This window comes from Streptomyces sp. NPDC059010 (genome assembly GCF_042740355.1).
Lineage (GTDB): Bacteria > Actinomycetota > Actinomycetes > Streptomycetales > Streptomycetaceae > Streptomyces.
Genome location: NZ_JBHYJA010000061.1, coordinates 325 through 55,148, shown reverse-complemented (window position 1 = coordinate 55,148; position 54,824 = coordinate 325). Strand labels below are relative to the sequence as shown.

Here is a 54,824-nt window from a genome sequence, read left to right as displayed (position 1 = left end):
CTTCGGTCTTGCGTTTCCGACTCTATCAGATCCTTTTCCGATCCGATTTCCTCGGTGCTTTCCAGGTTCCCGCTCTCGCGTTTCCCTTTCCGGCGGTTCCGACTTTATCAGATCCTTTCGGGCCTGACCCCCAGTCAGCGGGGCTTGTCTTCACGGCCGTTGGGCCGTTCCGACGTCTCAAACCTTAGCGGATCCGCTCGGCGATTCCTAATCGGGCCGCCGAGTCCCAATTCGAATTGAATTCGGGCATGCCGAAATCAACCCCGATGGGAGATCGTGCTGGTGGTTTGGGTGCCGCTCTCGCAGCGGAGGTGCTGTCGCAGAACCGTTACGGCTCCGCGGCAACCCGAAGAACTTTACGGATCGGGCAGGGGGGTGTCAAGCCTCCCCTGTCAACATCTTTTGAGGCGGGCCCGGCTCGGGTCAGTCCAGGTCGCTGAGGCGTCCGCCGGCGTCCGGCTGGGCGTGCTCCACCCTGCGGAGCAGACGGGTGAGGACCTCGCCTAGGGCCGTGCGCTCCGCTGCCGAGAGGTCCTGGAGGAGGTCCTCCTCGAAGACCGACGCGAGGCGCATCGCCTCCAGCCACTTCTCGCGGCCCTCCGCGGTCAGCTCGACGATGACGCGGACGCGGTTGGACTCGTCGCGCTCTCGGGTGGCCAGGCCCTCGGCGACCATGCGGTCGATCCGGTGGGTCATCGCGGCCGGGGTGAGGCCGAGGCGCTTGGCGAGGTCACTGGGGCCCATGCGGTACGGGGCGCCGGAGAGGACCAGGGCCTTGAGGACCTCCCACTCGGCGTTGCTGATGCCGAGGGCGGCGGTCTGGCGGCCGTAAGCGACATTCATGCGGCGGTTCAGGCGGGAGAGCGCCGAGACGATCTTCTCGACCTGGGGGTCGAGGCCCTGGAACTCGCGCTGGTAAGCGGCGATCTGTTCTTCGAGTGTCGGCTCACTGATGTCCGGGGTGTCGCCCATGGGCCGAGTATGGCACGGGCCCGCTTGGCGTTGAAGTCCTTCGGTATGTACTGTTTAGCTTCGAAGTTTAGCTTTGAAGTCTTCAGGTCTGCATACGAGGAGAGGTGAACGTGACCAGGGCGATGGGCGCAGCGATGCGCCGGATCCACGTGGGCAATGCACTCAGCGCGTTCGGGCTCGGTTTCACGGTCCCCTACCTGTACGTCTATGTGGCGCAGGTGCGGGGGCTGGGTTCGATGACGGCGGGGCTCGTCCTTGCCGTCTTCGCCGTGGCCGCGTTGGTCGTGCTGCCGTTCGCCGGGCGGGCGATCGTCCGGCGTGGCCCGCTGCCGGTGCTGCTCGCCGCTCTGGTCACTGCCGCGGTCGGGGCGCTGAGCCTGGGGCTCGCGGGGAGTGCAGCGGCCGTGCTGCTGTCCTCGGCCGCGCTCGGGGCGGGGCAGGCCGTGATGCAGCCGGCGCTCGCGACGATGATCGTGGACTGCTCTGCCACGGAAACCCGGTCTCGGGCGTTCGCGATGCAGTTCTTTCTGCAGAACCTGGGGCTGGGCGTCGGTGGGCTGATCGGGGGGCATCTCGTCGACACGTCGAGCGTCTCGTCGTTCACTCTGCTGTTCGCGATCGAGGCGGCGATGTTCCTGCTGCTCGTCGTGGTGATGGCGACGGTGCGGATGCCGCGTGCGCCTCGGATCGAGGGGGCGCCGGGGGCTGGGGCCGGCAAGGGGAGCTGGAAGCAGTTGCTCGGGAACCGGGCGATGGTGCAGCTGTGTGTGCTGGGCTTTGTGCTGTTCTTCGCCTGTTACGGGCAGTTCGAGTCCGGGCTCAGTGCGTACGGGGTCGAGGCGGCCGGGGTTTCGACGTCCGCGCTCGGGACCGCGTTGGCGGCGAACACCGCGATGATCGTGGTGGCGCAGTTCGTCGTGTTGCGGTTCGTCGAGCGGCGGAGGCGGTCGCGGGTGATCGCGGCTGTGGGGTTGATCTGGGCCGTGGCGTGGGTTGCGGCGGGGTATGCGGGGATGGGGCACGGGAGTCAGGAGATGGCTACGGCTGCCTTCGTCTCGACGTATGCGCTGTTCGGGCTGGGGGAGGCGATGTTGTCGCCGACTGTTGCTCCGTTGGTGGCGGATTTGGCGCCTGAGGGGATGGCGGGGCAGTACAACTCCGCTTTTGCCCTGGTGAAGCAGCTTGCGTTGGCGGTTGGGCCGGCTGTGGGTGGGCCCATGGGGGCGGCGCTGCATGGGCCGTATGTCGTGACGTTCTTGGTGTTCTCGTTGGGGATCACGTATCTGGCGTTGCGGTTGGGGCGTCGGCTCACTGCGGTGCAGGACCAGCCGTGGTTGGGGAGGAGTCGGGTGGTGACGCAGGGGGTTGGCTCGTCTTCGGGGCAGTCTCGGGCGCACGCCTGAGTTTTCTCGCCCCCGCCGCCCCTACCCGTCCCATCCCCAGGGGCGCTGCCCCTTCGACCCCGAGGCCTTCTGGGGGCTGCCGCCCCCAGAACCCCCGCATCGGCCCCTATAAGGGCCTTGTCCTCAAACGCCGGACGGGCTGAATGATGCGGGGTGCAGCCCCCTCCGGGTGGGTGGGGGCTCGGGACGGTGCGGGCCTGTTCTCGGGCGCCGGACAGACTGGAAGACGCCATCTGCAGCCCCCATCCACCCGGTGGGGGCCGCAGATGGTGTGGGCCCGTTCCCGGGTGCTGGACGGGCTGGGAGAAGGGTGTTAGCGGTTTCCCTTTGGTAGTACGAACTCGCACCACACTGCCTTTCCGCCGCCCGGGGTTCGGCGGGAGCCCCAGGAGGAGGCGATGGTGGCGACGATGGCGATGCCTCGGCCTGATTCGTCGGCCGGTTCGGCTCGGCGGCGGCGGGGGAGGTGGTCGTCGCCGTCGGTGACCTCGATGATCAGGCGGCGGTCGGTGCGGCGGAGACGTAGGCGCATGGGTGGGGTGCCGTGCTGGAGGGAGTTGGCGACCAGTTCGCTGGCTGCCAGGACGCCCAGGTCGTGGAGGTCCGTCGGGAAGCGCCAGCTCGTCAGGACGCCGGAGGCGAAGGCTCGGGCCCGGGGCGCTGCTTCCACGCCGCCCAGGAGTTCCAGGGCGGCGTTGCGGAAGAGGTCGCCGTCGGGGCCCGTGCGGGCCGGGTGCTGGAGGACCAGGACGGCCACGTCGTCGTCGTGGTCGGCGGTGACGCCTGCCGTGCGGACCAGGCGGTCGCAGACGACCTGGGGGGTGCCGGTCGCGCCGGCGAGGGCGCGCTCCAGGGAGGCGATTCCCTCGTCGAGGTCCTCGTCTCGGCGTTCGACCAGACCGTCGGTGTAGAGGACCGCGGTGGAGCCGGGGCTGAGGCCGATCGAGCCGGAGGCGTGCATCCAGCCGCCCGTGCCCAGGGGTGGGCCGGTGGGTTCGTCGGCGCGCTGGACCGTGCCGTTCTCGTCGCGGACGAGGATCGGGAGGTGGCCAGCGGAGGCGTAGACCAGGCGGCCCTCGTTCGGGTCGTGGACGGCGTAGACGCAGGTGGCGATCTGGTTGGCGTCGATTTCCGTCGCCAGGCCGTCCAGCAGCTGGAGCACCTCGTGCGGGGGGAGGTCCAGGCGGGCGTAGGCCCTCACCGCCGTACGAAGTTGGCCCATTACCGCTGCTGCGCGTACGCCTCTGCCCATCACGTCGCCGATCACCAGGGCCGTGCGGCCGCCGCCCAGGGTGATCACGTCGTACCAGTCGCCGCCGACCGCGGCCTCGGTGCCGCCGGGGTGGTAGGTGGCGGCGATGCGCAGGTCGTCGGGTTCTTCGAGCTCCTGGGGGAGGAGGGAGCGCTGGAGGGTGACGGCTGTTTCGCGTTGGCGGCGTTCGCTGGCGCGGAGGCGTTCGGCGGCCTCCGCGTGGTCGGTGACGTCGGTGGCGAAGATGAGGACGCCGCCGTCGCCCTCGGTCACGGGGGTGCAGGTGAAGGTGTAGGAGCGGCCGTCCGGGGCCTTGCGGGACTTGAGGGTGCGGGGCTTGCCGCTGCGCAGGACCTGGTCGAGGAGCGGGAGCAGACCCAGTTCGGCCAGTTCGGGGAGGGTCTCGCGCGCGGGTTCACCCGGGGGGCGTACGCCGAAGGCCGTCACATAGGCGTCGTTGACGTAGGCGAGGCGGTGGTCGGAGCCGTGGACGAGGGCGACCAGGGACGGGACGCGGTCCAGGACCTCGCGGGCCGGCAGTTCGTCCAGGGCCGGGATCGGCTTGGCCTCGTCGGTGAGTTGTTCGGCGCGGGCCGCGGGGACGGCGCCCGGGCTCTCTCCCCGGCGGTCAGGGGAGACCGCCGCCGCGGTTTCGGTCCGCGCTGCCGCGCGGCGCTGCGTTCCGGGGAGCCGGGCGCTCCAGCGCGTGAAGTTCACGAATCCTTGCCTCGTGTCGTCGTCTTCGGCCAGCTCCGGACCCGGCCGGGGGGCTGAGGGGTGGCACCCCGGCGTTGCAGCACTGTGGGGAGAGCTTCGTGGGGTCGGGATCGGTTCGGGATCAGTCTGGCAGTGCGGCCGACCTGGCCGACACCCGTCAGACGCCTGCCTCGTCGGTGGAGTTCCTGGGTCCGGTCAGGACGACCCCTTCGGGTCGCCTTCCGGGTTGTGGGGAGGCTTTCCACCGGCCGCGAGTTCGAACTCCGCTCGGGGATGTTCGAGTGAACCGAGCGAGACGATCTCCCTCTTGAAGAGTCCCGAAAGCGTCCATTCGGCCAGGACACGGGCCTTGCGGTTGAAGGTCGGCACCCTGCTGAGGTGGTAGACGCGGTGCATGAACCAGGCAGGGTAGCCCTTCAGCTTGCGTCCGTAGACCTGTGCGACGCCCTTGTGGAAGCCGAGGGAGGCGACCGAGCCCGCGTACTGGTGGGCGTATGTCTCCAGGGGTTCGCCGCGCAGGGCGTGGGCGATGTTGTCGCCGAGCACCTTCGCCTGGCGCAGGGCGTGCTGGGCGTTGGGGGCGCATTCCTTGCCGGGATCGTCGCCGGTGACGTCGGGGACGGATGCGGCGTCTCCCGCTGCCCACGCGTGCGTGGCGCCGTCGATCGTCAGCTCCGGGGTGCACTTCAGCCTGCCGCGCGCATTAAGTGGCAGGTCGGTCGCGGCGAGGATCGGGTGGGGTTTGACGCCGGCAGTCCAGACGACCGTACGGGTCGGGAAGCGGGCGCCGTCGCTGAGGACGGCGACGCGGTCCACGCAGGACTCCAGGCGGGTGTGCAGGCGTACGTCGATGTTGCGGCGGCGCAGTTCGGTGACCGTGTAGCGGCCCATGTCCTCGCCGACCTCGGGGAGGATGCGGTCGGAGGCCTCGACCAGGATCCATTTCATGTCCTCGGGGCGGACGTTGTGGTAGTAGCGCGTGGCGTAGCGGGCCATGTCCTCCAGTTCGCCGAGCGCCTCCACGCCCGCGTAGCCGCCCCCCACGAAGACGAAGGTGAGAGCCGCGTCGCGGATCGCGGGGTCGCGGGTGGAGGAGGCGATGTCCATCTGCTCGATGACGTGGTTGCGCAGGCCGATGGCCTCCTCGACGGTCTTGAAGCCGATGGCGTGCTCGGCGAGACCGGGGACGGGGAGGGTGCGCGAGACGGAGCCGGGGGCGAGGACGAGTTCGTCGTACGACAGCTGTTCGGTGCCCGTGCCCTCCTCCTCGGTGGCGAGGGTGGTGAGGGTCGCGGTGCGTTTGGCGTGATCGATGGCGATGGCCTCGCCGATGATGACCCGGCACTGGGGCAGGACGCGGCGCAGTGGGACGACCACATGGCGTGGCGAGATGGAGCCGGCGGCCGCTTCGGGGAGGAACGGCTGATACGTCATGTACGGGTCGGGAGTGACGACCGTGATCTCGGCTTCGCCCCGCGCCAGTTCCTGTTTCAGCCTCCGCTGAAGGCGCAGGGCCGTGTACATCCCGACGTAGCCGCCGCCGACAACGAGAATGCGCGCACGTTCCTTCACCATCCCATGACGCACCCGGCGCTTGCGTTTGTCCACAGGCTCGACAATTTGTGTGACCGGAAGTCGTCGGCGCCGCGATTTGGCCGAATTGCCGGAGTCCGCGGAAACTTCGCAGGTCAGTGGGTGTGCGCCGGGGGATCGTAGGTGGCTCAATCGGGACGTAAACGACCCGTACTCCGATCGAGGGGCCCTCTGTGCGGAACGTGCCCCTTCTGAATTGACCCTCGCTCAACTATGTTCTTCTGTCGACGGGGTGTAGGGGGATGCGCTCTGCGGGTCCGCGAGCCACACACGGCGGACTCGTTGTCCGGGCCAGTTCCGCGACGCTCCGGCTTTGCAATGACGGGGAGTGTCTCCGGGGGGAGACGTCATTACCGGGGGATCGCTTATGCATGTTCAGGATTCTCGATGGTCTTCCGCGTCCGCTCTCACATCGGGCGGCGGCGTGGTGGGCGGCACGATGAGCGCGGCCGCGAGCAACGGACGCGGTGACGGACCGCGTACGACGCCGCTGCGCGTGGACGCACAGCGCAATCTGGAGCACGTACTGCGTGCGGCGCGTGAGGTCTTCGGCGAGCTGGGATACGGCGCGCCGATGGAGGACGTGGCGCGGCGCGCGCGGGTGGGTGTCGGGACGGTGTACCGGCGCTTCCCGAGCAAGGACGTCCTGGTGCGGCGGATAGCCGAGGAGGAGACCTCCCGGCTGACCGACCAGGCGCGTGCGGCGCTCGGACAGGAGGACGAGCCGTGGTCGGCGCTGTCGCGCTTCCTGCGCACATCGGTGGCCTCGGGCGCGGGCCGGCTGCTGCCGCCGCAGGTGCTGAAGGTCGGCGTCGCCGAGGACGGCACCACGCTCGACGAGGCCCGGGTGCCGCAGCAGCGGATCCAGCCGGGCACCGGCGAACTGCGGCTGGTGCCCGAGCAGGCTCCGGCGGCTTCGGTCGACCCCGTGGACGACGCGGGGGCGGCGGCGCTGCTCGACGTGGTGGGCCAGCTCGTGGAGCGGGCGCGCGCGGCGGGTGAGCTGCGGGCCGATGTGTCGGTGTCGGACGTTCTGCTGGTGATCGCGACGGCGGCGCCCTCGCTGCCGGACGCGGCTCAGCAGGCGGCGGCCTCGGCGCGACTGCTCGACATCCTGCTGGAGGGGTTGCGGTCGCGGCCTCAGGCGTGAGTCTGCGCCTCAGGTGTGAGCCGACGCCTCAGGTCGATGCGACGGCCGTGGCCTGTGCCGGGGTGACCGAGAGGCGGGGTGCTGCGCCGCCCTCGCCTCGAACGCCGCCATGGAACATGCCCGGCATTTCGGGCGGGATGCTCAATTCCCGCCCGGCAAGGACTGGTTGAGTCTTCCCCGTACGGGCGAAGGCCGGTACCGCGTTGCGGGAAGTCCCCACGGACGAGTGGATGTCCGTACGCGTAGGTCCTGACCAAAAGCCAATGTGGCACCCTGACCCGGTGTCCGGGACTGGTGGAGCTGGCGGCGGGGGCTTTCCGCGATGAGCGTTGACGGGTGGGACGAGTCGCGCGGTGACGGTGACTCGGCGACTCCTCAGGTACCGAGTCAGGGCGGACGGGCGGATCTGCCGCCGGGCGGCCCCGTGGACGGCCGTACTCAGGGGCGGGTGGACAGCCGTGGTGAGGGCAGTGTCCCGGCTCAGCGCGACCGGCGTGAGGACGGCGCGCTGCCTCCGCCGCGCGAGCTGCCGCCGTCGGACGCCGATCTCATCGGTCGGATGCGCTCGGGCGACGACAGCGCCTACGAGGAGCTGTACCGGCGCCACGCGGGCGCGGTGCGCCGGTACGCGCGCACCTGCTGCCGTGACGCCCACACCGCGGACGACCTGACCGCCGAGGTCTTCGCCCGCATGCTCCAGGCGGTGCGCGGCGGCTCCGGTCCCGAGCACGCCGTACGCGCGTATCTGCTCACCTCGATCCGGCGGGCCGCCGCGGACTGGACGAGGTCGGCGCGGCGTGAGCAACTCGTCGACGACTTCGCGGTGTTCGCCGCACACTCCTCGCGCGTGGCGGCGGTGTCCGACGACACCGCGTCCCTTGGCTCCTTCGGAGCGGGCACGGACCTGGGCGCGGACGTGCGGGCGATGCACGAGGCCGAGCAGTCCATGGCCATGCAGGCCTTCCGGTCGCTGCCGGAGCGCTGGCAGGCGGTGCTGTGGCACACCGAGGTCGAGGACGAGTCGCCGAGCGAGGTCGCCACGCTCTTCGGGCTCGACGCCAACGGCACGCGCGTGCTCGCCAGCCGCGCCCGCGAGGGTCTCAAACAGGCCTATCTCCAGGCCCACGTCAGCGCCAGCCTCGCCAGTGACGAGGCGTGCTCCCGCTATGCCGACCGGCTCGGCGCCTACGCGCGCGGCGGCCTGCGCACCCGTGCCGAGCGGGGCCTGCGCAAGCACCTGGAGGAATGCGCCAAGTGCCGGCTGGCCGCGGGCCAGATCAAGGAAGTCGCCAGCGGTATCCCCGCGGTCGTGCCGGTCGCGGTCATCGGCTGGTTCGGTGCCGCCGGGTACGCCAAGGCGGCCGGGCTCATCGCCGGCGGTGCCGGGGCGGGTGCGGCCGGGGCCGCGGGGGCGGCCGCCGCGGCGGGCGGTGGTTCGTCGAGCGGTGCCGGTGCGGGTGCCGCGGGCGGGGCCGGGGCTGCCGGTGGCGGTTCGTCCGGGGGCGGGGGTGCCGGGGGCGGTGCGGCGGCGTCCGAGGGGCTGGGCGCGCCCTTGAAGGCCGGTATCGCGGCCGGTGTGGTCGCCGTGGGCGTAACGGCGGCGATCGTGCTCGCGCTGGCCGGCAACGACCAGCCGCCCCACAAGGACGACGCCAAGCAACCGCCCGTCCCCTCCCCCATCGTCGAGGAGACGCCGACGCCCACCCCGCCGGAGAAGAAGCCCACGCCGCGGCCCCCGGCGATCGTCCCGGCCCAGAACCCGAAGCCGACCCCGACACCCACTCCGACACCCACCCCGACGCCGTCCCCCACCCGGACACCCGGCCCGGCGCCCACGCCTACGCCCACCCCGCCCCCCACTCCGACACCGACGCCCACCCCGACTCCGCCTCCCCCGCCCGCACCGGCCGACTACCGGTGGAGCGAGCTGTCGTACAACATCGTCGGCGACGGCACCGAGCCGGAGATGCGGATCGGTGAGAGCAGCTGGGTGTGGCAGCGGCACGGCGTCTCGATCTCCGACCAGCGGTACGCGCACGGCGTCAGCGTGCACGGCCGGTCCTCCGTCACCATCGACCTCAACCGGGAGTGCTCCGCCTACAAGGCGATGGTCGGCGTCGACGACACCAACCTGGGGCTCGGCAAGTTCTCCTTCGCCGTCTACGCCGACGGCGTCCGGCTGTGGCGGTCCGGCCTGCTGGCGGGCGGGGACCCGGCAGTGCCCGTCCAGGTGAACATCGCCGGACGCGAGACCGTACGGCTGGTGGTCGAACCGCACGGCGCCTTCGACACCGTGCTTCTGGCGGACTGGGCTGAGTCGAAGTTCAGCTGCGTGTAGGGCCATTCAGCCTGCCGTGCTGCCGGGATCGGGCCTACGGCGTCTGTTCCGCGGGGTGGTTCACGGCACGCACCGCCTCGGCCAGGTCGCGCAGGACGTCGTCCTTGGTGAGGGAGGCGCCCCGGGCGTGCTCCGCGGCGAACCGGTCGGCGCCCAGGGCGGTGCGGGCGCCGGCCCCGGCGCGCTCGGCGTGCTTGCGCTCCGGCTGCGGACGTGGATGGCCGCGGCGCCAGTGCTCGGAGGCGCCGAGCATACGGACCGCGCGCGCATGGTCACCGAGGCTGCTCAGCAGATCGGCCGCGGCGTCCGCGAGGGTCGCCGTGATCACGTCGGCACACCCGCTCTCCACGGCCAGGCGCAGCGTGTCGGCCAGGAGGGGCAGCCCCCGCTCCGGACCCGACTCGGCCGTCACCACCAGGGCGTCGATCGCGTTCAGCATCGCCATGAACTGCGGCGGTGGCGTGCCGAGGGCGATCTCCGCGCGGGCCGCCTCACACAGCTCACGCGCGTGTGCGGCGTCGTCGCCGTCCAACGCGATCTGGGCCCGCATCAGCAGGACGAACGCCCGGGAGTCCGCCACGCCGTACCGGTCGGCGGCTGCACTCGCCTCGTCCAGTGCGGTCAGCGCGGCACTGCGGTCGCCCGAGCGGTAGGCGATCTCGGCGAGCCGGGCGATGAGGAACGGCTTCTCGGCGTAGGCGCCCACCTCGTGGGCGAGGCGCAGCGCCTCCTCGTACTCGCCCTTGGCCTCCTGGAAGCGGCTGCGCGACATGGCCGCCTCAGCGACCGCGCTGCACACCTGGGCCCGCATCCAGCGGTCGCCGACGCGGCGGCTGAGGACCCGGAGCTCGGCGAGGTCGTCGTCGATGCCCGCCAGGTCGCCCGGTGAGTCGACGACCTGGTGCGTACGGAACATCAGCAGGACGCCGACCTCCCAGTCACCGCCGTGAGTACGGCAGTTGGCGAGGGCGATGTCCATGTCCGCCCTGATGTCCCGCGAACTGCTCAGGAAGAGGGCGATCAACGGCCAGACGAGCCCCGGCAGCCGTGCCGCCGACGGGCCTCCCCGCTGGAAGAAGTCCCGCACACGCGTCAGATAGCGCTCCATCCGCTCGTCCAGCAGCGCGTCGATCGGTTCGGTCTCGAACCTGAGGAAGAGGTGCAGCAGCCGGAGGTCCATGCGCGAGGCACGCAGGGGGTGGGGCTCCGCCTCCGGGGCGGCGAGGAAGGCGTCGATCGGATCGCGGTCGATCGGATCGGGGGTGGGCGGATCGGGGGTGGGCGGATCGGGGGTGGGCGTCGCGGCAGCGTCCGATGTCGCCCCCAGTCGCAGAATGCGCTCGATCCAGTTCGTGCCCTCGCGGCGGTAGTTGCGCAGCCACCAGAACCAGCCCATGGCGAGGCCGATGGACGTCGCGTTCGGTTCGTCGCCTGCTGCGAGGGCACGGTCGAGGGCCGCCCGGATGTTGTCGAGCTCGGTCTCCAGGCGGGAGATCCAGGGGAGTTGCCCGCCGGAACGCAGCCGTGGATCGGCCTCCTCGACCAGTCCGCGCACCCACGCGCGGTGCCGGTGCTCGGCCGCAAGGCGCAGTTCGGGGGCCTCTGCGGCGCGCTCGACGGCGTACTCGTGGATGGTCTCCAGCATGCGGTACCGCATGCCGTCGGAGCCGTCCCGCTCGTACGGGGTGGCCACGACGAGGGACTTGTCGACCAGCGCGCCGATGAGGTCCGCGGTCGTCGGTCCCGTGCACACCGCCTCCGCCGCCGCGAGGTCCCAGCCGCCCGCGAAGACGGACACCTCGCGCAGTACCGTCCGCTCCCGCTCGTCGAGCAGTTCCCAGGACCAGTCGACCACGGCGCGCAGGGTCTGCTGGCGGGGCAGGACCGTGCGGCTTCCGGAGGTGAGGAGGCGGAAGCGGTCGTCGAGGCGGTCGGCGATCTGGCGGGGGGTGAGCAGCCGTAGCCGGGCCGCCGCCAGTTCGATGGCGAGCGGCAGTCCGTCGAGCCGGCGGCAGATCTCCGCGACGGCCTCCTCGTCGCGGCGGTCGCGCAGCACCGCGTCGGTGTCGGGGCGGGCGGCCGCAGCGCGCTCCGCGAAGAGGCGGTGCGCCTGGTCGGGGAGCAGGGGCTCGACCGGGCGCACCCACTCGCCGGGGACGCCCAGGGGTTCGCGGCTGGTGGCGAGGACGGTGAGCTCTGGGCAGCGGGTGAGGAGGGTCTCGGCGAGGGTGGCGGCCGCGTCGATGACATGTTCGCAGTTGTCAAGGATCAGGAGTTGGCTGCGTGGGGCGCAGTACTCGATCAGCAGGGCGGTCGGGTCGTCCTGCGGGCCTGTCAGGTCGTTGGTCATGAGCACGGTCTCGCGCAGACCGAGCGCGTTGACCACCGCGCCTGGTACCGCCTCTGGTCGGTCGAGCGGGGCGAGCTCGACCAGCCATGCCTGGGGGTGCCGGGCGGCGGCTTCCTCGGCGAGGCGGGTCTTGCCAGAGCCGCCCGGTCCGGTGAGCGTGACCAGTCGTGCCCTGTGCAATTCGGAACGGATGGCATCGAGTTCGAGTTCCCTGCCCACGAAAGAGGTAAGGCGGGGACGGAGGTTGCCGGTGCGTTCGGGGCGCTGGGGGTGGTGGGGGCGGTACGGGGTGGATTGGTGTGGGTGGAGCTGGGGCTGGGGCTGTGCTTCGAGGCTCGCCTCGCCGGACGCCTCGCCGGTCGTTGCGCCGATGGCCTCGCCGGTCGTTTCGCCCGTCAGCAGTTCGGTGTGCAGGGCGCGGAGTTCTGGGCCGGGGTCTGTGCCGAGGCCGTCGGCCAGGGTGTGGCGGGCGGTTTCGTAGGCGGCGAGGGCGTCCGCGGGGCGGGCCGTGTCGCGGAGGGCGCGGATGAGGAGGGCGTGCAGCGGTTCGTCGTACGGGTGCGCCTTGGTCAGTTGCCTCAGTTCGGGTACGGCGTTGTGGGCGCGGCCGAGTCGTACGTCGGCCTCGATGCGGGCTCGGGTCGCCTCCAGGCGCAGGGCCTCCGGGTGGGTCGCCGTGGTGGCGCGGTCGGGGAGGTCGGCCAGGGCCGGGCCGCGCCACAGGGCGAGGGCGGTGGTCAGGGTCTCGGCGGCGGTCGACGGGTCGTCTCTGTCGAGGGCCGCGGTTCCCTCGTGTACGAGGTGTTCGAAGACGAACAGGTCCACGTCGTCTCGCGTCGCCGTGAGGCGGTAGCCGCCGGGGGCGGAGGTGACGGTGTCCTTGCCGAGGGTGCGGCGTAGGCGGGCGATCAGGGCCTGGAGGGCGGCGGGGGCGTCCTGGGGCGGGGTGCCGGACCAGACCTCGTCGATCAGGGTGTCGGGGGTGGTGATGTGGCCGGGGCGTAGGGCCAGGGCCGTCAGGAGGGCGCGCAGGCGGGGGCCGCCGACGGGTACGACGGTGCCGTGGTCGTCCTCTGCCTGGGTGACGCCCAGGATTCTGTACCGCACCGGGTCATTGTCGCGGGGGGCGGTTTCGGGGGCACGGGTTTTGTCGGGCGGCGGGTTGCCCGGGGCCGAGAGATGCCCCCTACCCCCGCCGCACCCCGGCCCCCGCCCCCAGCGCCCCCCGCTGAGGGGTGATCCCCTCCGGTACCGCGCGTTGTCTCGCCGGGGTTCCCGTCCAGCAGGTGCCTCGGCGGGAGAGTAGGCGGCGGAGCCAGAGTTCGAGGGAGACGAGGTCGGCCAGGCCGTCCAGGGGGAGGGGCTCGCCCTCGGCTGCCGCGCGCAGGGCCTTGCGGACGACCCGGGCTTCCACTAGGCCCGCCTGGGCCAGGAGTGGGGTGCCGAAGAGGGCCATCAGGGAGTCCGCGGCCACCCTCATGCCCGTGCGGGCGGCGACCGCCGTGGAGGCGTGCGAGGGGGCGCCCCAGCCGAGCGGGAGGTCGGCGACGCCGGCGCCTTCCAGGACCGTACGGAGTATGGCGGCGCGTGCGCCGGGCTGGACGCGCAGGGCCTCGGGGAGGGCTCGGCAGGCGCGGACGACCTGGTTGTCGAGGAAGGGGGTGTGCAGGCGTTGGGAGCGGATCTCGGCGGCCTGTTCGAGGACGCGGATGTCGGCGGCGTGGCGGGCCAGGGCCGCACGCGCGCGGTGGTCGCCGGGGCGCTGGCCGGGGCCTACGCCGTTGCGGTTCGTCGCCGCCTGCAGGCGAACCGATACTTCAGCGAGCGCCTCGCCGGTCAGCCAGCGTGCCGCAGGCCCCGGTCTGGCCCAGGTGAGCGCGGCGAGCGACGCCCCTACGGCACCTCCGGGTTCGTCGAAGCGGCGGTCCATCAGCCGGTCGGCCAGGGACTCCAGGCCCGTCCGGTACGGGGTGCGGGCCAGCTTGCGTGCCGCGCCGTACACGCGCGCGGGGACCAGGACCGAGCCGTCCGCCTTCGCCAGGGCCGCGACCGGACGGACCAGATGGCGGCGTTTGCGGTCCATCAGGAGGTCCGCGAGGCGGGCCGGGTGGGCGTCCAGGACCTGGCGGGCGCCGTAGCCGGTGAAGTGGTCCGCGCTGCCCGACGCCAGGCGTGCGCGGTGCCTCGCCGCCGTCACCAGGCTCGGGCCCGGCTCGTCCGTCAGCGGGCCTTCCAGGTCGGCGTACGGCAGGGTCTCCTCGCCGCCGGTGACCACCACGTGGTGCAGGCGGGGGTTGGCCGCCAGATTGCCCGCGCGCTCCAGCTCCGCCTCGCGGCCGCCCACCGCCAGGTCGTTGAACGTGACCGCCAGCAACCGCTCCCCCGCGCCCGTGCCGTGGCCCAGCACCGTGCCCGGCATGCCCGGGAGGCCGGCGGCCAGGAGGGCGAGGGTGCCCGACGCGGGGCCGCCGGACAGGTCCGCGCCGATGCCCGGTACCGGCATCCCGCGCGCGGCACGTCGTTCGGCGGGGCCCATCCCGGGCACCGGGCCGGGGTCTATGTCGGCGCCGGGGACATGGCGGGGCGCGGACAGACGCGCGCGTACCGCCTCCACCAGGGCGTCGCGTACGGCGTCCACCGCGCTGTCCGGGTCGGCCGTGGGCGCCGCCACCGCCAGCGAGGCGACCGGCTCGTACCCGGCGATCTCGCGTGCTCCGGCGCGCAGGATCAGCGCATGCCCCGGCGGAATGCGCCGTACGCCGTCGTACGGGGTGGAGTCGTGCAGGGCCGCCGGTACGTCCGGGGCGGCGAGCAGGGCGGCGAGGTGCCCGAAGTCGAGGTTGGCCTCGATGAGGTCGGCCAGGGGGAGCGCGGCGGTCGCATAGGCCGTGCCGCCGGCCCAGGGGGTGTAGAACACCGGCCGGGCACCCGCCAGATCGCCGCTCACCGTGACCCTGCGGCCGACCTGGACGACGGCCGTGTAGCTGCCGGACCACGCCGTCAGATGCCGAAGTGCCCCTCCGCGCGCGGCGAACAGTCCGACCCGCAGCTGTTCGTCGCTCGCCCCGCAGGTGCCGAGCACCGCGATCCGGGTCTGCGCGTCGGCCTTCACCACACGCACCTCGTCGGGGCGCCAGTCGCCGACCGCCCACAGCGGATCGGGGTCACCCCACAGGAGTTGGGACCCCACCGGGTGCACCGTCTCGCCGTCGCTGCCGGTGGCCCCCGCGGAATCGATCCCGGCGGCCACCGCGGCGGTGCTGCTCCATCCCACCAACCACCGCATCGCCGCCTCCACAGGCTGTGGACAACCAGTGCACCGTACGAACCGGTTCACCATGCTGCCATGAAGGACGCGCGCCGGAGCGGCGACGTAGCCGCTTGAGGTCCGGGAATGCGCCCTTGCCCGCGCCTGCGTGGCGGACGGAGCGCCACCCGAACACCCGGGCCCGGCAAGCGGATCCATGCGGGCGGGACGGAGGAATCCAGCGGGCCGGGCGAGGGGATCCGTGGAGGGTGGGGCAAGGTGTGGCTGGGCGGCTGCGACGTGAATGCGCCCCCGATACGCTCCCCTAAAACGCCCTTCGCGCCCTCAAGTGCCGTGGTCGGAGCGGTAATTACCCGAGACGAGCAGGGTCGATTTTCAGCCAAATCAGCGCCGCGACGACAGGCTCGCGCACGCTCCGTACAAGCCCTGCGCACTACTCGCCGTACTCGACGCCGTGCTCGACTCGCGCGCAGTCCGGGGAACGGAGTGCGCCCCCCGGACCGTTCCGCCGCCCGCGGGGATGGAGGCGGCGGAATCCCCCAGCCCACTGGATCCAGTACAGCGGGCCGACCCACGCAAGAGCCATGGAACCGCTCCCCCGGTGGCCGGAGAAGAGCGCACGGACGGGCGCACAGCCACACAGCGGGAGCACGCCACAACTGTGTGTAGGGGGTGCGCACTTGAGTGCGGACCACAATCCCGCCATCCGGAACAATGCCCCTTAACGCTTGGGATGCGGCGAACTACGCTGGGTTTACGAATGCCGCGTGGTTATGCCAGCGCGGCAGCCGTCTGTGTCGAGGGGTGGCGCATGTCCAGGGAGCAACGCGGGCCGAACGAAAAGCTCGGCGCCGTTCTCGCCCTCGCGGGAATCAGCAACGCAGGACTCGCTCGACGCGTCAACGACCTTGGCGCTCAACGGGGCCTGACTCTTCGCTACGACAAGACGTCGGTGGCGCGCTGGGTGTCGAAAGGCATGGTGCCGCAGGGTGCCGCGCCGCACCTCATCGCCGCCGCGATCGGCCAGAAGCTGGGCCGCCCGGTGCCGCTCCACGAGATCGGCCTGGCGGACGCGGACCCCGCACCCGAAGTGGGCCTCGCCTTCCCCAGGGACGTCGGACAGGCGGTGAAGTCGGCGACGGAGCTCTACCGTCTCGACCTCGCCGGGCGCCGCGCCGGCTCCGGCGGCATCTGGCAGTCGCTGGCCGGATCATTCGCAGTAAGCGCATACGCAACGCCTGCCTCACGGTGGCTGATAACCCCGGCCGACAGTTCGGTCGCGCGCGACGCGAACCCGTCCGAGGGCTCCGGCGCACCGCTCAAAGTCGGCCACAGCGACGTGCAGAAGCTGCGGGAGGCCGCCGAGGACGCCAGGCGCTGGGACTCCAAGTACGGAGGCGGCGACTGGCGTTCGTCCATGGTGCCGGAGTGTTTACGGGTGGAGGCGGCACCGCTGCTGCTCGGCGCGTACTCCGACGAAGTGGGACGCGCCCTGTTCGGGGCGAGCGCCGAACTCACCCGTCTCGCCGGGTGGATGGCCTTCGACACCGGGCAGCAGGAGGCCGCCCAGCGCTACTACATCCAGGCGCTGCGGCTCGCCCGCGCGGCGGCGGACGTACCCCTCGGCGGGTATGTACTGGCGTCGATGTCGCTCCAGGCGACCTACCGGGGCTTCGGCGACGAGGGCGTCGACCTCGCCCAGGCCGCACTGGAACGCAACCGGGGCCTCGCCACGGCCCGCACCATGAGCTTCTTCCGTCTCGTCGAGGCACGCGCGCACGCACGCGCGAGTGACGCGCAGGCGGCCGGCGCCGCACTGAAGGCGTCGGAGGGCTGGCTGGAGCGGTCCAGAGAGGGCGACAACGACCCGTCCTGGCTCGGCTTCTACTCCTACGACCGCTTCGCCGCGGACGCCGCGGAGTGCTACCGGGACCTCAAGGCACCGCGTCAGGTACGGCGGTTCACCGAGCAGGCGCTGTCGAAGCCGACGGAGGAGTTCGTGCGCTCGCACGGGCTGCGGCTCGTCGTCTCGGCGGTCGCCGAGCTGGAGTCGGGCAACCTCGATGCGGCGTGCGAGCAGGGCGTGCGGGCGGTGGAGGTCGCGGGGCGCATATCGTCCGCGCGCACCACGGAGTACGTGAAGGACCTGTTGCACCGCCTGGAGCCGTACGGCGACGAACCACGGGTCGTGGAACTACGGGAGCGGGCTCGACCGCTGCTCATGACACCGGCCTGAGCGTGCCCCCACGCGCGCGTGGAGAGTGTGCGGAGCGCGGCGGCTCGACCGGCCTGAGCCGCCGCCGTCTCCCTCCTGCCCCGACCGCGCTGCGGTCAGGACGCGCTGTCGGCACGCCCGAAGCAGCGCTCCAGCTCGTCGAGGTCATAGAAGGAGCTGTTCTTGCCGATCGGGCGGCAGCCGGCCCTGAAGGCGGTCTCCTTCTCGTTGTAGAGCATCCGCACCAGGTAGGTGTCGCCCTTGCGGAAGACGTCCCACTGGATGTTCGAGCCGAGCGGCGCGACGAACGCACCCCGCCACGGGTTGTCGGCGTAGGTGTACGGCCGCTCGGCCGTGGCGCCCCGCGTGCTGCCGGGCAGGCCCATCAGCGCGGCCAGCGGGATGATCTCCTCGGCGTGCGTGAAGCGCAGCTCGGCGCCCAGGTCGCCGGTGCCGTCCCGCTTGGCCTCGACCTTCTTGAAGAAGTCGTCGAGCAGGACGCCCGCCATCCTGTACGTGATGTCGCTGCCGGCGAAGCCCGGGCCCTTCTCGTAGAAGTCCTCGGCGTCGCTCAGATACCCGAACCAGGCCGCGTCCCGCTCGGAGATGAACCGCTCCATACCCCAGCCCTTGCCGCCGGGGCTCTCGTCGCTCATGGCGGGCGCGATGGCGTACAGGTTGTAGACGGCCGTGGCGGCGGCCACGCGGTCGGCGTCGGAGAGCCGGTCCACGAAGGCGCCCTTGAAGAGCTTCTTCAGTACGTCGCGGGCGGCGCGGTGGGTGGTGGGCCGGTCGGTGATCGACTTCAGGGTGCTCGCGAGCCGCTGGTCGTGCGCGAGGTAGTCGCGGTAGGCCGCGCCGCCGGCCGCCTTGTGGAAGTAGAGGAGGTCGACGTCCGCGCGGGTCGGGCCGATGAGCGGCTTCAGCGCCGGGTCGGTGTCGGCGAGCCCGGCGGCGTACAGGTTCGCGCTGTCGACGGCGCGGCCCTGCCCCGAGCTGACGACGTCGATCCGCTCCTCGGCGCCGGCGATCCGCCGGAACAGCCCCGGCAGCCGCTGCTCCATCCGTACGGCCGTGTCCCGGATCTCCCGCTTGCCGCGCCCGCTGAGATCGCCGTGGCCCACGGTGCTCATGGCGTCCTGGAGCGCCTGCACCCTGGGCCCGAGTTCCCTGCCCTTCGCGGTGAGCTGACCGGCCGCCTCGGCCTTCTTCCACAGGGCCAGGACCAGGTCCCCGTCCTCGCCGTCGGTGGCGGCACGGGCGCCGTGGCGGGAGACGTTCTCGGTGAAGACGGGGGTGAAGCCGGCGGGGGGCCGCTGGTAGGTGCGGGGGTTCTGGCCGGGGGTGTACGTCGCCTTGGTGCCGTAGCTGTTCCGGGCGGCGGTGCCGGTGGCCGCGGAGGCCGGGGTACCGGCCAGGAGGGCGGCGAGACCGAGTGCCAGGGCCGGGGTGAGGCGTCTCATGGGTGTGCCGTTTCGTTCAGTGCCGCTGCGCCGGACCTGTGCGGCGGCCGGGGGATCCGCCGCATCGTCGGAGCGGTACATGAACACGTCATGGCCGGATCACGGCCGATGAATGGCCGGAAGTCCCGCCCTTGCCAAAGGTTCCCCCTGGGAATCACCTCGTCGGCCCGGCGTCGTGGCGCGGGAGTCCCGTGCGGGGTTTGAGGGCGTTGTCAGTGGCGCAGTGCATTATCGAAACCGGGAGGTGGGACAGGTGCGGACGCTCGCTTACGACTGTGACGTGCTCGTCATCGGCGGTGGCATCGTCGGGCTGTCCACGGCGTTCGCGATCACGCGTGCGGCGCCGGGGACGCGGGTGACCGTGCTGGAGAAGGAGCCCGGACCCGCCCGGCATCAGACGGGGCGCAACAGCGGGGTCATCCACAGCGGGGTCTACTACCGGCCGGGGTCCCTGAAGGCGCGGTACGCGGTGCGGGGCGCCGCCGAGATGGTCAAGTTCTGCGCGGAGTACGGCATCGCGCACGCCGTCACCGGCAAGCTGATCGTCGCGACCGAGCGGGAGGAGCTGCCGCGGCTGCACGCACTGGTGCAGCGCGGCCGGGAGAACGGCATTCCGGTACGGGAGCTGGGCGCCTCGCAGATCGCGGAGTACGAACCGGAGGTGCGGGGGCTCGCCGCGATACACGTCGGGACGACGGGCGTGTGCGACTTCGTCGGGGTCGCACGGCAGCTGGCCGAGGCGTCCGGGGCGGAGATCCGCTACGGCGCGCAGGTCGAGCGGGTGGACCGGCGGGCGGACCTGGGGGTCGCCGTGCGGACCACGCGCGGGGACGTCGTGCGGGGGCGGGTACTGGTGAACTGCGCCGGGCTGTACTGCGACGAGGTGGCCCGGATGACGGGGGACGAGCCGGGGGTGCGGATCGTGCCGTTCCGGGGGGAGTACTACTCGCTGGCGCGGCCCGGGCTGGTCCGGGGGCTGGTCTATCCGGTGCCGGATCCGGCGTTCCCGTTCCTCGGGGTGCATCTCACGCGCGGGATCGACGGGGATGTGCACATCGGGCCCAACGCGGTGCCGGCGCTGGCCCGGGAGGGGTACCGGTGGGGGGTCGTACGGCCGCGGGAGGTCGGGGGGACGGTGGCCTGGCCCGGGGTGTGGCGGATGGCTCGGCAGCACTGGCGGTACGGGGTCGGGGAGCTGCGGCGGTCGGTGTCCAAGGGGGCGTTCACGGAGGCGGTGCGGCGGTTGTTGCCCGCGGTGACGGCCGATGACCTGGTGCCCGCCGCGGCGGGGGTGCGGGCGCAGGCGGTGCTGCGGGACGGGTCGCTGGTGGATGACTTCCTGATACAGGAGGGGGACCGGACCGTGCATGTGCTGAACGCACCGAGCCCGGCGGCGACGGCCTCCCTGCCGATCGGGCGGGAGGTCGCTCGCAGGGCATTGGGAGTGCTGGGAGCGGGGTGAGTGGGGCGGCGGTGTGAGCCCGGCACGGTGCCGGTCGGCGTCAGTGCGTCGCCCTCCCCGTAAAATCGGTCTCACTGTGTCTGACTCTCTCAACGCCCCCGCAGCCGGTTCGGCCGGCGTCCCCGAGCAGCCCGGCGGCTCCGGGGCGCAGTCCCGTCATGTTCCCGGTGTGTCCCTTCGGCATACCCGGGCCAAGGGGGAGCCCCGGTTCCCGGACGGGCCCAAGGCCGATCCGGCCGGGTCCCACTTCGAGCGGCGGATCCGGAGTTTTCAGCCGCGGCGGAGCCGGGTGACCGCGGGGCAGGCCGACGCATTGCAGCGGCTGTGGCCCAAGTGGGGGCTGGACATCGACGGGCAGAGCGTCGTCGACGTCGGCGAGCTGTTCGGGAACGACAATCCGGTCGTGCTGGAGATCGGCTTCGGGATGGGGGAGGCGACCGCGCAGATGGCCGCCGGAGACCCAGGCACCAACATCCTCGCCGTCGACGTCCACACCCCGGGGCAGGGCAATCTGCTCAATCTCGCCGACCAGGACGGGCTCAGCAACGTCCGGGTGGCCAACGGCGACGCCATCATCCTGCTGCGCGAGATGCTCACCGCCGACTCCCTCGACGGACTGCGCGTCTACTTCCCCGACCCCTGGCCCAAGAAGCGGCACCACAAGCGGCGCCTGATCCAGCCCGAGTTCCTCAGCCTCGCCGCGACCCGGCTGAAGCCCGGTGCCCTCGTGCACTGCGCCACCGACTGGGAGCCGTATGCCGAACAGATGCTCGAAGTTCTGACCGCGCACCCCGACTTCGAGAACACCCAGGCCGACGGCGGTTTCGCGCCCCGTCCGCAGTTCCGGCCGCTGACCCGTTTCGAGGGGCAGGGACTGGACAAGGGTCATGTGGTGAACGACCTGCTCTTCCGCCGCGTACAGCCATAGGAGCTGTGGGAAGAACAGCCGTAGCAACAACCGCGACAACAGCGGTGACAACAGCAAGGAACGCCAGCAACCCCCACCGGCGCCAGAGCCCCTCGCGCTGCTGCGGGCGGCGCCCCTGTCTCGTTAGGGTTCAATGCCGTGGCCACCTGTCCCCCGTACCCGACGTACCCCACCGGTCCCGCCGGCGGCGCACTGCGGCACGCGCACTGGTGGCAGAAGCGGTGGGTCCGTTACGGCGCGCTCAGCACCCTGCTCGCGCTCTCCGGGCTGGTCATCCTCGCCCTGGTGCGGGAGCAGACCGGCACCGAAGGGTTCCTGGTCGGGCTCGGGCTCGCCGTCCTGCCCGTGCCGCTGCTGGTCGCGTCCTTCCGCTGGCTGGACCGGGTCGAGCCGGGCCCCTGGCGCAATCTGCTGTTCTCCTTCGCCTGGGGCGCCTGCGCGGCGGCACTGATAGCGATCATCGCCAACAGCTTCGCGACCAGGTGGATAGCGATAGCGACCGCCGATCCGTCGCACGCGGACGCCCTCGGCGCGACCGTGATAGCGCCCATAGTGGAGGAGACGGCCAAGGCGGTCGCCGTCCTGCTCGTCTTCCTCTTCCGCAGACAGGACTTCACCGGAATCGTCGACGGCGTGGTGATAGCCGGGGTCACCGCCACCGGCTTCGCCTTCACCGAGAACATCCTCTACCTGGGTACCGCCTTCGGTACCGACCAGCTCTCCGGCGACCGCGGCATCGCCTCCGTCACGGCGGCGACCTTCTTCGTCCGCGTCATCATGTCGCCCTTCGCGCACCCGCTCTTCACCGTCCTCACCGGCATCGGCTTCGGTATCGCGGCGCTCTCGGGCCCGCGACAGCATGTGCGCCGCGTTCTCCTCCCGCTCTGCGGGCTGCTGCTGGCCATGGGCATGCACGCCATGTGGAACGGCTCGTCGGCCTTCGGCGAGTACGGGTTCTTCGCCGTGTACGCCGCCTTCATGGTGCCCGCGTTCGGGCTGCTGACCTGGCTGGTGATCTGGACCCGGCAGCGTGAGCTGCGGACCGTGCGTGAGGAGCTGCCGGCCTATGTCGTCGCCGGGTGGCTGACCCCGGGCGAACCGTTCGTGCTGGGCTCGATGCGGGCACGGCGGGTGGCCCGGCAGTACGCGCGCGACCGCGGAGGGCGAGCCGCGGCCCGGGCGGTCGCGCAGTACGAGGCGTACGCCACGTCCCTGGCGTTCCTACGGCACCGGGGGCGCCGCGGGCGGGCCGGGGCCGACTTCGTCGTACGGGAAGGGGAGTTGCTGCACGAGCTGTGGGTGCGGCGGGAGTTCGCGCGGCCGGCGCTGGAGCACGCGGGGGCTGCGCAGGCTTGGGCGACGTACGGGTACGGGGCGCCGGTGCCGGTCTATTGGCAGGCGCAGCCTCAGCCGCATCAGCAGCAGTACGGGCCGACGACCGCGCCGTATCCGGTGTACAACCCGTACCGGACGTGACCGTGGTGGGGCGGCGCGGGTGGGTCGGCGTCGTTTTCTCGCCCCCGCCGCCCCTACCCGTCCCATCCCCAGGGGCGCTGCCCCTTCGACCCCGCCAGGGGGCTCCGCCCCCTGGACCCCCATCGGCCTGAACGGCCTCGTCCTCAAACGCCGGACGGGCTGAAAGGAAGTGAGCGTCAGGCCGACGCCTCTGTCAGCCTCCGCAGCTCCTCCTCCGTCAGCGTCAGGTCCGCCACTCCCAGCAGTGCCGGCAGCTGGTCGAGGGTGCGGGCCGAGGCGATCGGGGCCGCGACCGTCGGGCGGGAGGCGAGCCAGGACAGGGCCACCGTGGCCACCGGCACCTCGTGGGCCTCGGCGATCTCGTCCAGGGCGGCCAGCACCCCGCGCCCCCGCTCGGTCTCCAGGTGCTTGCCGGCGCCCTGGGCGCGCGGGCTGCCCACCGTCGTACCGGCGCGGTACTTGCCGGTGAGGAAGCCGGACGCGAGGGCGTAGTACGGGACCGCCGAGAGGCCTTCGCGCTCGGCGAGGTCCTGGAGTTCGCCCTCGTAGGTGTCGCGTGAGACCAGGTTGTAGTGGGGCTGCAGGGCGACGTACCGGGCGAGGCCCTCGCGGTCGGAGAAGGCGAGGGAGGCCTCCAGGCGCTTCGCCGAGATGTTGGACGCGGCGATGTGCCGCACCTTGCCCGCCTTCACCAGCTCGTCCAGCGCGCCGATGATCTCCTCGACCGGCACGTCCGGCTTGTCGAAGTGGGTGTAGTAGAGGTCGATGCGGTCGGTGCCGAGGCGGCGCAGGGAGGCGTCCGCTGCGGCCTTGATGTTGGCCGCGGTCAGGCCCTGGAAGTCGGGGTGCTGGCTGACCTTGGTGGCGATCACGACGTCGTCCCGGTTGCCGCGTGCCGTCAGCCAGTTGCCGATGATGGTCTCGGACTCGCCGCCCGTATTGCCCTCGACCCAGGCCGAGTAGGAGTCGGCGGTGTCGATGAAGTTGCCGCCCGCCGCCGTGTAGTCGTCGAGCACGGCGAAGGACTGGGCCTCGTCGGCGGTCCAGCCGAAGACGTTGCCGCCGAGCGAGAGCGGGGAGACCTCAAGGGCGGAGGAGCCGAGCTTGCGAAGGGAAGTCATGTCCCTCGCCAACACCCGCACTGGAAGCATGTATTCCACATGCACCTGTATTCCATATGCATCGGAAGGCAACGGAATGCAACGGAAACCGGCGGCCCTGACGTCGGGGGTGTCATCAGGGCCGCCGGTGATCAGCTGTGGAGGAACCTCAGGGCGTGAGGCCCTTGCCGCGCAGCCACGCCATCGGGTCGATGCCGCTGCTGCTGCCGCCGGGGTGCACCTCAAGGTGCAGGTGGGCGCCGGTCACGTTGCCGGTGGCGCCCACGCGGCCGATGACGTCGCCCGTGTTGACCTTCTGGCCGACGCTGACGCTGATCGAGGACTGGTGCGCGAACCAGAGCTCGGTGCCGTCGTCGAGGGTGATCTCCGTCTTGTAGCCGTACGAGCCGTCCCAGCCCGCGAAGGTGACCGTGCCGGAGTGGATCGCCTTGATCAGCGTGCCGGTGGGCGCGGCGAAGTCGAGGCCGGTGTGGTAGCCGGAGGACCAGTAGGCGCCGGCCTGACCGAAGGTCGAGGTGATGGTGTACGAGGAGGTCGGCAGCGTGAACTGCTTGGCCAGCTCGGCGAGGCGCTCGGCCTCGGCCTTCTTGCGGGCCTCCTCCTCGGCCTTGGCCTTCGCGGCGGCGGCCTTCTCCTCGGCCTGCTTCTCCGCCTTGGCGGCCGCGGCGGCGGCCTCCTTCTCGGCGGCGGCGACGGCGTCGGCGGCGGCCTTGCTGTCGATCTGGTCCTGCTGCTGCTCGACCTGGGCGATGATCCGGGCCCGCAGGGCCTCGCCGGCGTCACCGGAGCCCTGAGCGGTCTCCTCGGTCGCCTCGCCCATGGTGCTCAGCGCGGTCGTGGTGTCCTCGGCGGCCGCGGCGGAGTCGTCGTCGGAGATCAGGGGCAGGTCGGGCATGGTGATGGCGACGGGCGGCTTGCCGCTCTGCGCGCTGGCCATGCCGCCCGCGCCGACGGCGGCTATGACACCGACGCCGAGAACCGTGGAGCTGCGGGCGAGTCCCCCGCCCCGCTGCTTGGAGACGCGGTGCCTGCCACGAACGGGACGAATGGACTCCGCGGTGGGGTTCCACTCCTCGAACGGGCCCTCGTCGGTGCGGTAGCGGTCGTAGCCGAAGGTGTCGTTACTGCGCTGACTCGGCACAAACGGGGCTTGCGTAGCAGGCCTGTTGGACGCCACGTGGGCGTGCTCCTTTCCTTCCTTCTCGCCTACCGGGTTAGCTGACGGGTTCGGAGCAGGAAGGTCTCCTACGCGCGTATACCAACCGTGACTTCCCGGCGATATTCGCGCGATTCACCCCAGGGTGGTGGTTCCCCGGCTCCCTTGCGGGACTCGGCGCGTGCGCACGGAGCCGCCTCTTGTGACGGCTGGGACTACCGCGCTGCGTTATCGAACGTTAATAGACCCGGGGTGCGGATTCCAAGCTGTTCCGCTTGATCATTAACGATTTTCGCCTGGACTTACGGGGCACGAGCGGGCCAAATCGGGCGAGTTGGCCAAGGCTCAGGGGCCACACAGGTATTGACGGTATGTCAGTTGTTATGCGGAGGGGGGTCACTCGATCACGTCCGGTGACAACGATCAGGGGACTGTCACGACGGTCAGGGACGGCGTACGGCGATGAGGGCCATGTCGTCCGCCATCCCGCCCCCGGAGTGCCGGCGCACCTCGGCCGAGAGCACGTCGAGCAGCGCGGCCGGCTCGCGCTCGACGTTGGCCCGGCCCGCGAGGCCGGCCTCGGGGTCGTAGAACCGTCCGGTCTCGTCCCGTGCCTCGGAGAGGCCGTCGGTGTGCAGGAGCAGCGTGGCACCGCTCGGGAAGCCGGCCTCCTCGGCACGGTCGGGCCAGGTGCCGAGTTCGGCCATGCCGAGCGGCAGCGCGGGCTCGGTGGCGTGCAGCGAGCGCACGGTGCCGTCGGCGTAGAGGAGGAGCGGTGGGGGGTGCCCCCGGTTGACGATGCGGACGACGCTGTCGCCGTGCGGCAGTTCGGTGAGGACGACGGTGGTGAAGCCCTCGCGGGAGTCGACGCCGTCGCGCCGGGTGCGCTCGCGCGCCAGGGCCCGCTCCAGTCGCTGGGCGACCGCCTCCAGCGTGGCCTCCTGCTCGGCGGCCTCACGGAAGGCCCCGATGACGACGGCGACGGCCCCGACCGCCCCCATCCCCTTGCCGCGCACGTCCCCCACGACGACCCGCACACCGTGCGGGCTGTCCTGCACGGCGTACAGATCACCGCCGATGGAGGCGCCCTCCTGCGCGGCCTCGTAGCGTGCCGCGATCTGGAAACCGCCGATCCGCTCGGCGGGTTCGGGCAGTACGGCACGCTGGGCGGCCTCGGCGATCTCGCGCACGGAGGCGAGGCGCTCGTCGCTGCGGCGGACGAGGAGATTGATGAGGACGGCCAGGACGGAGACGACCACCACGGTGACCAGCTCGGTGATCGTCTCGGCCCGGGAGGGGTCGCCGCGCGGGATACGGAGGGCGAGCAGGACGGCGACGGCCACGACGCCCGTGGCCACCGTGCCGCGCCGTGAGTAGAGGGGGGCGGCCACCAGGGGCGCGGCGGTGAAGAAAGGGGCGCCGGTGAAGTCGGTGGGCGTGACGAAGTCGTAGACGGCTCCGGCCGCGATCAGCAGGGCGGGGAGCAGCCGGACGAACCGGCGTGCGTATGAGATCCGCCGTTCCTCCACGTCACCAGGGTTGCGGAAGCGGGGGCGAGGGGCGAGTGCTGGAGGCCGACCGAGGGTCGGGGGAGCCTGGAAAACACTCAGGGCCGGAACTGAATCAGTTCCGGCCCTGAGCAATCAGTAGCGGGGACAGGATTTGAACCTGCGACCTCTGGGTTATGAGCCCAGCGAGCTACCGAGCTGCTCCACCCCGCGGCGATGACTCAATAGTACGCCATCCGCAGGACCGAACGCACACGGCTTTCCCTCGACGCCGCCGATGAGAGCTGGATCACTAGCCGGCCCTAGGCCGACAGATGCCTGTTCGGTGCCTTCGCCCGGTCCTCGTACTCCGTCAGGACGAGCACCTCCACGCCCTCCCCCGCCAGTGCCCCACTCCCGTCGGCCCCCGCCACGAACGTGTCCGGCTCCCGCCAGGCCGTGACCACTCGGCGCACCCCGGCCTCCAGGATCAGCCGCGCGCACGGCGCGGGTCGCGACGCGCGCCGGGTGCATGGCTCCAGGCTGCTGTACACCGTCGCGGAGGCCAGCCTCGGATCGCCCGGTGTGATCTTGGCGAGCGCGGCCTCCTCCGCGTGGACCACGGGGTCGCCGCCCTCCCGGGAGTGTCCGCGCGCCAGCTCGGTCCCGTCGGCGGCCACCACCACCGCCCCGACGCTGAAGGCCGTCTCCGACGGCGGGCACTGGGCCGCCAGCTCGCACGCCAGCGCCAGCCAGTGCCGGTCCGCGGCGGAGGGAAGGGGTCCGGCACCCGGGGCCGTGGGCTCGTAGCGCATCAGCACCACGTCCTCGATCCGCCGTGTCTCGACCAGCCGCAGTCGCCCGCCCTGGTATCCGCCGGGCCCGAACAGCTTCGGCGCCTTCGCGTCCCCCACGAACAGCGGCGCCAGCACCAGCTGCAGCTCGTCCGCCAGCCCCTGCTGGAGCAGCTGCGTGTGGATGGTGCCGCCGCCCTCGACCATCAGCCGGTCCACACCGCGCACCTCGCGCAGGTGCTGCAACAGGGCCCGCCAGTCCAGCTCCGCGCCCAGTGCGACCACGTCCGCCGCGACCGGCGTCCGCCGCAGCCGCTCCGCGCCCTTCTCCGTCGTATAGACGATCTTCTCGCCGCCCGTGTGCCAGAAGTTCGCCATCGGATCCAGTTCGCCGGACGCGCTGACCGTGACCTTCAGCGGGTACTCCGGCCGGCCGGCGGCCACCCGCGCGGCGCGGCGCTCGGCCGAGTTCACCAGCAGCCGCGGGTTGTCGGCCCGGATGGTGCCGGCGCCGATGAGGATGGCGTCCACGGAGGCCCGTACCTCGTCGACCCGGTCGAAGTCGGCCGGGCTGGACAGGAGCAGCCGCTCGGGGGTGGTGTCGTCGAGACAGCCGTCCAGGGAGACGGCGGCGGACAGCAGGACGTAGGGGTACGACGGCATCGGCGCGCTCTCCGGCTCGGCGTTCTCGGTGGTCAGGGCGGTGCGGACGGTCAGGGCACTCATGGGCTTGGTTCAAGTTTGAAACAAACTTACACTGGTCGCATGACGACTCGCTGGCTCACCCCCGAGGAGCAGCGCGCCTGGCGCGCGTACATCGGCGCCGCCGCACTCGTGGAGGACGCGCTGGACCGGCAGCTCCAGCAGGAGGCCGGCATGCCCCACCTGTATTACTCCATCCTCGCCACGCTGTCCGAGTCTCCGGAGCGCCGGCTGCGGATGACCGACCTCGCGGAGGGGCTGAAGATCACCCGTAGCCGGCTGACGTACGCCGTGACGCGGCTGGAGAAGGACGGGCTGGTGCGGCGCGAGGACTGCCGCTGGGACAAGCGGGGCAGCATCGCGACGATCACCGAGGAAGGGATGCGGGTCCTGGAGCGCGCGGCCCCGGGGCATGTGGAGACCGTACGGTCACTGCTCTTCGACCGGCTGACCCCGGAGCAGGTCGGGCAGTTGGAGGAGATCTTCACGGCGGTCGGCGAGGGGTTCCAGGGGGACAGCGCCCACCCCACCGCGGACGACGTGCCCTGGCGGCGACGGTCCGGCAAGTCATGTTCGTGACGTGCACGACAATTTTGTTGCTTCAAATTTAAAGCATGGGGTAGGGTCCTGACCCGAGGAGCTGCTTCAAATCTGAAGCAGGTCACCACGTACGGAACCCGGAGATCCCGCATGCCCGACTTCACCGCCGCCGCCACCCAGCGCGCCCGTGTCCGGGTCCCGCTGCGCTTCCAGGACGGTTACCGCGTCGACGCCGAACTGGTCACCTTCCACGGCCTGGCCGACGGCCTGGAGCACGTGGCCGTCGTCCTCGGCGACCCGGCCCCCGGCACCACCCCGCTGGTCCGTCTGCACTCCGAGTGCCTGACCGGCGACGTCTTCGGCTCGGCCCGCTGCGACTGCGGCCCCCAGCTGCGCGAGGCCGTCGAGCGCATCGCCGAGCGCGGCGGCGTCCTGCTGTACCTGCGTCAGGAGGGCCGCGGCATCGGCCTCTACAACAAGCTCGACGCGTACGCCCTCCAGGACCAGGGCCTCGACACCTACGCCGCGAACGCCGCCCTGGGCCTGCCCGAGGACGCCCGCGACTACACGGCCGCCGCCCAGATGCTCACCGCCCTCGGCCTCGGCGAACTGGACCTGCTCTCCAACAACCCCGACAAGGCAGACCAGCTGCGCGGCCTCGGCATCGAGGTCCGCGACCGGGTGCCGACCGGCGTCTTCGCCACCCCCGACAACGTCCGCTACCTGCGCGCCAAGGTCCTCCAGACCCAGCACACCCTGCCGCTGGGCGCCCTCGCGGAGCTCGGCGTGGGCTGAACGAACGGCAGAACGAACGGCAGAACGAAGGGGGGGGGGGGGCGGGGGGCTGCCCCCCCCCCGCGGACCTGGTTGATAGGTCGTGGGGGGTGGGTATCGTGTTTAGCCGGGTCTTGACGTTTTTAGAGGCCCCCCCCCGCCCGCTGCGGCCCCCTTGGGGTCTGTGTGGTGTGCACAACCAACCCTACTAAATCATGAATCAGGGTGGGGGGCGCCTCCCCCCCCCCCCCCCCCCCCCCTCGACTGCTGTTCCTACGGTGACCGCTGTTCCTACGGTGCTACGGCGTGACCTTCTGGATCGTCACCCCGCCCACACCCGCGGTCGTCCCGCGCGTGTTGACCAGCCGTAGCTCACCGAAGAGCTGCCGGCCCTCGGGCACGGTGCGGGTCACGGTGACGTCCGCCGAGACCTTCGCGGAGTCGCCCGTGCCGAGCTTCACAGGCGCCGACTCGTCGACCTTGACCGAGCCGAGCGCGGAGGAGAAGAAGGCGTCCCGGTAGTCGTACGCGGTCTTGCCGGACGGTGCCTCGAAGCCGACGACCTCCACGGTGTACGTACCGGCGGCCGGGTCGGCGACGGAGACGGACTCCTCGGCGTCGCCGTCCGCGGACTGGCCGACGAGCTTGCCAGCGGCGTCGTACACGTTCAGGTCGAGGTCGGCGCCCAGGTCGGAGACGTTGCCGATGGCGACGTCCAGCGAGGTCGTGCCCTCGGGCACCTCGATCTTGCTGGTCTGCGTCTCACCGTCGGCGATGGTCGGCCGCGCGGTCTTCGAGGAGCCGAGCGCGCCGCCCTTGAGGTTGCCCTCGACGGCCTCCAGCCTGTTGGTCACCGTCCAGGAGGCGGCGACCGGCGTGCCCACCTCGGCCTCCGGCACGGTCACGGCCTCCGGGTCGAAGGACGCGCCGTAGACGGTGGCGTTCAGCTTGTAGGGGTTGTCCAGCAGGGGCGACGTACGGCGCGAGTCGACCTCGATCTCCCAGACGCCGGGCAGCGGGTCCTCGTAGGAGGCGATGTCCGTCGTCTTCGGGTCGTTGTCGGGGGCGGTGACGCCGTACGGGCTGATGGCGCTGAACTTCGTCAGGCTGCCCTCCTTCAGGCCGCCGAGCGTGACCTGGAGGGACTTGGCGCCCTCGGGGACGGTGACGAAGTAGGACTTGAAGGCGTTGCGCTCCACCGAGCCGGACGCGGTGAAGGTGTGCCTGACCGGCGTGGAGACCACGACCGTCGTCAGGATCTGCTGGTCGACGCCGACCGTCCGCGGGTCGTCGGCCTGCAGGATCGCGCTCTTGATGCCCGCGTTCCTGGGAGCCGCCTGGACCTTGACGGTCACCGGCTTGTTCAGCGGCAGGTCGACCACCTTCGGGCCGGCGATGGAGAAGGTGCGGGCCTTGTTGTTCGCCAGGCGCAGGGTGTGCGGGAGCGAGCCGGCCGGGCCGGAGGTGCGGGTGATCGTGACGTCGTACGTCCGCTTCTGACCTGCCTTGAGGCCGCCCTCACGGTCGTAGACGCCCGTGCCGAAGCCCGGTGTCTTCAGCGCCTGGTCGAGCGCGGTGTCGACCGGGGCCTTGACGGCGTAGTCGTGGGCGGTGGCTCCGGCCTTCACGGCCTTCCAGGCGTCCACGATGTCGATACGGCCCGGGCCCTCCTCGTACGCCTGAAGTCCCTCGATGTGCTTGGCCGTCGAGGTCAGCGCGGTGCGCAGCTTCTGGGGCGTCAGCTTGATGTTCTGCTGCTTCGCGGCGCTCAGCAGCAGCGCGCTCGCGCCCGCGGCCTGCGGGGACGCCATCGAGGTGCCGTTGTACATGGCGTACCCGGCGGGCAGCTTCCAGCCCGCCTCGGCGATCGGCGCGCCGGGCATCCAGGCCGGGATGGTGCTGACCGCGGAGCCGGGGGCGACGATGGCCGGGGTGAAGCCGCCGTCCTCACGCGGGCCGCGCGAGGAGAAGTTGAACAGCTGGTACTTGTTGCGCACGCCGGTGCCGTAGTTGGCGGCGAAGGTCTCCTTGGAGACGCCCGCGCCGACCGAGACGACCTTGTCGGCGAGGCCGGGGTCGCCGATGGTGTTGGCGCCGGGGCCGGAGTTGCCGGCGGAGATGACGAGCTGGACGCCGTAGGTGTCGATGAGCCGGGTGTAGAGCTCGGCGCGGGCGTTGTTGCCGTCGTTCAGCGGGGGCAGACCGCCGATGGACATGTTGACGACGTCGACGCCGCGGTTGGCGACGAGGTCGATCATGCCCTCGGTGAGCGCGACGCTGGAGCAGCCGGGGCCGAAGATACAGGCCCGGGACGACACGATCTTCGCGCCGGGGGCGGCGCCGTTCATGTGCTTGCTGCCGAGCATGCCGTTGGCGGCGGTGATGCCGGCCACGTGGCTGCCGTGCGCACCGGCGGTGAGGCCGATGTTGACGAAGTCGGACTTCTTGCCGACCCAGTCGCCGCCCAGCGGATCCATCGGGACGTCCTTGCGGATCTCCACGACGAAGTCCTGGCTCTCCGGGATGTCGGTCGCCGGGTCGTCCGTGCCGAAGTGGCCCACCTGGAAGCCGTTCTTGTACGGCTTCATCGGGGTGTCGTCGGTGAAGTCGCCGTTGTCGTCGACGTCGACGGTGACCGTGCCGGCCGCCGGGTCGTACAGGACGCCCCAGTCGTCGGTCTTGTCGCCGTCGCGGTTCACGTCGCCGTCGGCGTCGCCGTCCTTGACCTCGCCCTGGTCGGTGACGGCCTCACGGAAGGTGCTGATCCCGTACGAGCCCTGGGGGGCCTTCCAGCTCTTGCCGCCGTAGGTGAAGGACGGGCCGGAGACTGTGGTGGTCATCGCCTGCCAGGTGCCGTCGCCGTCGGCGATCGGGTCGGTGGCGGTGACCCAGTCGACGATCTTGCGCTCGCCGGTCGTGGTCTTCTGCAGCGCGGGACTGGCGAGGTCGACGCCGGTGTCGAGGACACCGATGGTGACGCCGCGCCCGTCCGCCTTCGGGTTCTGCTTCACGAAGTCGACGGCGCCCGTCTCGAAGGACGGGTTGTACGGGTTCTTCGCGGGGGTGTTCTTGTCCGGGCCGGGGTAAGTGGCCGCGGAGGCACCGGACTTGCCGCCGCTGTCGAGGCGGGGCTCTTCGAGGGGTATCTCGTCCCGCAGGTCGATGGCCTGCACGGAGGACAGCTTCGCTGCGGCGGCGATGGCCGAGTCCGCCTTGCCGGTCGGCACGGTGGCCCGTACGTAACCGAGCTTGTCGTACGTCCGGCCGACGGAGCCGCCCTTGACCGCGTCCAGCTCCGCGGCGACCTTCTCGGTCTGGCCGGGCGCCGTGGCGATCATCATCGTGACGGTCTTGTCGCGCTGCGCCTTGGCCTCCGCGAGGAGGTCGGCGTCATCGGAACCGAGCTTGTCGTGGGCGGACTTGACGCCCCGGTCGGCCGTGGCGCCGCCGGTGGGGCCGTCCGCGGCGAAGGCGAGGGGTATGGGGCCGGCCGCGGAGAGTGCCGCGACGAGGCCTGCGGCCACGGCGATACGGGCGGCGCGTGGCGCGCCCGGTATCCGGGCCGGGTGGGGGGTGGGGGGCATGGTGATCCCTGGTGCTGAAGGAACGCGAACGTAGGCATCGGCGGCCGGATCGAGCACCTTCGACCGCCGCGGTCCGGAATGTGATCCCGGATGATCGCCAAGCTTTCCTCAAGGGACCGATTTCTGTTGATAGTTCAGGGTGGGGAGATGGGGGAGTGGCGCATAGTCGCCATGCGTCAGTGGGGACTTAGTGGGGCAGGCTGTGACATTGCTGTGAGCTGTGACATTGCTGCGAGGGGAGGGCGACGAGGGCAACCCCATGGGTGACTCATGGGTCACCCATGGGTGCATCCCCGAGCGGCCCTCCCCCGGCCCGTCAGCCCAGCTGGACCCGGTCGATCAGCCCCGCCGCGGTGAACGCGGACGCCAACTCCTCCCGCCCCTCGGTGAAGTGGGCCCAGCTGTCGAAGTGGACGGGAACGATCCGTCGGGCCCCGAGTATCCGGGCGGCCTCCGCGGCACGCGCGCTGTCGAGGGTGAGCAACTGCCGGTCGAGGACGGCGATACGGGCGGCCCCGGCGAAGAGCACGGCCGTGTCGACCGGCCCGAACCGCTCGGCGATCTCCTGGACCGGCCCGAGCTGGGCGTTGTCGCCGCTGACGTACACCGTGGGCAGACCGTCGCCGGTCAGCACGAACCCGACGACCTGTCCGACCACCGCTTCGAGCCCCTCCCGCTCCCCCGGCCCGTGCAGCGCGGGCACCCCGGTCACGGTGATCACACCCCCGCCGGGCCGCCCCACCTCCACGGACTCCCAGTCCCGCAGCCCCCGAGCCGTACCGCCCAGACGCCCCGCACCGCTCGGCGTGGTGAGGGTGAGCGGCACGTCGGCCAGCAGGGCCCGGCCGGAGACGTCGAGGTTGTCGGGGTGCTCGTCGTGCGAGAGCAACACCACGTCGATACGGCCGAGTTCGGCGGGCGAGACGGCGGCGGCCGCGGTCTTGGTCAGGCCGCGGCCGTCGCCGATGGGGTACTCGCCGGGGGCGTCGAAGGTGGGGTCGGTGAGCAGCCGCAGCCCGCCGTACTCGATGAGCGCGGTGGGACCGCCGAAGACACGGACGGGGACGGGCACGGGGACCTGCTCGGTGGTGGTGATGCTGGTGCTGGTGGTCGTGCTGGTGGTGGCGTCCATCGTCAGACCTCACGGTTGATAGGGGTTCTATCCGTGAGATGAAGGCTAGCCGTTTCTCACGGATAGATGCAATCAATACCGTGAGAATGGCTCGTTGCCTTCCCGCTCGACATGTGCGCCGACTGTGAGCACGACGTAGTCGCCGCAAGCGCGCGCCTCCACGACGGTGCGGTTCTCGCGACCATCCCGCTCCACCCGTGACAGGCCCGGCATCCGCAGCGCTGAGGAAAGTGACCCCGGGCGGGGTCACGGCGCTCACCCTCCGGGGGGAGGTAAGCGGGCGCCGACATGCAGGGCAGGCTCGGTTCCCCCCGTGACTGGGCCTGCCCCTGCTCGCGGCACTCCGCGCCGAAACTGCGGACCGTGCCGGATGTGACACCCCCGAACCCACCTGCGCTGTAGGGGGTGGGCCAGGACCCAGGGCCCCCGTGGTGCCCGCTCACCCCTCTTCATTGAGCGAGCAGTCGCGCACAAGGGCAGGCAGGTGATCCCCCGACACCTGCCTGCCAGCGGGTCAGGCGGTCAGGGCGTCGCTGACATCCTGGGCCGAGGAAGTACGAACGTCGTCGTGATCGAGGTGGGCGTGCAAGAGCTGCTGGCGGACCGTTATCAGTTGCTTGAGCGCCTGGGCCGCGGTGCGATGGGCGAAGTGTGGCGAGCGGCCGACCAGTTCCTCGGGCGACCCGTGGCGGTGAAGCTGCTGCGCGCCGAGGGGCCTGCGGACGCGGACCGTTTCCGCCTGGAGGCACAGACCGCGGGCCGGCTCGACCACCCCAACGTCGTGGGCATGTACGACTTCGGCTCCGACCGCGACCAGCTGTACCTAGTCATGGAACTCGTCGACGGCTGGACCCTCGCCCAGGAGCGGTCCCGGTACGGCGCCCTGCTCCCGCGAGACGCCGTGGCCATCGCCGCCCAGGCGGCCGCCGGTCTGGCCGCGGCGCACCGGCAGGGAGTGATCCACCGGGATGTGAAGCCGGCGAACGTGATCCTGACGGCCGACCGCACGGCGAAGATCGCCGACTTCGGGATCGCGCGCTTCGCCGACATCGCCAGCGGGCTGACCCTCACCGGCAAGATCGTCGGCACCGCCGACTACCTCGCCCCCGAACGTGCCCTCGGCCGCCCCGCCCAACCCGCCTCCGACGTCTACTCCCTCGGCTGCGTCCTGCACGAACTGCTCACCGGACAGCCCCCGTTCAACGGCGCCACCTCACTGGCCGTGGTGCGCCAGCACGTCGACGACACCCCGCTCCCACCCGTCCGGCTCCGCCCCGGGATACCGCAGCCCCTCTCCGACTACGTCCTGCGCCTTCTGTCCAAGGACCCGTCCCGACGCCCCACCGCCGAGGAGACGGCAGCCTGGCTCACCGAGTACCACCGGACGCCGCACCCGCCCACGGTTCCGGCTCCGGTTCCGGCTCCGACTCCGGTCCTGGATCCGGCCCCCGCCCCGGTCTCGCCCTCACGCAGGTCCCGCCACGCGGCCCACTCCCGCCCGCGAGGCCACCGCAGACTGGCCTCCAAAGCCATCTTCTCCGGCACCGGTCTGGCCCTGTTCGCCGCAGCGGCGGCCGCCCTCGGCACGTCCCTGGCCTCCGGCCACGACGAGAACACCCCGACGCCCCACTCGTCGCCCGCGCCCGAAGCCGGGACCCCGAGCCCGCTACCGGGGAAGGGACACCACTCCCACGAATGATGCGGCTGGGGGTGTCTCCGGCATACCCGGAAACACCCCCAGAGAAAATCTCAGCGCGAATCTTTGCGCTCGCGCATGTAATGCCGCCCGAAGTAGAGCATTCCCACCACTCCGCCAGCCACACCGGCCCAACACAGTGCGACTGCCCATGGGGCTATTTCTGCCGTGAGCCAGAGCAAACTCACACCGACCAGCGCTACGGCGGACAGAAATCGCTCCCCATAGCTCCGGTCGCGACGTCCGGTCAGTCCCTGGTGGCCGTGCATGTGTATGCCACGCCCTTCATCCTGATAGTCGTCGACCCTATCCTCGTGTTAAGGGGGGCGACATCGGTGCCACCGCCGCCGCCACCCGTGTCCTGCTTCCGGCAGTAGTAACCGAGCGCATCAAGCTTCTTGATATCGCTCATCGCCTGGTACTTCTTGTACGACGCGATCATGGCGTCCCGCCTTTGCGCAGGCGTGGCTTCCTTCGCCCACGAGTACAAATAGCACCCAACGCTGGCGCCAATCCCTGCGTATCCCGCGCCCCTGGCCAGGGCCTTGCGGAAACCTGCGGCACCGGTGCCAATACCCATGAGCGTGCAGATTTCATTGGCTCCGACGCGGGCCTGCCCCGCACCTGCCGGCGAAGCCGCATAGGCGGTGTTCACACCGATGCCGCACATCGTGCCGGCAATAGCGGTGGCAGTCACGGCAGAAATTACCTTGCTTCGCATGCTCACGAAGTCATTCCCCCTACATTCAGCAATCACTGGTCAGGCAATTGCTTGATCATTACGAGGGGGACGCTACCAGCGGGGACATGCGTACGCAATAGCGAATTACCCAGGCGAAGGCAAGTCCTTGACGATTTCTTACTTAGGTCACGCCTGTTACATCGGGCGAATTTCGCGTAATTCACAGACCAGGCATCTCGCCCAGGCTACGAAAGCGGCCCCAAGATCTCCTGGGACTCGATGAGCCCCTGTTCGCTGGGCGCCTTGCCGTCGTCGAAGACGCGGGCGGCCTGTCGGGCCCGGAATTCGACGTGGGCTTCGGCGGGCTTGGCGTAGCCGTGGCGGGCGCGGGCTTCCGCGGGCGTCAGTACTTCCTCTGTGCGGGGAGGGATGCCGAGCTTCATCGGCGCGATCACCGCAACCGTGGAGGGCGACAGCCGCGCTATCAGGCGCAGTTCGGCCTTGGGGCTGAGGTGGGCGAGCGCGAACGCCGTCTTCATCACGGGCACGATGAGCAGGTCGAGGAGGCGGGACTGCCGGATCCCGGCCATCTCACGCATCCAGCGCGGCATGGTGGCGACCGTGGCGATCCGCTGCGCCTTGGCGACGGCCAGGCTCGCCGGCTTCGCCCAGCGCGGCGTCGGCGGCAGTACGAGCTCGCTCCTCAGCAGGTGGTTCATGGCCTGCCGGGCGATCGGGCTGGCGGACAGCCGCGGACGCATCTCTTCGAAGTAGGCCCGGACGCCGTCCCGGCTGCCGGGGATGTCGTCGGGGGAGCAGGTCTGCAGTTCCGCGGCGACCGCGCACGCCTCCCAGTACTCCTTCTCCTCCTCCGCCGTGAGCTTCCCGGGCCCGTACCTCTCGTACGCGTAGAGGATCGAGTGCCAGCCGGTCAGCTGGATCCACAACTGCGAGGCGGGGTCGTTGGCGTCGTAGGTCCCGCCGCCGTACGGAAGGTGGCCGATCGCCTTGGAATGGACCTTGACCAGGACGTCCGCGGCCTTGCACACCTCCCGCGAACCGGCGAAGGCCACCATCGCGAAGTACCGCAGGGTCCGGTCGTAGCGGGTGCGGGAGCGCCGGTAGATGCCCTGGGTCGCGTGGACGGCGGCCACCAGCGGCGGGTCGAGTTCCTCCACGACCACGGCCCGCTGGAACCCCACCGTCGGCGCGGTCGGATAGCTCCAGACCTTCCACACCACCGAACCCGGACCGAAGAAGCCGTAGTCCTCGTGCGGTTCGACCTCACTGCGCTTCAGCTTCACCATGGAGCCGCTCCTTGATTACGACACTGCTGTCTTAAATTAAGACACGGATGTCGTAAACTGCCAAGGTGTCAGCACCCATCTCTTCGGAAGACAGGCCACGCAAGCGACGCCCTTACGCCGCGCGCGTCCCGATCGCCGAACGCCGTGAGCAGCTGCTCGACGCGGCCCTCGCCGTGATCGTGAGCGACGGCTACGACCGGGTCTCCATCGATGCCATAGCGAAGAAGGCCGATGTCGCCCGATCGGTGGTCTACGGCGCGTACGACAACCTCGACGCCCTGCTGACCGCGCTGCTCGACCGGCAGCAGGCACGCGCCTTCGGACGGCTGCTGGAGACGATCCCCAGCATGCAGGACCCGCGCGACCCCGCCGCGTTCGCCGCCGAGGCGGTCCGCCGGATGTCCGCGATGCTCCGCGAGGACCCGGACACATGGCGGCTGATCCTGCTGACTCCGGGCAACATGCCCACGGTCGTACGCGACCGCATCGAGGCGGACCGCGAGCGCTTCCGGCGCCGCGTCGCGCAATGGCTCTCCCACGCCCTGGCCGACCGAGGCGGCCCCGCACTCGACCCCCAGGTCCTCGCCCACGCCCTCGTCGCCTGCGCGGAACACTTCGGCCGCACCGCACTCACCGATCCCGGCCGATTCGACCCGTCCCACCTGGTCGACCAGGTACAGCTGATCCTCGGCACCATCTGGCCGCCCGCACATTGACGACGAGTCAGCGTTGCACCGCAGGTCAGCGGGGTAATCCCGCCCGGGATCAGGATCAGTCGGCTTGGGCCGTCGGCGACGTCGCCGACGTCGCGGTCGTTCGGTCCGGGCGGTCCGGGCGGTCCGGGCGGTCCGGGCGGAGGAAGAGTGTGAGAACCGGCGCGAGGTAGAGCGCCCAGAACGTGGCCTGCAGCACGCTGGGGTTCGGCTGGAAGTTGAAGATGCCCTTGAGGAGGGTGCCGTACCAGCTGTCCGGGGGGATCGTCGCGCTGATGTCGAACAGGCGGTTGTCCAGGCCGGGCAGGATGCTCGCCTCCTGCAGATCGTGGACGCCGTACGCGAGTACTCCCGCCGCGACGACGACGAGCAGGGCCCCGGTCCAGGTGAAGAACTTCGCGAGGTTGATCCGCAGGGCGCCGCGGTAGAACAGCCAGCCGAGGACGACGGCCGTCGCCAGCCCGAGGACGGCGCCGACCAGGGGGCGGGACCCGTCGTCCGTGGCCTGCACGGCGGACCAGACGAACAGGGCGGTCTCCAGGCCCTCGCGGCCGACGGCCAGAAACGCGGTCGCCACGAGCGCGCCGGTGCCGATGGCCAGGGCCTGGTCCAGCTTTCCGTGCAACTCGGCCTTCAGGTGCCGGGCGGTACGGCGCATCCAGAAGACCATCCAGGTCACCAGGGCGACGGCGATGATGGACAGGGTGCCGCCGAGCATCTCCTGGGCCTCGAAGGTCAGTTGGGCGGAGCCGAACTGCAGCACCGCGCCCACGCTCAGGCTGAGGGCGACCGCGATGCCCACGCCGAGCCAGATCGGCGGCAGCTTGCTCCGGTTGCCGGTCCTGACCAGGTAGGCGACCAGGATGCAGACGACGAGGCCGGCCTCAAGGCCCTCACGCAGGCCGATGAGGTAGTTGGCGAACATACGGTCTCCTTGTGCGGCGGGCTCGGAGTCAGGCTCAGGGTCGGGCTCAGCGGCAGGCTCAGGGGCGGCCTCAGGAGTGGCTGTTGAGGAAGCCGATCAGGCTGGCGCCCCACCAGCCGAGCTGGCTGACAGCGGCGGCGGCACCCGACTGGACGAGGAGCCTGCGGGGCACCGGCTCGTCCCGGTACCGGTCGAGGTGCTGGCCGAGCCGGTGGGCGTACAGGCCGTTGATGGTGATGACCAGGACGAGTCCGAGCTTGATCCGGGTCAGCGGGGAGGCCAGATCGGGGTGGAGGAGCACGCCGCTGGCCACCAGCCCGGCCAGCCCGAGCCAGATCGGGACCTGGAGTGTGCAGGCGGTGTTCAGGATGTCGGCCAGACGGCGGCGTCCCAGCAGCCACAGGACGGCGAACCAGTCCACGGCGAGTACGGCGCCCAGCCCGACGACGAGAGCCGCGACATGCAGAAAGCGGGCTACGTTCTGCAGCGTCGCATCGGCATGGAGATGACCGGACATCCAGCACACCGCGGCCAGGGCGCCGCAGCTCAGGAGCCCCGCCGCGACGAGAGCCCCCAGCGGCGTGTGCGCGGTCTCGGCGTGCTGTGAGGGCTGGTGGGCAGCGGCCGACGGCCGCTCAGGTCCCCGGGCACGCCGGGAAATCGCGGCGGCCATGGGTCTGTCGGACATCACGGTCGCCGTCAGCTCTCTGGCTTCAGCTCGACGCCCGCGAACGTGGCGGTGACCGTCTCGCTCAGCGCGGGCTTCTCGCCGCTGGCACCGTGTCGCAGGAAGGTCGGCGGCTGCAGCGTGGCCCGGAGGGTGTACTTGCCGGCCGTGGGGATGGAGAAGTTGTTGGCGTAGTGGAAGAACTCGGCGTGGTAGAAGTTCAGGCTCTGCGCCTGCACGACCTTGCCCTTGGCGTCCACGACCTCAAGCCTGATTGGAACGTTCGGCACGATGCGGCCGGTTTCGGCCTCCATCGGGATGATCTCGATGTGGTGCGTCTCGTTCTTCGCCGGCTCACGGTTGACCAGCTTCCCGTGGCCGCCGTGCTCGGACTGGAACCACGGCTCGGCGGCCTCCACGATGTAGCCGACGCGGTACTCCCCGGCCTTGGTCTCCCCGCCCCGGGCCGCGATCTCGGCTTCGAGCACGGTGTGCTGGTGCGCCACACCGGCCGGAGCGGTCTCCTTCGCCGGAGCCTTGGCGGGCGCCTTGTCGGGCGCGTTGCCGGATTGGCCGGAGCCACCGCAGCCCGTCAGGGCGAGGGCGAGCGGGACGGCCAGAAGGAGTGAGGGCAGCACGGGCTTGGGCATGGCTGAATTCTTTCGGCCGGAGGTAAGGTAAGCCGAACCTAAGAACTTGCTGTGAGTCCGTCAAGACGTCTCACAATGCAGACACCATTGGCCATATCGGTCATGCCAAACCGGAATCCCGTACACCGCAAGGGAGTTGAGGGGCCCTTCCGGTCGAGCGCGCCATGGTGTGAGGTTCAGCATCTGGACAGCCGAGGAGACGCCTTACCTAAACTGCGCGCCGCCCCCCTCCCCGCATCGACCCAGGAGCCCGTCGTGCCCTCTGCCCTGCCCCGCCCCGCGATCCTGACCTTGACCCTGCTCGCCGTCACCCCCCTCACCCTGCTGACCGCCTGCACCCAGAAGGCCGACGGCAGCGGCAGCGACGGCGACGGCAAGTCGGGGGCGATCGCCGTCCGGGCGGCCGACGACGCCTGCGAGCTCTCCCGGACCTCCGCGCCCGCCGGTGCCATCGCCTTCGAGATCAGCAACGAAGGCAGCAAGATCACCGAGTTCTACGTCTACGGCCCGGACAAGAAGGTGGTCAGCGAGGTCGAGGGAATCGGCCCCGGCACCTCGCGCACCATGACGGTCAAGGTCACCCGGACCGGCGCGTACACCACCGCCTGCAAGCCCGGCATGGTCGGCGACGGCATCCGCGGCGGGTTCACCGTGACGGACAAGAAGGAATGACCCCAGGAGCGGCAGGCACCACCTCACTGACGCCCCTGCCGACTTGACCGCGGGGCCACAGGGTGTGACGACCCGGCGCTGCCGCGCGCTGTAGCGGGTGGACCCAGGACCCAGGGGTCCCGTGACATCCCCTCGCGTGCGGGAGGCGTACGAGCATCGTGATGGTCGGGGTGGGAGTACAGGGTCTGCTGGCGGACCGCTACCAGTTGCAGGAGTTGCTGGGGCGCGGCACGGCGGGCGAGGTGTGGCGGGCATCCGACGAGGCCCTCGGACGTCCCGTGGCAGTCAAACTGCTGCACGCCGAAGGAGCGGCGGACACCGGGCGATTCCGCCTTGAGGCGCAGATCTCGGCCCGGCTCAACCACCCCAACGTCGTCGGCATGTACGACTTCGGCTCGCACCAGGACCAGCTGTACCTGGCCATGGAACTCGTCGAGGGCTGGAGCCTGGCCCAAGAGCGCTCGGCGCGCGGCGTCCTGGACCCACCGGAGGCGGCCGCCATCGCGGCCCAGGCCGCCGCCGGTCTGGCGGCGGCACACCGGCAGGGAGTGGTCCACCGCGACGTCAAGCCCGCCAACCTGATGCTGTCCCCCGACCGCACCGTGAAAATCGCCGACTTCGGTATCGCGCGCTTCACCGAGGATGTCTCCGGCGGCTGGACCGCCACGGGCAAGATCGTCGGCACCGCGTGCTACCTCGCCCCCGAACGCGCCCTCGGCCGCCCCGCACAACCCGCCTCCGACGTCTACTCCCTCGGCTGCGTCCTGTACGAACTGCTCACCGGACAGCCCCCGTTCATCGGGGCGACAGCTCTGGCCGTGGTCCGGCAGCACGTCGATGCCACGCCACCACCACCCGAGAGCCTGCGCCCCGGCATACCGAAGTCGCTCTCCGACTACGTACTTCGCCTGCTCGCCAAGGACCCGGCCCGCCGCCCCACCGCCGACCAGGCGGCCGACTGGCTGACCGCACGGCACGGGACGCCGATACCGGCCGAGCCGTACGCCACCACCCTCATGCCCGCCCCCGCGATTCCGTCACCTCCGGCGCCGCCCACCGCCGAGTTCCGCACCGGCGCCCACGCCCGCCCCCGCAGCCGTGGCAAACCGTCCTCCAGAGCCCTTCTCTGCAGCATCGGCCTCGCGCTGTTCGCCGGGACCGCGGGCCTGGGAGCATCGCTGAACACCGGCGGCGACGCGCCTACGCCGCCCACCACTTCCCTCCCCACGACCCCCGCACCCCCGGACGGGACCCCGAACCCGACGCCGCCGTCCGCCCATCCATCTATCGCGGCACCGCCTGCTCATGAGCACGGTGACAACAAGGACGACAAGCGGTCGGACGACGCCGGCGACGGGGACGGCAAGGCCCATGGACGGCACAGCCGTGACTGAGCTGCTCACGCATCGGCTCGAAAACGAAACAGCGCCCGACCCGACCGAAGCCGACTCAGGCGCTGCGTAGCAGGTCAGAGGTCATATCCCCCGCCCACCACCGGTAGGCCCTGTGGGACTCGAACCCACAACCAATGGATTAAAAGTCCACTGCTCTGCCAATTGAGCTAAGGGCCCAGGCGATGTTGCCACCCCGAGCATAGCCGGACGTGGCCGAGTCTCCGATCGGGTATCCGGGTCACGGCCACGTCAGCGGTGCCGGAGAGGGGCGAACCGGGGCGGAACGAGCCCCATGCGCGCCGGAACGCTACGGATCCACCGCCTCGACCGCTCCCGCCTTCCCCGCCCCGCCCGTCCCGCCCGTCCTGCCCGCCAGTCGAGCGATCGTGCGCTCATGCTCCGCGTTGAGGAACCAGTGCCGGGCCGAGGCCACCCACCAGACCGCCGCGAACCCCAGGACGACCAGGACCGCGACCGGCGCGTAGTTGAACGTCTCCGAGGTCACCGGCGACACCTGAGGCAGCATGAACAGCACCGTGATCACGCCGACCCACACCACGGCCACCACCCCCACCGGCCCCGACCAGCGCCCCAGATGCCAGGGCCCCCGCTCGAACTCGTCGCCCTTGCGCAGCCGCAGCAGGGTCGGGATGACGTACGCGATGTAGAGGCCGATCACGGCGATCGAGGTCACCGCCGCGTACGCCGTGACGTTGATCAGATACGGCAGACCGAGCAGCAGCGCCCCGCCCGCCGCCAGCCAGACCGCCGCGACCGGTGTGCGGGTGCGGGGGCTGACCGTGTGCCAGATGTGGGAGAAGGGCAGGGCGCCGTCGCGCGAAAAGGCGTAGATCATGCGGCTGTTGGCCGTCACCGACGCCATCCCGCAGAACAGCTGCGCCCCGATGACGACCAGCAACAGCAGCTTGCCCGTCGTCGCGCCCAGCGCGTCGAGCAGGATCTGGGCCGGCGGGGCGCCCGTCGGGGACTTCAGCGCACCGTCGTACGACTGGATCGCGAAGGTGAAGCCGAGGAGGAGCACGAATCCGGCGATCCACGACGTCCAGATCGACCGCACGATGCCCTTCGGGCCCGCCGTCGACGCGTCGTGCGTCTCCTCCGTCATATGCGCCGAGGCGTCGTAGCCGGTGAAGGTGTACTGGGCCATCAGCAGCCCCAGCAGGACGACATAGACCCCGCTGCCCCAGCCCGTGTTGTTCACGAACTCGCCGAACACGAAGGACGCAGACTGGTGCCGGTCCGGCACGAAGGCCAGCGCGCCGACGATCACCGCGACGCCCAGCACGTGCCACCACACGCTGATGCTGTTGAGCAGGGCCACGATCCGTACGCCGAAGGTGTTGAGGAGGCCGTGGAGCAGCAGGATGCCCGCGAAGAGCAGGATCGTCCGGCCCGGCGTCACCTCGAAGCCGAACTGCAGGTTCAGATACGCGCCCAGGAACGACGCGGCCCCGAAGTCGATGCCCGCCGTCACCGCCACCTGGCCCAGCACGTTGAACCAGCCCGTGAACCACGCCCACGCCGCCGCCGTACGCGGCGGCGCGAGCCGGTGCGCCCAGAAGTACAGGCCGGCCGACGTCGGGTACGCCGAGCAGATCTCGGCCATCGACAGACCCACGAACAGGGTCATCAGCCCTACGGCCACCCAGCCCCAGGTGATCACCGCCGGGCCGCCCGTGTTCATGCCGAACAGATAGAGCGTCAGGCAGCCCGACAGGACCGAGATGATCGTGAAGGAGACCGCGTAGTTGGAGAACGCCGACATACGGCGGGCGAGAACCTGCGTGTAGCCGAGCTGGGCCAGCCGCTCCTCGTCCGAAGGCGGGTTTCCGTCCGACAGCCCACTCGCTATGGCGTCATCTGTCATGTCCCCAGCGATTCCCCCGCCAGGGACGTGACATGCGTCACAGCTTGGCCAAAAAATGCCCTTGCCGCCCCGGGCACGAAAAAGCGCCGTGACCCCGACCGGGCCACGGCGCTCTCCGCTCACTCAGTGTCAGCCGTTGCGCTTCCAGCGCGGCTTGTCCTCACGGCGCCCGAAGGTGCCGCCACCACGGTGGTCGTCCCGACGGCCGTGCGGACGCTCGTGCCCGCCGGAGCGGAAACCGGGACGGTCGTCACGGCGGTCGCGGTTGAAGGGCCGGTCGCTGCCACGGTGACCGCCGCGCTCGTCCCGACGCTCGAAGGAACGGCCGGCCGGACGGTCGTCACGGCGGAAGCCGCCACGGTCGTTGTCCCGACGCTCGAAGCCACGGTCGCCACGGTCACGGTTGAACCCACCGCGCTCGCCGCCGTCCCGACGCTCGAAGGAACGCCCACCACGGTCATCCCGACGGTCGTCCCGGCGGAAGCCGCCACGGTCGTTGTCCCGACGCTCACGACGCTCGTACGCCGGAGCCTCGGTCTTGTCGACATCCTGCGCCAACGGCTGCTCGGGCACGGCCACCTCGACGGCCTCGACCGCCGCGGCCTGGGCCTCGGCAACCGCGGCCTCGGGGTCCTCGCCGCGCTCGCGCGCCACGCGGGCGACGAGACGGTCGGCCTCCTCGCGCAGCTCGACGGCACGCCGCTGCGCCCGCTCCAGCTGCTTGTTGAGCTGAGCCACCTCACGCTCGGCCTGCTGCGCGGCGTTGCCCGCGGACTCGGCCTGCACCTCGGTCATCGAACGGGCGCCGGTGATCTCGGCGACCTCCGGGTCGAACGCGGCGCCGCCCTGGATGATGTGACGCCCGGCGTCGACGCCCGCGTCCTCCATCAGCCGGAAGATCTGGCGGCGCTGGTGCGGCAGGGAGAGGGAGACGACCGTACCGGTACGGCCCGCGCGGGCCGTGCGGCCGGCACGGTGCAGGTAGTCCTTGTGGTCACCGGCGGGGTCCACGTTCAGCACGAGGTCGATGCCGTCGACGTGGATACCGCGGGCGGCGACGTCGGTGGCGACGAGCGCGTTGACGTAACCGTCCTTGAAGTCGGCCAGCGTCCGCGTCCGCGCGCCCTGCGTCATACCGCCGTGCAGCGCGTCGGCCTTCACACCGGCGTCACGCAGCTGCTCGGCGATACGGTCCGCGCCCAGCTGGGTGCGGACGAAGATGATGGTGCGGCCCTTGCGGGAGGCGATCGCGGCGGTGACCGGCGCCTTGTCCTTGGGCTTCACGATCAGGATGTGGTGCGACATGGTCGTCACCGCGCCCTGGGCGGCGTCGACCTCGTGCGTGACCGGGTTGCTCAGGTAGCGCTTGACCAGCGTGGAGATCTCGTTCTCCATCGTGGCCGAGAACAGCATCCGCTGGCCGCCGGCCGGGACCTGGTCGAGCAGCTCGGTGACCTCGGGCAGGAAGCCCAGGTCGGACATCTGGTCGGCCTCGTCGAGGACGGCGACCTCGACGTTCTCCAGGGAGCAGGCGCCGCGGTTGATGATGTCGCGCAGTCGGCCCGGGGTGGCGACGAGGATGTCGACGCCGCGCTCCAGGGCGTAGATCTGGTTGCCCATCGACGTACCGCCGCAGACGACCTTCATCTTCAGGCCGAGGACGTCGCCGTACGGCTGCAGCGCGTCCGCGACCTGCATCGCGAGCTCACGGGTCGGGGTGAGGATGACGGCGCGCGGCTTGTGCTTCTCGGTGCGGCCGCCGGCCAGGCGCGCCAGGGTCGGCAGACCGAAGGAGAGGGTCTTGCCGGAGCCGGTGCGGCCACGGCCCAGGATGTCCTTGCCGGCCAGGGCGTCCGGGATGGTCGCGGCCTGGATCGGGAAGGGGGTGGTCACGCCGTTCTGCGCGAGCTTGCGGACGACGCCCTCGGGGAGACCGAGGTCCGCGAAGGTCACCTCGGGGGCCGCCTCGGGGGTCTCCTCGACGCCCTCGTTCTCGGGCACGACGACGTGGTCAGGACTGGAAATGGACATGCGTAAGCGAAACCTTCCGGAGTCTCGTCGGCACGCGCCCGTCAACTCCGTGATTCGCATTACGACCGCCTCAATGCGGTCCGCCACGGCAAGGGAGAGTACGCGCCACACGGCGCGCTCTGCAGTGGCGCCGGGCAAATGGGATCAAACGATCTACCACCATACGCACCCCCGGCCCCCCAAGGCAAACCGAGCGTCAACCATGTAGGCAACGTCACTCGCGACGCCCCACCGGTCCTACGCCGGCGACCCCGCGGCCGGCGCCGGCTCCCGCTGGGCCAGCTGCGGACTCGTCTCCTCGTGCGCCGAGGACGACGGCTCGGCCGCCGTGGGCGTCGGCTCCACGGACGTCGGCTCCTGGCTCGGCGTCGGCTCCGGCTCCGGAGTCCGGGTGGGCGTAGGTTCAGCCGTACGAGTGGGCCCCGGCTTCACCGTCCTCCCCGGCTCCACCGGCTTGCCCCCGGCCGGAGCGGAGGCGCTCGCCGCCTCGGACGGCGAGACCGAAGGAGACGCCGACTCCCCGCCCTCCTTCTCGCCCTTCTGCTTCTCCTTGCCCTTCTTCTCCCCCCGCTTGCCGCCATCGGCGTGCGCCCCGCCCCCGGACCCGCCACCCGACACGGCCGACCCCCCGTCGGGCGCCTCACCACCCCGCTGCCCGGCGGAGTGCGACGGCTTCGCGCTCCCGCCGTCACCGTCCTCGCCCACGCTCATGCAGCCGGCGGCAGCGGCGACGGCCATGACCGTGGCGGCCAGACGAACGGGTACGTACAAGGGGCGCACGGTGGCCACCTCCAGTGGCGGGCGGAGAAGTCAACCTGCCCAACTCCCGCCGCGCACAAGAGGACACGCGCCCCGGAAAAGCCACGCGCACCCCGTCAGCGCCGCCCGCTCACCCGTACCCGAGCGCATGCAACCGCGCGTCGTCGATCCCGAAGTGATGCGCGATCTCATGCACCACCGTCACCTCGGTCTCCGCGACGACCTCCTCCCGCGACCCGCACATCCGCAGCGTCGGCCCCCGGTAGATCGTGATCCGGTCCGGCAGCACCCCGGCGTACCACTCCCCGCGATCGGTCAGCGGAGTCCCCTCGTACAACCCGAGCAGCTCGGGATCGTCCGCCGGCGGTTCGTCCTCGACGAACACCGCGACGTTGTCCATCAGCCGCGTCAACTCCGGCGGAATCCGGTCCAGCGCCTCGGCGACCAGTTCCTCGAACTCCTCGCGCGTCATCTCCAGCACAGGCCCATTGTCGGGTACGACGCCGCCGTAAAGGAGCCGCGAACGGCCTCGCATATCCACCCGCCCCCTTGGGCATACGGGACCAATGGCCCGCGTCCCCGCCGCAGTCCTGAAGGCCCTCGCCCACCTCCCGAGGGCCCCGCGCGCCCTGACCCGCCGCTATCCCCGCCGCCCGCACCCCACCCTGGAACTCGCCGCCCAGCCCAACCCCTGGGCACAAGCACTCGGCCTCGTCACGGTCGTCGTCATCGGCGCCTGGCTCGGCCTGCTGATCGTCGGCAACGTACGCGTCCCCGTCGGCCCCATGAACACGACGATGACCCTGCGCCCCTCCCTCACCGGCGGCACGAAGATCAACGTCTCCCCGCTCGGCGCCCTCACCCTGGACAGCCACACCGCCCCGGTCCGCCTGGATGTCAACGTCGACCAGCTCGACCCCGAGCGCGCCCAGTCCCTCGTCGACCACCCCGAACGCCTCTCCGGCCTCCAGGACGAGGTCGCCCAGGACGTCGCCCACGGCACCCAGGACCTCGCCGTACGCAGCTGCGTGGCCGTCGTCACCGGCGCCGCCGCCCTCGGCCTCGCCGTCTACCGCCGCCCCCGCCGCGCCCTCGCCGCCGGCGGCCTCGCCCTCACCCTCCTGGCCGCCTCGGGCGGCACGGCCGTCGCGACCTGGAACCCGGAGTCGGTCCTGGAACCGAAGTTCTCGGGCCTGCTCTCCTCCGCCCCGTCCCTGGTCGGCAACGCCCGCAGCATCGTCACCGAATTCGACGTCTACCAGAAGGAGTTGGCCCGCCTCGTCACCAACGTGACCAAGCTCTACGACGCCACCTCCACGCTCCCCGCGTACGCACCGGACCCGTCGACGATCCGTGTCCTGCACGTCTCCGACATCCACCTCAACCCGGCGAGCTGGAAGATCATCGCCTCGCTCGTCGAGCAGTACAAGGTCAACGTGATCGTCGACTCCGGCGACACCATGGACCACGGCACGGCCGCCGAGAACGGCTTCCTGGACCCCATCGAGGACCTCGGCGCCCCCTACGTCTGGGTCCGCGGCAACCACGACTCCCGAGTGACCCAGCGCCACCTGGAGGGCCTGAAGAACGTCCACGTCCTGGACGACGGCGAGGCGGCGAACATCGCCGGCCTGCGCTTCGCCGGCATCGGCGACCCCCAGTTCACCCCCGACCGCTCGACGATCCCCGGCGGCGACGCGGCCAACGAACTGGCGGGCGCCCGCCTGGCCACCTCCCTGCGCGACCAGAAGGCCGCCGGCACCCCGGTCGACGTGGCCGTCGCCCATGAACCGGTGGCGGCCCGCCGCACGGACGGCGAGGTCCCCCTCGCCCTGGCCGGCCACATCCACCACCCGGAAACGGAGCTCCTCCCCTACGGCACCCGCCTGCGCATCGAGGGCTCCACCGGCGGCAGCGGCCTGCGTGCGATCGAAGGCAAACACCCCGACCCCATCCAGACCTCGATCCTCTACTTCGACCGCGACACCCGTCGCCTCCAGGCCTGGGACGAGATCGAACTCGGCGGCCTGGGCCTGACGACGGCGGAGGTGAGCCGCCACCTCGTGGAGGAGAACCAACCGGCGGACGCGACCCCGTCACCCACGGACTCGACCCCGTCCCCCACCTCGCCCTCCCCCACCCCGTAAACCGTTTTGGCGATACCTCCCGCCATCCCATATGCTTCTCACGTCCCCGACGCGCTGAGAAGCGCCCAGGCGGGCCGATAGCCCTCATCGTCTAGCGGCCTAGGACGCCGCCCTTTCAAGGCGGTAGCACGGGTTCGAATCCCGTTGGGGGCACGCAGTACGGTGTGCGACACTGTCGTACGCATCGCAAGGTCCTGTGGAGCAGTTTGGAGTGCTCGCCACCCTGTCAAGGTGGAGGCCGCGGGTTCAAATCCCGTCAGGACCGCAGAGGCTTCGAAAGAAGTCTTTACGGCTGGGTAGCTCAGTTGGTACGAGCGATCGCCTGAAAAGCGATAGGTCGCCGGTTCGACCCCGGCCCCAGCCACAACCGCCCTACCAGGGCATACGCCCCCTCCGGGATCTTCCGGAGGGGGCGTTTTCATGTCCGCCACACCCACCCCGCGAAAGCCGTACGCCCCGCGCCTCGCCTCCTATACACGACTCCCTGGGCGCCGCGCAGGAATATGCCCGCCGAACCCCGGGATCGGCCGATCCGCTCCCTCATCGCCGGTATGTTGCGAGACGCCCGGTCGAGTCTCTCCCGAGACGCCTGCCCGCTCAGGGGAGGCCCCAACGCCGTTGGGACACCGAGAGATTGGAGATCGGGCGCGGTGGAGCGATCAACGAAACGGAGAAGGCGTCGCGACAGGCATCCACGACAGGAGTGGGTGCAGCTGGCGGCACTGTTCCTGACTGCGATCACTGCCATTGCGGGGTGCGTCGAACACTTCCTGTGACGCGCTGAGGGTGAGCCGGACGGCTGGCCGGGTGAGTGAGCCCGGCCGACGCATACTCGGCCGGACCCACCCTGCCCCGCGCACGAGCCTGGCTTTGGGCTGCATCCTGAAGCCAGGCTTTGTGCGTGCGCGGGAGCGCACACGGCCGGGACACGGTTCCGGCGGCCATCACCTGGAAGAGGTAACCGCAAGCCTCACCATCCATCAAGTGATCACAGACCCGTCGCGCCCGCTTTGTCGAGTTTGCTGGTGGCGAATGATCATGGCGGTCAGTGGCGCATTCGGGGTGGCGAATACGAAGGCGCAGCTAGACGCGCCACAGGGGGTGGCGAATCCTGGCGTATCCGGACGGGCGTCGTGCGCTCGCCGTCGCCGGAGGCAAAAGCGTTCGCCATGGATTTCGGTGGGATGAGATCCTGGACCGCGTATGTCTACCCAGCCTGCCCCCGCCACCCCGGCCCTCGGCCCCCTCGCCCCCCGTCTGACCGAGCTGTCCCTGCGCGACGCGCACCGGCTCGGCCGGCGGCTCGAAGGCGCGCGCAAGATCCGTAAGCCGGAGGCGCGGGCCGCCGTGCTGGCCGAGATCGAGGCGGAGATCGCCAAGGGTGAGGAGCGTATCGCCGGGCGGCGTACGCGTCTGCCCGCGATCACGTATCCCGAGCAGTTGCCGGTCAGCCAGAAGAAGAACGACATCGCGGACGCCATCCGTGATCACCAGGTCGTGATCGTCGCCGGTGAGACCGGGTCCGGCAAGACCACGCAGATCCCGAAGATCTGCCTTGAGCTCGGCCGCGGTGTGCGCGGCATGATCGGGCACACCCAGCCGCGCCGGATCGCCGCCCGCACCGTCGCCGAGCGGGTCGCGGAGGAGTTGGACACGCCGCTGGGCGAGTCCGTCGGCTGGAAGGTGCGGTTCACCGACCAGGTGAACCCGGACGCCACCTTCATCAAGCTGATGACGGACGGCATCCTGCTCGCCGAGATCCAGACCGACCGTGAGCTGCGCGCCTACGACACGATCATCATCGACGAGGCCCATGAGCGGTCCCTCAACATCGACTTCCTGCTCGGATATCTCGCGCAGCTGCTGCCGAAGCGGCCCGACCTCAAGGTCGTGATCACCTCCGCGACGATCGACCCCGAGCGGTTCTCACGGCACTTCGGTGACGCTCCGATCGTCGAGGTCAGCGGCCGGACGTACCCGGTGGAGGTGCGGTACCGGCCCCTGCTGGAGGAGGACTCCGAGGACGCCGACCGCGACCAGATCACCGCGATCTGCGACGCCGTCGAGGAACTCCAGGCCGAGGGCAAGGGCGACATCCTCGTCTTCCTCTCGGGGGAGAGGGAGATCCGGGACACCGCCGACGCGTTGGTGAAGAAGAACTACCCCCGCGCCGGAGGCGCTAATGGGCAGGGCACCGAGGTGCTCCCGCTGTACGCCCGCCTCTCGCACGCCGAGCAGCATCGCGTCTTCCAGCCCCACACCGGGCGCAGGATCGTTCTGGCGACCAACGTCGCCGAGACCTCCCTCACCGTCCCGGGCATCAAGTACGTCATCGACCCCGGCTTCGCCCGCATCAGCCGCTACAGCCACCGCACCAAGGTCCAGCGGCTCCCCATCGAGCCGATCTCCCAGGCCAGCGCCAACCAGCGCAAGGGCCGCTGTGGACGTACCAGTGACGGCGTCTGCATCCGGCTGTACAGCGAGGACGACTTCGTCGCCCGGCCGGAGTTCACGGACGCCGAGATCCTGCGGACGAACCTCGCCTCCGTCATCCTGCAGATGACCGCGGCCGGCCTCGGCGACATCGAGAAGTTCCCGTTCATCGACCCGCCGGACCACCGCAACATCCGCGACGGCGTCCAGCTCCTCCAGGAGCTCGGCGCGATCGACCCGGCCGAGAAGGACGCACGCAAGCGGCTCACGCAGACCGGGCGCAAGCTGGCCCAGCTGCCGGTCGACCCCCGGCTGGCCCGGATGGTCCTGGAGGCGGACAAGAACGGCTGTGTGCGCGAGGTCATGGTCATAGCCGCCGCGCTGTCGATCCAGGACCCGCGCGAGCGCCCCGCCGACAAACAGGCCCAGGCCGACCAGCAGCACGCCCGCTTCAAGGACGAGACGAGCGACTTCCTCGCCTATCTCAACCTGTGGCGGTACATCAGGGAGCAGCAGAAGGAGCGGGGCTCAAGCTCGTTCCGGCGGATGTGCAAGCAGGAGTACCTCAACTTCCTGCGCATTCGCGAATGGCAGGACATCTACTCCCAACTGCGCACCGTCGCCAAGCAGATGGGCATCCACCTCAACGAGGACGACGCTCCCGGCGACCGCATCCACGTCTCACTGCTCGCCGGACTCCTGTCCCACATCGGCATGAAGGACGTGAAGGACGGCGCGAAGAACGAGTATCTGGGCGCGCGGAGCGCCAAGTTCGCGGTCTTCCCGGGCTCGGCCCTCTTCAGGAAGCCGCCCCGTTTCGTGATGTCCGCGGAACTGGTGGAGACCTCCCGCCTCTGGGCCCGCGTCAACGCGAAGATCGAGCCCGAGTGGGTCGAGCCGCTCGCGGAGCACCTCCTCAAGCGGACGTACAGCGAACCGCACTGGGAGAAGGACCAGGCGGCCGTGATGGCGTACGAGAAGGTGACGCTGTACGGCGTCCCGATCATCGCCCAGCGGAAGGTGAACTACGGCCGGATCGACCCGGAGACCAGCCGCGAGCTGTTCATCCGCAACGCGCTGGTCGAGGGCGACTGGCGCACGCACCACAAGTTCTTCGCCGACAACCGCAGACTCCTCAGCGAGGTCGAGGAGCTGGAGCACCGGGCGCGGCGCCGGGACATCGTCGTGGACGACGAGACGCTGTTCGACTTCTACGACCAGAAGGTCCCCGAGCACGTGGTCTCCGGGGCCCACTTCGACTCGTGGTGGAAGCGCAAGCGGCACGAGGAGCCGGAGTTCCTGGACTTCGAGCGCGAGATGCTCATCCGGGAGTCGGCGGCGGCGGTCACCAAGGCCGACTATCCCGACTCGTGGCGGCAGGGCCAGCTCAAGTTCCGGGTGACGTACCAGTTCGAGCCGGGCGCGGACGCCGACGGTGTGACCGTCCACATCCCGCTCCAGGTCCTCAACCAGGTCACCGACGAGGGCTTCGACTGGCAGATCCCGGGCCTGCGGGAGGAGCTGGTGACGGAGCTGATCCGTTCCCTGCCGAAGCCGATCCGCCGTCACTACGTGCCGGCGCCGAACTTCGCCAAGCGGTTCCTGGACGCCTCGGTCCCCTTGCAGGAACCGCTGACGGTGACCATGGCCCGCGAGCTGAAGCGCATGGTGGGCGTGCCCTTCGAGGCGGACGACTTCGACTGGGCGAAGGTCCCGGACCATCTGCGGATCTCCTTCCGGATCGTCGACGAGCGGCGCCGCAGGCTGGCCGAGGACAAGGACCTGGAGGCGCTGAAGCTCCAGCTGAAGCCGAAGGCCCGCCAGGCCCTCTCCCAGGCCGCCGCGGCCACCGCGTCCCGCCAGGGCGGCGAGTCCCTGGAGCGCAAGGGCCTGACCGACTGGACGATCGGCTCGCTGACCCGCGTCTTCGAGACCCGCCGGGCCGGCCAGCCGGTCAAGGCGTACCCGGCGCTGGTGGACGACGGCGACACGGTGTCGGTGCGTCTCTTCGACACGGAGGCGGAGCAGCAGCAGGCGATGTGGAAGGGCACGCGCCGCCTGATCCTGCGCAACATCCCGGTCAACCCGGCGAAGTTCGCGTCCGAGAAGCTGACGAACGCCCAGAAGCTGGCCCTGTCCGCCAACCCGCACGGCTCGGTCCAGGCCCTGTTCGACGACTGCGCGATGGCGGCGGCGGACAAGCTGATCGGCGACTTCGGGGGGCCGGTGTGGGACGAGGAGTCGTACCGGAAGCTGTACGACAAGGTGCGCGCCGAGATCGTCGACACGACGGTCCGTGCGGTGGGGCAGGTGCAGCAGGTGCTCGCCGCCTGGCAGGCCGCTGAGCGCCGTCTGAAGGGCCTGCGCAGCCCTGCCCTGCTCGCGAACCTCGCGGACGTGCGCAAGCAGCTGGACGCCCTTGTGCGGCCCGGTTTCGTGACGGAGGCGGGGCTGCGGCGCCAGCCCGACCTGATGCGCTACCTGATCGCGGTGGACCGGCGTCTCCAGCAGATGCCGACGAACGTCCAGCGCGACACCACGCGCATGGAGAAGGTCCACGAGATGCAGGACGAGTACGCCTGGCTCCTGGAGCAGATGCCGCAGGGGCGCCCGGTGCCGCAGCAGGTGCTGGACGTCCGCTGGATGCTGGAGGAGCTCCGGGTGAGCTATTTCGCCCACGCTCTGGGCACGGCGTTCCCCGTCTCCGACAAGCGGATCGTGAAGACGATCGACACCCTGGCTCCGTAACGGACCGTGCACGCTGGGTGAGTTCGACCAGTGGGCTCACCCTCCTGTACAGTCTCTTCTCGCAGCGCAACGCACGAATGGCGCAGCGAAACCTGGTCCTGTGGAGCAGTTTGGAGTGCTCGCCACCCTGTCAAGGTGGAGGCCGCGGGTTCAAATCCCGTCAGGACCGCAGCAAGAGAGAAGGGGGGCGGGCGCCCCCGGGTGAGGGGCGGGGGCCGCGGGCGGAGAGACAACA

General features: G+C 70.7%; 36 protein-coding genes, 6 tRNA genes and 1 riboswitch. Of the genes, 19 read left to right on the top strand and 23 right to left on the bottom strand.

All coding sequences use genetic code 11. The features are described from left to right. Positions 1-423: 423 nt before the first annotated feature. Entirely contained in the window at positions 424-972 is a 549-nt protein-coding gene (locus ACFWYS_RS41840) for a MarR family winged helix-turn-helix transcriptional regulator (RefSeq protein ID WP_384781393.1), read from the bottom strand. Positions 973-1,094: 122 nt separating this feature from the next. Here ACFWYS_RS41840 and ACFWYS_RS41835 point away from each other — a divergent pair, with 122 nt between their 5' ends. After that, positions 1,095-2,375, top strand: a complete 1,281-nt coding sequence (locus tag ACFWYS_RS41835; protein WP_384781397.1) for an MFS transporter — start codon at positions 1,095-1,097, stop codon at positions 2,373-2,375. A gap of 313 nt (positions 2,376-2,688) precedes the next feature. Here the strand turns inward: ACFWYS_RS41835 and ACFWYS_RS41830 are convergent, their stop codons facing one another. Together ACFWYS_RS41830 and ACFWYS_RS41825 are read right to left on the bottom strand one after the other, a co-directional pair. Continuing rightward, the gene (locus tag ACFWYS_RS41830) at positions 2,689-4,344 is read right to left on the bottom strand and encodes a SpoIIE family protein phosphatase (protein ID WP_384781391.1); all 1,656 of its coding nucleotides are present in this window, start codon (positions 4,342-4,344) and stop codon (positions 2,689-2,691) included. A 195-nt stretch (positions 4,345-4,539) separates the two neighbouring features. Beyond that, positions 4,540-5,919 carry an NAD(P)/FAD-dependent oxidoreductase gene (locus ACFWYS_RS41825; protein WP_384781389.1) on the bottom strand — a complete coding sequence of 460 codons (1,380 nt, stop codon included), beginning with the start codon at positions 5,917-5,919 and terminating at the stop codon, positions 4,540-4,542. A 385-nt stretch (positions 5,920-6,304) separates the two neighbouring features. Between ACFWYS_RS41825 and ACFWYS_RS41820 the strand changes: the two genes are divergently transcribed. Continuing rightward, positions 6,305-7,087, top strand: a complete 783-nt coding sequence (locus ACFWYS_RS41820) for a TetR/AcrR family transcriptional regulator (RefSeq protein WP_384781387.1) — start codon at positions 6,305-6,307, stop codon at positions 7,085-7,087. A gap of 322 nt (positions 7,088-7,409) precedes the next feature. Further along, a complete protein-coding gene (locus ACFWYS_RS41815) occupies positions 7,410-9,425 on the top strand; it encodes a sigma-70 family RNA polymerase sigma factor (protein WP_384781385.1) in 2,016 nt (671 codons plus the stop codon). 34 nt (positions 9,426-9,459) lie between these two features. Here ACFWYS_RS41815 and ACFWYS_RS41810 read toward each other — a convergent pair whose 3' ends face one another. Both ACFWYS_RS41810 and ACFWYS_RS41805 read right to left on the bottom strand, forming a co-directional pair. Next, a complete protein-coding gene (locus ACFWYS_RS41810) occupies positions 9,460-12,882 on the bottom strand; it encodes a BTAD domain-containing putative transcriptional regulator (protein WP_384781383.1) in 3,423 nt (1,140 codons plus the stop codon). 79 nt (positions 12,883-12,961) lie between these two features. Next, positions 12,962-15,061 (bottom strand): asparagine synthase-related protein, encoded by a 2,100-nt coding sequence (locus tag ACFWYS_RS41805; protein ID WP_384781381.1) that lies wholly within the window; start codon positions 15,059-15,061, stop codon positions 12,962-12,964. Between the two features lie 793 nt (positions 15,062-15,854). Here ACFWYS_RS41805 and ACFWYS_RS41800 point away from each other — a divergent pair. Next, a complete protein-coding gene (locus ACFWYS_RS41800) occupies positions 15,855-17,279 on the top strand; it encodes an MFS transporter (protein ID WP_384781379.1) in 1,425 nt (474 codons plus the stop codon). Between the two features lie 95 nt (positions 17,280-17,374). Here the strand turns inward: ACFWYS_RS41800 and ACFWYS_RS41795 are convergent, their stop codons facing one another. Further along, positions 17,375-18,721, bottom strand: a complete 1,347-nt coding sequence (locus ACFWYS_RS41795) for a histidine-type phosphatase (RefSeq protein WP_384781377.1) — start codon at positions 18,719-18,721, stop codon at positions 17,375-17,377. 253 nt (positions 18,722-18,974) lie between these two features. Between ACFWYS_RS41795 and lhgO the strand changes: the two genes are divergently transcribed. The 3 genes from lhgO to ACFWYS_RS41780 all read left to right on the top strand — a co-directional run bounded on the left by lhgO (position 18,975) and on the right by ACFWYS_RS41780 (position 22,587). Beyond that, positions 18,975-20,183 carry an L-2-hydroxyglutarate oxidase gene (gene lhgO / locus ACFWYS_RS41790; protein ID WP_384781375.1) on the top strand — a complete coding sequence of 403 codons (1,209 nt, stop codon included), beginning with the start codon at positions 18,975-18,977 and terminating at the stop codon, positions 20,181-20,183. 76 nt (positions 20,184-20,259) lie between these two features. After that, a complete protein-coding gene (gene trmB, locus ACFWYS_RS41785) occupies positions 20,260-21,111 on the top strand; it encodes a tRNA (guanosine(46)-N7)-methyltransferase TrmB (protein ID WP_384781373.1) in 852 nt (283 codons plus the stop codon). A gap of 138 nt (positions 21,112-21,249) precedes the next feature. Next, a complete protein-coding gene (locus ACFWYS_RS41780; protein WP_384781372.1) occupies positions 21,250-22,587 on the top strand; it encodes a PrsW family intramembrane metalloprotease in 1,338 nt (445 codons plus the stop codon). A 176-nt stretch (positions 22,588-22,763) separates the two neighbouring features. Here ACFWYS_RS41780 and ACFWYS_RS41775 read toward each other — a convergent pair whose 3' ends face one another. The 5 genes from ACFWYS_RS41775 to ACFWYS_RS41755 form a co-directional block, all read right to left on the bottom strand. Continuing rightward, a complete protein-coding gene (locus ACFWYS_RS41775; protein WP_384781370.1) occupies positions 22,764-23,708 on the bottom strand; it encodes an aldo/keto reductase in 945 nt (314 codons plus the stop codon). A 148-nt stretch (positions 23,709-23,856) separates the two neighbouring features. After that, positions 23,857-24,885, bottom strand: coding sequence for a M23 family metallopeptidase (locus tag ACFWYS_RS41770; RefSeq protein WP_384781368.1), 1,029 nt, complete (start codon positions 24,883-24,885; stop codon positions 23,857-23,859). 11 nt (positions 24,886-24,896) lie between these two features. Continuing rightward, positions 24,897-25,054: riboswitch (cyclic di-AMP (ydaO/yuaA leader) on the bottom strand. Positions 25,055-25,307: 253 nt separating this feature from the next. Then, the gene (locus tag ACFWYS_RS41765; RefSeq protein WP_384781366.1) at positions 25,308-26,393 is read right to left on the bottom strand and encodes a PP2C family protein-serine/threonine phosphatase; all 1,086 of its coding nucleotides are present in this window, start codon (positions 26,391-26,393) and stop codon (positions 25,308-25,310) included. A gap of 118 nt (positions 26,394-26,511) precedes the next feature. Beyond that, a tRNA-Met gene (locus ACFWYS_RS41760) sits at positions 26,512-26,585 on the bottom strand. Positions 26,586-26,674: 89 nt separating this feature from the next. After that, complete coding sequence (locus ACFWYS_RS41755) at positions 26,675-27,808, bottom strand: dihydrofolate reductase family protein (RefSeq protein WP_384781395.1); 1,134 nt, start codon at positions 27,806-27,808, stop codon at positions 26,675-26,677. Positions 27,809-27,910: 102 nt separating this feature from the next. On the opposite strand from ACFWYS_RS41755, the gene ACFWYS_RS41750 reads away from it, so the two are divergent. Then, positions 27,911-28,426: a MarR family winged helix-turn-helix transcriptional regulator gene (locus tag ACFWYS_RS41750; protein WP_384781364.1), complete on the top strand. Its 516-nt coding sequence runs from the start codon at positions 27,911-27,913 to the stop codon at positions 28,424-28,426. A gap of 111 nt (positions 28,427-28,537) precedes the next feature. Continuing rightward, positions 28,538-29,182 carry a GTP cyclohydrolase II gene (ribA, locus tag ACFWYS_RS41745; protein WP_384781362.1) on the top strand — a complete coding sequence of 215 codons (645 nt, stop codon included), beginning with the start codon at positions 28,538-28,540 and terminating at the stop codon, positions 29,180-29,182. Between the two features lie 278 nt (positions 29,183-29,460). On the opposite strand, the gene ACFWYS_RS41740 is transcribed toward ribA, so the two are convergent. After that, a complete protein-coding gene (locus ACFWYS_RS41740) occupies positions 29,461-32,745 on the bottom strand; it encodes a S8 family serine peptidase (RefSeq protein ID WP_384781360.1) in 3,285 nt (1,094 codons plus the stop codon). 316 nt (positions 32,746-33,061) lie between these two features. Then, positions 33,062-33,877 carry an MBL fold metallo-hydrolase gene (locus ACFWYS_RS41735; protein WP_384781358.1) on the bottom strand — a complete coding sequence of 272 codons (816 nt, stop codon included), beginning with the start codon at positions 33,875-33,877 and terminating at the stop codon, positions 33,062-33,064. Positions 33,878-34,445: 568 nt separating this feature from the next. Between ACFWYS_RS41735 and ACFWYS_RS41730 the strand changes: the two genes are divergently transcribed. Then, complete coding sequence (locus tag ACFWYS_RS41730) at positions 34,446-35,576, top strand: serine/threonine-protein kinase (protein ID WP_384781356.1); 1,131 nt, start codon at positions 34,446-34,448, stop codon at positions 35,574-35,576. A gap of 244 nt (positions 35,577-35,820) precedes the next feature. Here ACFWYS_RS41730 and ACFWYS_RS41725 read toward each other — a convergent pair whose 3' ends face one another. Both ACFWYS_RS41725 and ACFWYS_RS41720 read right to left on the bottom strand, forming a co-directional pair. Further along, positions 35,821-36,270: a hypothetical protein gene (locus ACFWYS_RS41725; protein WP_384781354.1), complete on the bottom strand. Its 450-nt coding sequence runs from the start codon at positions 36,268-36,270 to the stop codon at positions 35,821-35,823. 230 nt (positions 36,271-36,500) lie between these two features. Beyond that, on the bottom strand, positions 36,501-37,562 hold the full coding sequence (locus ACFWYS_RS41720) for an oxygenase MpaB family protein (protein WP_384781352.1): 1,062 nt from the start codon (positions 37,560-37,562) through the stop codon (positions 36,501-36,503). A 65-nt stretch (positions 37,563-37,627) separates the two neighbouring features. Between ACFWYS_RS41720 and ACFWYS_RS41715 the strand changes: the two genes are divergently transcribed. After that, positions 37,628-38,278 carry a TetR/AcrR family transcriptional regulator gene (locus tag ACFWYS_RS41715; protein ID WP_384781350.1) on the top strand — a complete coding sequence of 217 codons (651 nt, stop codon included), beginning with the start codon at positions 37,628-37,630 and terminating at the stop codon, positions 38,276-38,278. A 55-nt stretch (positions 38,279-38,333) separates the two neighbouring features. Here ACFWYS_RS41715 and efeU read toward each other — a convergent pair whose 3' ends face one another. The 3 genes from efeU to ACFWYS_RS41700 all read right to left on the bottom strand — a co-directional run bounded on the left by efeU (position 38,334) and on the right by ACFWYS_RS41700 (position 40,517). Further along, on the bottom strand, positions 38,334-39,200 hold the full coding sequence (gene efeU / locus ACFWYS_RS41710) for an iron uptake transporter permease EfeU (protein WP_384781348.1): 867 nt from the start codon (positions 39,198-39,200) through the stop codon (positions 38,334-38,336). 70 nt (positions 39,201-39,270) lie between these two features. Continuing rightward, positions 39,271-39,888 carry a hypothetical protein gene (locus ACFWYS_RS41705; RefSeq protein WP_384781346.1) on the bottom strand — a complete coding sequence of 206 codons (618 nt, stop codon included), beginning with the start codon at positions 39,886-39,888 and terminating at the stop codon, positions 39,271-39,273. An 11-nt stretch (positions 39,889-39,899) separates the two neighbouring features. After that, entirely contained in the window at positions 39,900-40,517 is a 618-nt protein-coding gene (locus ACFWYS_RS41700) for an iron transporter (protein WP_384781344.1), read from the bottom strand. A 255-nt stretch (positions 40,518-40,772) separates the two neighbouring features. On the opposite strand from ACFWYS_RS41700, the gene ACFWYS_RS41695 reads away from it, so the two are divergent. Together ACFWYS_RS41695 and ACFWYS_RS41690 are read left to right on the top strand one after the other, a co-directional pair. Further along, entirely contained in the window at positions 40,773-41,189 is a 417-nt protein-coding gene (locus tag ACFWYS_RS41695) for a cupredoxin domain-containing protein (RefSeq protein WP_384781342.1), read from the top strand. A 161-nt stretch (positions 41,190-41,350) separates the two neighbouring features. Continuing rightward, positions 41,351-42,583 carry a serine/threonine-protein kinase gene (locus tag ACFWYS_RS41690; protein ID WP_384781340.1) on the top strand — a complete coding sequence of 411 codons (1,233 nt, stop codon included), beginning with the start codon at positions 41,351-41,353 and terminating at the stop codon, positions 42,581-42,583. 104 nt (positions 42,584-42,687) lie between these two features. Here the strand turns inward: ACFWYS_RS41690 and ACFWYS_RS41685 are convergent. The 5 genes from ACFWYS_RS41685 to ACFWYS_RS41665 all read right to left on the bottom strand — a co-directional run bounded on the left by ACFWYS_RS41685 (position 42,688) and on the right by ACFWYS_RS41665 (position 47,742). Further along, positions 42,688-42,760, bottom strand: a tRNA-Lys gene (locus ACFWYS_RS41685). A gap of 130 nt (positions 42,761-42,890) precedes the next feature. Next, positions 42,891-44,471, bottom strand: coding sequence for an amino acid permease (locus ACFWYS_RS41680; protein WP_384781338.1), 1,581 nt, complete (start codon positions 44,469-44,471; stop codon positions 42,891-42,893). Positions 44,472-44,600: 129 nt separating this feature from the next. Then, complete coding sequence (locus ACFWYS_RS41675) at positions 44,601-46,502, bottom strand: DEAD/DEAH box helicase (protein ID WP_384781337.1); 1,902 nt, start codon at positions 46,500-46,502, stop codon at positions 44,601-44,603. 237 nt (positions 46,503-46,739) lie between these two features. Beyond that, positions 46,740-47,282 carry a hypothetical protein gene (locus ACFWYS_RS41670; protein WP_384781335.1) on the bottom strand — a complete coding sequence of 181 codons (543 nt, stop codon included), beginning with the start codon at positions 47,280-47,282 and terminating at the stop codon, positions 46,740-46,742. 109 nt (positions 47,283-47,391) lie between these two features. Then, positions 47,392-47,742: a metallopeptidase family protein gene (locus ACFWYS_RS41665; protein WP_067435541.1), complete on the bottom strand. Its 351-nt coding sequence runs from the start codon at positions 47,740-47,742 to the stop codon at positions 47,392-47,394. An 85-nt stretch (positions 47,743-47,827) separates the two neighbouring features. On the opposite strand from ACFWYS_RS41665, the gene ACFWYS_RS41660 reads away from it, so the two are divergent. The 6 genes from ACFWYS_RS41660 to ACFWYS_RS41635 all read left to right on the top strand — a co-directional run bounded on the left by ACFWYS_RS41660 (position 47,828) and on the right by ACFWYS_RS41635 (position 54,758). After that, on the top strand, positions 47,828-49,408 hold the full coding sequence (locus tag ACFWYS_RS41660; RefSeq protein ID WP_384781333.1) for a metallophosphoesterase: 1,581 nt from the start codon (positions 47,828-47,830) through the stop codon (positions 49,406-49,408). An 80-nt stretch (positions 49,409-49,488) separates the two neighbouring features. Beyond that, positions 49,489-49,561, top strand: a tRNA-Glu gene (locus ACFWYS_RS41655). 37 nt (positions 49,562-49,598) lie between these two features. After that, positions 49,599-49,673 (top strand) — tRNA-Asp (locus tag ACFWYS_RS41650). A gap of 25 nt (positions 49,674-49,698) precedes the next feature. Further along, positions 49,699-49,772, top strand: a tRNA-Phe gene (locus ACFWYS_RS41645). Positions 49,773-50,611: 839 nt separating this feature from the next. Next, complete coding sequence (gene hrpA, locus ACFWYS_RS41640; RefSeq protein WP_384781332.1) at positions 50,612-54,589, top strand: ATP-dependent RNA helicase HrpA; 3,978 nt, start codon at positions 50,612-50,614, stop codon at positions 54,587-54,589. A gap of 94 nt (positions 54,590-54,683) precedes the next feature. Further along, positions 54,684-54,758, top strand: a tRNA-Asp gene (locus ACFWYS_RS41635). Positions 54,759-54,824 lie beyond the last annotated feature (66 nt).

What these genes read in the sequence shown, in the direction of transcription:
- ACFWYS_RS41840 (WP_384781393.1), bottom strand. Translation starts at nt 972, where the DNA reads ATGGGCGACACCCCGGACATCAGTGAGCCGACACTCGAAGAACAGATC.
- ACFWYS_RS41835 (WP_384781397.1), top strand. Translation starts at nt 1,095, where the DNA reads ATGGGCGCAGCGATGCGCCGGATCCACGTGGGCAATGCACTCAGCGCG.
- ACFWYS_RS41825 (WP_384781389.1), bottom strand. Translation starts at nt 5,919, where the DNA reads ATGGTGAAGGAACGTGCGCGCATTCTCGTTGTCGGCGGCGGCTACGTC.
- ACFWYS_RS41820 (WP_384781387.1), top strand. Translation starts at nt 6,305, where the DNA reads ATGCATGTTCAGGATTCTCGATGGTCTTCCGCGTCCGCTCTCACATCG.
- ACFWYS_RS41815 (WP_384781385.1), top strand. Translation starts at nt 7,410, where the DNA reads ATGAGCGTTGACGGGTGGGACGAGTCGCGCGGTGACGGTGACTCGGCG.
- ACFWYS_RS41805 (WP_384781381.1), bottom strand. Translation starts at nt 15,061, where the DNA reads ATGCGGTGGTTGGTGGGATGGAGCAGCACCGCCGCGGTGGCCGCCGGG.
- ACFWYS_RS41800 (WP_384781379.1), top strand. Translation starts at nt 15,855, where the DNA reads ATGTCCAGGGAGCAACGCGGGCCGAACGAAAAGCTCGGCGCCGTTCTC.
- ACFWYS_RS41795 (WP_384781377.1), bottom strand. Translation starts at nt 18,721, where the DNA reads ATGAGACGCCTCACCCCGGCCCTGGCACTCGGTCTCGCCGCCCTCCTG.
- ACFWYS_RS41775 (WP_384781370.1), bottom strand. Translation starts at nt 23,708, where the DNA reads ATGACTTCCCTTCGCAAGCTCGGCTCCTCCGCCCTTGAGGTCTCCCCG.
- ACFWYS_RS41755 (WP_384781395.1), bottom strand. Translation starts at nt 27,808, where the DNA reads ATGCCGTCGTACCCCTACGTCCTGCTGTCCGCCGCCGTCTCCCTGGAC.
- ACFWYS_RS41750 (WP_384781364.1), top strand. Translation starts at nt 27,911, where the DNA reads ATGACGACTCGCTGGCTCACCCCCGAGGAGCAGCGCGCCTGGCGCGCG.
- ribA (WP_384781362.1), top strand. Translation starts at nt 28,538, where the DNA reads ATGCCCGACTTCACCGCCGCCGCCACCCAGCGCGCCCGTGTCCGGGTC.
- ACFWYS_RS41740 (WP_384781360.1), bottom strand. Translation starts at nt 32,745, where the DNA reads ATGCCCCCCACCCCCCACCCGGCCCGGATACCGGGCGCGCCACGCGCC.
- ACFWYS_RS41735 (WP_384781358.1), bottom strand. Translation starts at nt 33,877, where the DNA reads ATGGACGCCACCACCAGCACGACCACCAGCACCAGCATCACCACCACC.
- ACFWYS_RS41720 (WP_384781352.1), bottom strand. Translation starts at nt 37,562, where the DNA reads ATGGTGAAGCTGAAGCGCAGTGAGGTCGAACCGCACGAGGACTACGGC.
- efeU (WP_384781348.1), bottom strand. Translation starts at nt 39,200, where the DNA reads ATGTTCGCCAACTACCTCATCGGCCTGCGTGAGGGCCTTGAGGCCGGC.
- ACFWYS_RS41705 (WP_384781346.1), bottom strand. Translation starts at nt 39,888, where the DNA reads ATGTCCGACAGACCCATGGCCGCCGCGATTTCCCGGCGTGCCCGGGGA.
- ACFWYS_RS41700 (WP_384781344.1), bottom strand. Translation starts at nt 40,517, where the DNA reads ATGCCCAAGCCCGTGCTGCCCTCACTCCTTCTGGCCGTCCCGCTCGCC.
- ACFWYS_RS41690 (WP_384781340.1), top strand. Translation starts at nt 41,351, where the DNA reads ATGGTCGGGGTGGGAGTACAGGGTCTGCTGGCGGACCGCTACCAGTTG.
- ACFWYS_RS41680 (WP_384781338.1), bottom strand. Translation starts at nt 44,471, where the DNA reads ATGACAGATGACGCCATAGCGAGTGGGCTGTCGGACGGAAACCCGCCT.
- ACFWYS_RS41675 (WP_384781337.1), bottom strand. Translation starts at nt 46,502, where the DNA reads ATGTCCATTTCCAGTCCTGACCACGTCGTCGTGCCCGAGAACGAGGGC.
- ACFWYS_RS41660 (WP_384781333.1), top strand. Translation starts at nt 47,828, where the DNA reads ATGGCCCGCGTCCCCGCCGCAGTCCTGAAGGCCCTCGCCCACCTCCCG.
- hrpA (WP_384781332.1), top strand. Translation starts at nt 50,612, where the DNA reads ATGTCTACCCAGCCTGCCCCCGCCACCCCGGCCCTCGGCCCCCTCGCC.